This window comes from Gordonia sp. C13 (assembly GCF_023218005.1).
GTDB classification, from domain to species: Bacteria; Actinomycetota; Actinomycetes; order Mycobacteriales; family Mycobacteriaceae; genus Gordonia; species Gordonia namibiensis.
Map to the genome: position 1 here is coordinate 1 of NZ_JALPSY010000030.1, position 56,539 is coordinate 56,539.

Below are 56,539 nucleotides of genomic sequence, written 5' to 3' on the forward strand. Positions count from 1 at the left end.
CCAGGCGCGCATTTCATCTACGAAACGCTCAGGAGTTCGACGGCGTCGTCGTCGGCGAAGACGATGTCGTGGTCGTCGGTCGAGATCGCCCAGCGGCGCAGACGAGCCGTGTGATCCTCGTCGATGCGCGCCTCGACGGGCTGGTCGCCGGGAGCGAGGTCGGCGAAGTCGTCGACGATCTCACCCTCACGGGTGGTGCCGTCCTCGAGGGTCACGCGAACCCGTGACGAGACGTGCAGACGCTCCAGCTCCGCGGCGTCGGCGAGATCTTCGTGGGCCTCGGCCTCTACGGGCTCGTCGAGAGCTTCCTCGTCAACCGGGGCGTCCTCGACCGGGGCCGCATCGTCAACGGCGGCGGTTTCCTCGACAGCAACATCCTCGGCAGCGACATCCGCGGCGGGGTCTTCTGCAGCGGGCTCCTCGGCGGAAGCTTCTTCGGTGGCGACCTCTTCGGGGGCGAGCTCATCGGGGCTGATCTCGACCGTTTCGTCCTCGTCCGTGGCCTCGACCTCGACCACCGCGTCGTCGGCAGCCTGCAAATCGGTTTCCACGGCGTCGTTCTCCGTGTCCACCGCGTCGCTCTCGCGATCGCCGCTGCTCTCCGGTGCGCTCATGGCGTTGCCGTCCTTCCGGTCAGGGGAGTGTGCTCTCCGGGCGGCCGGACGTCCCGAAGTGGCACGTTTGACCCGGTCGTAGGGGTGATCATACTGAACTCCAGGGTTGTCATCCCGAATGGGACCGAATCGTTGCCACCCCGGGATTGTCCTCTCGCGCCGTCGGTGTCGGGTTCCGACTCTGTGCCGGCCGGATCCCAGAACTTCGTGACCGGTGGACTCGGGCTCGACGTGCAGACTTCGATCGAGGTCTGCAGGTCCGAGTCGAGCTTCGCCTGTCACGGACGGTCAAGGGTCTCCGACGATTCCGGTCCGTGCGCGATGAGTAGCCTCAACTGCGTGACGGCGCCGCAACCTTCCCCCCACCCACTCACCGACGACTCCGTCCTCGACGCCCTTGGTGCCGACCTCCGCGCTGCGGGTTACACGACCGACGGTGTCACCGAACTCCTCGGTGAGGACGTCCACGCCGCCCTGCTGCGCGGTGTGTGGTGGCCTGCCCTCGCGGCGACCTCCGAGACATCTGTCGAGGACGACGAGGTGCCGCTCGCGACGGTCATCCGACTCTTCCTGCTCGGCTCGGACGAACCGGAAACCAGTGTCGCCCAAGCGTTTCCGACCTCCGGCGTCGACGCACTCATCGCCGAGGGCGTCCTGATCCGCCTCGACGACGGGGCGATCCGCGCGAACCTCGACATCCGCCCGCACGCCGACGAGACCCACGACTACCTCGTCGTCGCCGATCAGGACGCCGCCATGCGGCCGGGTCCCGTCGCCCGCGACCATGTGCTCGGGATCGGCGGCGCCTCGATGTCCCTGGCGCGCGCCATCATTCGTGAACCGGCACGACGCGCGCTCGACATCGGCACCGGATGCGGCATCCAGGCGCTACACCTGAACTCGCACTGCGACGAGATCGTCGCCACGGACACCAACGAGCGGGCGCTGGCACTGGCCCGGGCGACCGCACGTCTCAACGGGATGTCGTGGGATCTGCGCGCGGGCAGCATGTTCGAACCCGTGGCGGGGGAGCGCTTCGACCTCATCGTCTCCAACCCGCCGTTCGTCGTCGGGACCGGCAGCCAGGACTACATCTACCGCGACTCGGGCGTCGTCGGAGATGCGCTGTGCGAGCAGCTCATCCGCGAATTGCCCGCATATCTGAATCCGGGCGGCACCGCCCAGATTCTCGCCAACTGGATCATCACCGACGGTGCGGACTGGCGTGAGCGGGTGGCCGGATGGCTGGACGGGACCGGTCTCGATGCCTGGGTCGTCCAGCGCGAGGCGGCCGACCCGATCAGTTATGTGTCCCTGTGGCTCTCCGACGCCGGCGAGGACGAGCAGGCCACTGCTCGGCGCGGGGAGCAGTGGCTGGAGTGGTTCGACGACAACGACATCGTCGCGATCGGCATGGGTTCGATCACGGTCCGGGCGCCCGAAGCGGGGGAGGACCGGGAACCCGACGTCGTCCTCGAGGAGATCACGGGCGCAGGCGAGGAGGTCACGGGTCCCGAGGCGCAGGCCTTCCTGGCCCGCCGCCGGTACCTGCGCGAGACCTCCGACGCCGACCTGCTGGACAAGCGGCTGTCGATCGCACCGGTGATGCTCGAGGAGCATTCGCTGCCCGGCGAGGACGGTTGGCAACAGGTCGGTGCCGCCGTGCGCCGCCCCGGAGGTCCGGCCGCGGTCCTCGGAGTCGACGAGGTGTCCCGAGCGCTACTGGCCGGATGCCGCGGGCAGGTTCCCCTGCAGACCCTGATCGAGTTGCTCGCCGGATTCCACGGCGTCGACGCCGAGGCGCTGGCCACCGCCGCACTGCCGGTGGTCCGGGAGGCCATCGGCCGCGGAATCCTCTACGAGGCGAACTGAGTACGAGGCGAACCGAGGGCCGGCGGTCACATCCGCGCGAACCGGGTGAGCCAGTAGCAGTACACGCCGTACCCGGCGATACCGATCGCGGCCAGGATCATCAGCACCTGCCCGGCGGGCAGGCCGGAGAGCGACTTGACCGTGCCGTCGAGTCCGCTCGCTTTCGACGGATCAGTGGTCGCCACCGCGACGAGTACGAGGATGCCGGTGCCGATCAGCACCAGGCCCTTGCCGCAGTAGCCGATCACCCCCGCGATGGTTGCCGCGCGGTCGCCGGAGGCTGCTCCGGACCGCGATGATGCGGGGGAGTCGGAGGTCGTGCGACCGATCGGCGGTTTGAGGTCCTCGAGGAAGTTGCGGCTCGCGCCCTTGTACACGTGATAGACGCCGACGCCGATGATGATCAGTCCGGCGACCACCACGACGAACTTACCTCCGCCGGATTGCATCAGGCGTGCGGTGAGTCCGGCGTTCTGCTCCCCGCTCGACTGGCCGCTGCCCATCGCGAAACGCACCGCAGTCCAGGTGAACCCGACGTAGACGACGGCGAGGGACAGGGCCTTCCCGCGGTCCAGCCAGTCCTGCGCGCCGTCGTTCTCGCGGCCGGATTCGGTGGGATGAGGCCCGACGATGGCCTCGGCGATGCGCCAGAGAGCCAGCCCGACGAATGCGACGGCCGCGATCCAGAGGACGAGCCGGCCGCCGGGGTTCCCTGCGAAGATACCCAGGGCGCCGGACTGATCGGCGTTGCCCTGGTCGCCGAAGGCGAGTCGCACGATGATGTAGGCGATGAGCAGGTGGAGGAGTCCGCTGACGGCGTGCCCGGCACGCGCCACCCGCTCGAACCACGGACTGTCGGTGGCGCGGTCGACCGCACCGGTGACCGGGTTGCCTGACATCGTCGCCGCCTCTCGCCGGTTGTCATCGAACCTCGAAAAGCACCGGCTCGAAATACGATACGCGCGCTCAGTCGGCGTTCGGGAAGGTTGCGTCGAGTGCCCGGGAGATGTCGGCGATCAGGTCCTCGGCGTCTTCGAGGCCGACCGAGAAACGGAGGTGACCCCACTGCCGGAACGGCTCGGGGTATGCGGCGACGCGGGGGCCGTCGGGTCCGACGTGGACGATCAGCGACTCGTCGTGACCGAGCGACACCGCGGACGTGATCACCTGCAGTGCACCGACGAAGCGGTTCTGTGTCGCCGAGTCGCCGCGCACGGCGAAGGCCATCATCGCGCCGAAGCCGCGTCCGCCGAACTGCCGAGCCGCCAGCTCGTGCTCGGGATGGGAGGCGAGGCCGGGGTAGCGGACGAAGGCGATGCGCGGGTCCTCGTCGAGGAAGGCGGCGACGCGTTCGGCATTGCGCTGGTGCTGTGCGAGTCGCAGCGGCAGCGTGATGGCCCCGCGGGCGATCAGCCATGCGTTGAACGGCGAGATCACGCCGCCGACGTCGACCATCGCCTGTTCTTTGATGCGGCCGATCAGCTCGGCGCGCCCGAGCACCGCGCCGCCCATCGCGTCGCCGTGACCGTTGATGTACTTCGTCAGCGAGTGGACGACGAGGTCGGCGCCGTCGGCGAGTGGCCGGTACAGCGGCGGCGGGGTGAAGGTCGAGTCGACGAGCAGAAGGGCGTCGGCGGTGTGCGCGATGCCGGCGAGCTCCGCGATGTCCCCGACCTTGGTCGTCGGATTCGCGATCGTCTCGACCGCCACCAGTCGCGTGTTGGGACGCAGTGCCGCGCGGACGTTCTCGGGGTCGGTGATGTCGACGAAGGTCGCCTCGATCCCGTACTTCTTCGGCAATAGCTCGGCCCAGAGCTTCCACGTCGCCTCATAGGTGGTGTCCGAGACGACGACATGATCGCCGGTGGAGAGAAAGGTGAAGAAGACGGCGTGCAGAGCGGCGACGCCGGAGGCCAGCACGACCGCGTCCTCGGCCTCCTCGAGCGCGGCGAGCTTGTCCTGCAGGGCGACCTGGTTGGCGCCGGTGTTGCGCGTGTAGAAGAGCTGGTCGGTACCCGACCAGCTGATCTGTTCCGGCTCGGGCGGCAGGTGGTAGGAGTTCGCCATCGTGATGGGCGTGCGCACCGACGGCCCCGATGAGTCGTTCCCGGCGTGCACGCTGCGGGTCATCTCCCCGGGCTGTTGCTTTTCTGCGCTCATGCGCGGGCTCCCGTCGGTTGCGGCTGTTCGTCGGTGCGCACACCGGGTTCGACATCGTCCTCGGCAACGGACTCGCCGTCGGCCCCGGACGCAGTGCCGGTACGGCGCGACAGGACTCCGCGCGCGACCCGTCCGGGGACCTTGTGCAACTTGTCGATGTGGCTGAAGTACCGGAACTCCGCCCACGCCCAACAGATGCCGAACACCAGCAGCGCGACGGCCTGCATCGTGAGCGCGTCCCACGGCCGGTGGGCGATGTGGATCGGGACGACGACCAGCGCGATCGCCTGGATGACATAGGAGTCGAGGCTGCGGGTGCCGGTCATGACCAGCGGTCGCAACCAGTCGTGATGCCACCAGCGCAGCAACAACCGGAACACCCCGTAGAGGGCGGGGATCACGAGGTAGGCGCCGATCGCGCGTGCGGGCCGGAAATCCAGCTTGTCGGCGAAGGTGGGTTCGAGGTGCGCCCACGGGCCGGCGTCGATGCCGTAATGGAAGAACAGTGCGACCGTCACGGCCACGGCGACGATGACGACGAGCCAGCGGTCGACGAACTCGGGGACACTCCAGCGCGACCAGTTCCAGCCGATCACCACCGACGGGATGAACATGATCTGCCATCCCGCGACGTTCTGGATGTGCGGGGCCGCCTGGTGGGCGCTGAGGTAGAACCAGTCCGGCGACCAGAACAGCGAGACCGCGTACAACGCCAGCGAACCGGCGAGAATCCACGCCCACCACCCGCGCTGGAGGAGCGGGAACAGGGCGAACGCGGAAATCATCAGCACCATGTAGAGGAGCAGGATGTTCCCGCCGCTCGGCAGGTACTGCATCGTGACCGACAGCCAGATCCCGTCGGCCCAGCCGTCGACCGGGAGCAGGAGTGTGAGCCAGCGGTGCCCCTCGAGTGCGGCCGCGACGGCGACGAGCGCGATCACCAGCTGACAGACATAGAGGACCGCGATGCGCTTGGCCAGGCGGACGTAGGCATACCGCAGCCCGTGACGGGTGACCCAGCGCTGGTACACGAGACCCAGCACGATGCCCGAGAGCATGACGAACGCCGACATCCCGTCCACGTACGGAAAGGCGTGCGTGGGCGACGCCAACGGGGAATCGGTGGCGAAGTGTGCGGTGACCATGCTCCAGATCGCCACTCCCCGCGTGGCGTCGATGGCGAGATCTCGGTTCCCGGACACTCGGTTCGAAGACATTGATCTGAAGATAGAACTCACCGCGACCCGGAGTCATCCCGGGCCGCGGTGAGTCGTGATCTATCTCGCCACCCGGCGGCGACCTCTAGGAGTAGAGGTCGGCGATCGCCTGCTTGTGCGCGTCGTGGATGACGTTGCGCTTGAGCTTCAGCGTCGGCGTGAGCTCGCCGGTCTCGATCGAGAAGTCGGTGTCGAGGATGGTGAACTTCTTGATCGCCTCGGCGTTGGAGACCTTCGAGTTGGCCTCCTTGACCGCGGCGTCGATCTCGGCCTTCAGGTCCTCGTTCTCGATCAGCTCCGAGAGCGGGGTGTCGGCGGGCAGGTTGTGACGCTCCAGCCAGCCGGGGACGGCCTCGGGGTCGATGGTGATCAGCGCGCCGATGAACGGCTTGTTGTCGCCGACCACCAGGCACTGGCTCACCATCGGGTGCGCCCGGATCGTGTCCTCGAGCTGCGCGGGGGAGACGTTCTTGCCGCCGGCGGTGACGATCAGTTCCTTCTTGCGGCCGGTGATGAAGAGGTAGCCGTCGTCGAGGGTGCCGATGTCGCCGGTGTGGAACCAGCCGTCGCGGATCGCGTCGGCGGTCGCGGCCTCGTTGCGCCAGTAGCCGCCGAAGACGACCGGACCCTTGAGGAGGATCTCGCCGTCGTCGGCGATCGCCACCGTCACACCGGGCACCGGGCGGCCGACCGACCCGACCTTCTGGTGCTTGTCGTTGTTCGCGGTGACCGCGGCGGTGGTCTCGGACAGGCCGTAGCCCTCGTACACGGGGATGCCGACGCCGCGGAAGAAGTGACCGAGCCGCGCGCCGAGCGGGGCACCGCCGGAGATCGCACCCTCACACTGACCGCCCAGGGCAGCACGGAGCTTGCCGTAGACGAGCTTGTCGAACAGTGCGTGACGCAGCTTCAGGCCGAGACCGATCTTGCCCTCCTCGGTCGCCTTGCTGTACTCGATGGCGGTCTCGGTGGCCTTCTCGAAGATGGAGCCCTTGCCGCCGTCGTAGGCCTTCTGCTTCGCCGAGTTGTAGACCTTCTCGAACACGCGCGGCACCGACAGCACGTAGTGCGGCTTGAAGACCGCGAAGTCGTTGACCAGGTTCGAGATGTCGTTGGTGTGGCCCAGGATCACGCCGTTCTCGACGCTGGCCACGGCGATGATGCGGGCGAAGACGTGCGCGAGCGGCAGGAACAGCAGGGTGGTCTTGCCCTCGGCCAGTCCGGCGCCGACGGCGTCACGGGTGGCGGCGCACTCGGCCATGAAGTTGGCGTGGGTGAGCAGGACGCCCTTGGGGCGGCCGGTGGTGCCCGAGGTGTAGATCAGGGTCGCGGCGTCGCTGGACAGCGCGTTCGCCTTGCGACGGTCGAGTTCGTCGTCGGCGACGGTCGCGCCGCGCTTGGTGAGTGTCGGGAGAGCGTGGTCGTCGATGACCAGCGTCTCCTTGAGCGTGGGCGTCTCGTCGATCACGCGGATGTGCTTGGTGTAGTGCTCGTGGTTCTCGACGACGAGGAGCTTGGCGCCCGAGTCCTCGAGGATCCACTGCACCTGGTCGGGGGCCGAGGTCTCGTAGATGGCGACGGTGCATCCGCCCGCGCGCCAGATCGCGTAGTCGAGGACGGTCCACTCGTACCGGGTCGAGGACAGGATGGCCACACGATCGCCGGGCTCGATGCCCGAGGCGACGAGTCCCTTGGCCACGGCGTCGACCTCGTCGGCGAAGTGCTTCGCGGTGACGTTGATCCACTGGTTGTGGGAGCGCTTGCGGAAAAGAGGCATCGTGGGTCGCTCGGTCCGGTACTTGAGGATCGAGTCGACGAGGTTCGCCTTGTCGTCGATCGTGAGATCGGACGGGGTGGCGTACTGCTGCTGCATGGCACTCCTGAGACGGACTTGCTGATCTGGACATATCGGGCGCCGGGGTAGTCGGTGACCGGGCCGACGCCGTTTGAGTGGCACTGACAGTACCAGTATTCGTGTGATGCATCACACGTGCTCGTCTTAGTGTCGTATTACCTGTTCAGCTGCGAGTTGTGACGCGGTCATGGCAGGATGCCGACATTCCGGGGTCGGACGATTACAGTTGAGTGCGATGAATGAGACCCGCGCATGAGTACTTCCGAACAAGGCGAGCACGGCGCGCCGGCTGACACCTCTGCACACGACACCCCCGGCGGCACATTCGACGACCTGGAGATCGAGTCGCGCGTCCGCGCCGCGATCACCGACGTCGGCTACGAGACCCCCTCGCCGATCCAGGCCGCCACGATCCCGCCGCTGATGGCCGGCCGCGACGTCGTCGGCCTGGCGCAGACCGGTACCGGCAAGACCGCCGCCTTCGCGATCCCGATCCTCTCCCGGCTCGACACTTCGGCGCGGTCGCCTCAGGCACTGATCCTCGCGCCGACGCGTGAACTCGCCCTGCAGGTGTCCGAGGCCTTCGGTCGCTATTCGGCGCACATGCCCGAGGTGAAGGTCCTGCCCATCTACGGCGGACAGTCCTACGGTGTGCAGCTCGCGGGCCTACGCCGCGGTGCCCAGGTCATCGTCGGTACGCCGGGTCGAGTGATCGACCACCTCGACAAGAAGACCCTCGACATCTCCGGACTCGAGTTCCTCGTGCTCGACGAGGCCGACGAGATGCTCACGATGGGCTTCGCCGAGGACGTCGAACGCATCCTCGCCGAGACCCCGGACACCAAGCAGGTCGCACTGTTCTCCGCGACCATGCCCAGCTCCATCCGCCGGCTCGCCCAGCGCTACCTGAAGTCTCCGCAGGAGATCACGGTCAAATCCAAGACGGCGACCGCCCAGAACATCACGCAGCGCTATTTGCAGGTTTCCCACCAGCGCAAACTCGATGCGCTGACCCGATTCCTCGAGGTCGAGGAGTTCGACGCGATGATCGTGTTCGTCCGCACCAAGCAGGCGACCGAAGAACTCGCGGAGAAGCTCCGGTCACGCGGACTGTCCGCGGTCGCCATCAACGGCGACCTCGCCCAGGCACAGCGCGAGCGGACCATCAACCAGCTCAAGAACGGCTCGATCGACATCCTCGTGGCGACCGATGTGGCCGCCCGCGGTCTCGACGTCGACCGGATCTCGCATGTCGTCAACTACGACATCCCGCACGACACCGAGTCGTACGTGCACCGCATCGGACGCACCGGCCGCGCCGGCCGCTCGGGCAACGCGCTGCTGTTCGTCTCACCGCGTGAGCGCCACCTGCTGCGGGCGATCGAGAGGGCGACGCGCCAGGAGCTCACCGAGATCGGCCTGCCCAGCGTCGACGACGTGAACGCCCAGCGCGTGGCGAAGTTCGGTGAGTCCATCACCCAGAACCTGTCCTCGGACAACCTGGACCTGTTCCGCGGACTCATCGAGAACTATGCCCGCGACAACGATGTGGCCATGGCCGACATCGCCGCCGCGCTGGCCCTCGAGACGCGCGACGGCGGCTTCCTGCTCGCTCCCGATCCGCCGGAGTCGGAGCGGCGGAACCGCGAACAGCGGGAGCGCACCCCGCGCCGTCCCGAGGCGAGCTTCGCCACCTACCGCATCGCGGTCGGCCGTAAGCACAAGGTCTCCCCGGGTGCGATCGTCGGTGCGATCGCCAACGAGGGCGGTCTCACCCGCGCGGACTTCGGGAACATCAGCATTCGGGACGACTTCAGCCTCGTCGAGCTCCCCGACGATCTCGACAACGAGACCCTGTCCCAGCTTCGCCACACCAAGATCGGCAAGAACCCGATCGACATCCGTAAGGATCTGGGCGCGCCGCGGGGTCGCGGCGGCAAGCGCGGCGGACCGCAGAGTGGTGGGGGGGGGGGGGGGGGGGGCGGGGGGGGGGGGCCCCCCCCCCCCCCCCCCCCCGTGACCGGGTGGCTACCCGGCGTGCTTCTCGATGGCAGCGCCGAGTCGCGGCAGTGCCGCGACCACATAGTTCTTGGCCTTCCCGCGCAGCGAGTTGTAGGCCTTCGCCAATCCGGGCTTGGCCGAATCGGCCTGGGCGTCGGTGACCGCCAGCAGTGCCTCGGCCGCGGCATCGCCGTTGGCCGAGAGATGATCGCCGAAGGCGACACCAGCAGGCTTCGTGTCCCAGAACGGCGCCAGGGCCGTCAGGAAGTCCTCGGCCAGCTGATCCGTGGCACTGCGCACCACGCCGGGCTTCACCTTCTGGACCGCCGAGTAGGCGGTCTTCACAGCGGCGCCGCTCAGACCCGACTGGTCGGCCACCTCGGCATCGATGACACCGACCAGGTCGGTCACCAGTGCGCTGCGGTTGTCGGCAAGTAGGGGCGTCAGCGAATCGCTCATGCGGTCTCCTTGTGAATATGCGACGTGGTTCACGCGGACCGGTCGTTCCCGGTCCGCGTGTAGAGCGTACTGGCCGCCGCTGACGGGCCGGCGACTCAGTTACGCGCGCACACCACATTGGCGAGGGCCTTCGCGCCCTCCCGTTCGATGACACTCGCGGTGGCCAGGAAACGGGCGCCGTCGTCCCAGACCGCGACCTCGAGGGTCTCGCCGGGGAAGACCACGCCGGCGAACGATGCGGAGAACTCCGCGACGGCGGCGACGTCTCCGTCGAGCAGTTCGTCGGCGATGGCGCGCGCGACCGTGCCGTAGGTGCACAGACCGTGCAGGATCGGGCGCGGAAAGCCTGCGCGCGAGGCGAACTCGGGGTCGGAGTGCAACGGGTTGCGGTCGCCGCACAGTCGGTAGAGAAGCGCTTGATTGGGAAGCGTCGGGATCCGCAGCTTGTGATCGGGTTCGCGGTCGGGGTACTCGACCTTCTCCGATGTGCCGCGCTCCCCGCCGAAGCCGCCCTCGCCCTTGGCGAAGATCGACGACCGCGCGGTCCACAGCGTCTGACCGGCGTCGTCGGTGGTCACCGACTCCTGGATGATGACGGCGGCCGAACCCTTGTCCTGGACCTCGGCGATGCGGGTACGGGTGGTCGCCTTGCCGCTCGGAGGAAGCGGGCGGTGCGCGGTGACCTTCTGACTTCCGTGGACGACCTTCGCGAGGTCGATGTCGACGCCCGGGAAGGAGACCTTCGGCGGTTCGGTGGTGTGGAAACCGGCGGCGACGGTCGCGAAGGTCGGCAGGACCTTGGGCGCCGAATCATGGACATAGGCCAGCGATTCGGTGTTCATCGGGTCGGTCGCGGCCCCCACGGCGAGGTGGTAGAGCGCGATATCCGATGCCGACCACTCGAACGAGACCTCGGGCAGTTCCGCTCCGACGGCGACGGCGGGATCGATCGGCATGGTTCAGGCTCCTGTCTGGGACGTCGGGGTGGTGGCCGAGGCCTTGGCGGCGATGTCGCTGGCGGCGAGGTAGCCGAAGACGATCGCGGGGCCGATGGTGGCGCCGGGACCGGCGTAGGTGTGGCCCATCACCGGGGCGCTGGTGTTGCCGGCGGCGTACAGGCCCTCGATGACCGACCCGTCGGCGCGGAGTGCGCGACCCGCGGCGTCGGCGTTGATGCCGCCCTTGGTGCCGAGGTCACCGGGAACCATCTTGACCGCGTAGAACGGGCCATTGCTGACCTCGCCGAGGCTCGGGTTGGGCTTGTTGGTGATGTCTCCGTAGTAGTGGTCGTAACCGCTTGCGCCACGGCCGAAGTCCTCGTCGACGCCGTTGCGGGCGAAGCCGTTGAAGCGTTCGGTGGTCTCGACGAGCGACTCGGCGGGGACACCGATCTTCTCGGCGAGCGCGGAGATGCTGTCCGCCTTCACGACGACGCCCGACTCGTACCACTTCTTCGGAAGGGGCTGGCGCGCAGTGATACCGGCGAAGAGGTAGCGGTTGCGGCACCGCTGGTCGAAGATCAGCCACGACGGCACGTTCTCGCCCGGGCCCTCGCCGTGACCGAACTCGCCGCCGTACATCTGGTGCACCGCTTCGACATACGGCAGCGACTCGTTCATGTAGCGCTTGCCGCGCATGTTCACGATGAAGGTGCCGGGGACCGACCGCTCCGACAGCGCGAACCAGGGTCCGCGCGGCAGCGGGATCGTCGGACCCCACCAGGCGTCGTCCATGAGGGAGACCGCGGCGCCGATCTTGAGTCCGGCGTTGATGCCGTCACCGGTGTTGCTCGGTGCGCCGGTGGTCCAGTCGGACCCGATGGGCTCGCGCTGGTACTTCTTGCGCATCTCCTCGTTGTGCTCGAAGCCACCGCAGGCGAGGATCACGCCCTGACGCGCGTGGATCTCGAACTGCTTGCCGTCCGACTCCGCGATCACGCCGACGACCCGGTCGTCGGAGGTGATGAGGTCGACGAGGCCGGTGTTGAGGCGGAGCGGGACCCCGGCCTCGCGCACGCCGATGAGCAGCTCGGCGGCCAGCGCCGCACCCATCGCGATCAGCTTCTTGCCGCGGCTGCGGGCCCAGAAGAAGCGGCTGCCGACCTTGGCCATGCGCAGCGGTCCGCGCCAGTGGCGGAGGCCGGTGTTGAGCCAGCGGTAGTCGGACTGCAGCACGACCATGTTGAGCGGGGCCTTGGTGTACTGCGGGTGCAGCGTTTCGAGATCGTCGCCGAGCCGGCGCGCATCGAACGGCCGCGGTTCGATCGACCGGCCGCCGAGACGTCCACCCGGTGCCTCGGGGTAGTAGTCCGAGTAGTTCTTCACCCACTCGAGGTCGAGCGGGGCGTGCTCGAGCAGGAAGTCGAGGGCCTCGGGTCCGCGATCGATGTAGGCGTCGATACGGTCGGCCGGTGCGTGCTCGCCGATGATCGCGTGCACGTATTCACGGGCCTTCTCCGGCGTATCACTCACGCCGTCGCGCTTCAGCACCGAGTTGTTGGGGATCCACACGCCGCCGCCGGACCGGGAGGTCGAACCGCCCCAGTAGGGCGACTTCTCGATCAGAACGGTCTTGAGGCCCTTGCGGGCCGCGGTGATCGCGGCGGCCAGACCGGCACCACCGGCACCGACGACGATGACGTCGTAGGTCTCGGGTTCGGTGCTGGTCTGTTGTGGATCGGACGAGCCGGCCATGGGGTCCCCTTCGTGCGCGCAGCTGTAACGTGTTCTACCTGAATTAGAACACGTTACAGAAATGCGACGCCAGGGGTGGGCGCGTGCAACCGATGGTCACCGGGTGCAAACGGTGCGGGAACGAGTAGTCCGGTACTCGTGTCGACCGGGTCGGTCCGGCGGATCCTGAGGTTCACAGACCACTTCCTCCAGGAGAGGCGAGGCTGACGTGACCATCGACGACCGGATCGCAAGCGAAGTCGAGACCGCACCCGCGCCGAGTGCGACGACGCCGACACCCACCCGAAAAACCTTGCGCGTGGCCCTGGCGGAGCGCGGCGGGGTCAGCATGGCCGTCTGGATCGGGGGTGCGGTCGCCGAACTGGACCTGTTGCGCCGCGTCAGCCGGGGCGCGGACCGGTGTCGGTGTGCCGAATGGCCCCCGAGTTCGCCGCGATGCGTCGATTCGGCGACGCCGCGAGAGCGTCGTGCGCACCTGTATCGGCGCCGGCTCGCGGAGGCGGGTTACACCGACGTCGAGTTCGACATTCTCGCAGGAGCGAGCGCCGGCGGTCTCAACGCTGTGTTGTTTGCGCTGACGCAGACCTACGGTGTGCCCACCGATGACATCGTCAGCGCGTTGTGGAGCGAGCAGGGAGACCTGTGTGAGCTCGTCCGCGACCCGGGCTGGGGTCCGGTGCCCTCGCTGTTGAAGGGGAACGAACGCCTGCTCGACGTCGCCGAACAGGCGGTACTCGGGATCGCCGGTGTCGATCCGGAGTCGGGGTCCTCGGAGCGCCCGGCTCTCGCCGTCTCCGAATCGGTGACCGTCGAACTGGCCGCGACGCTGCTCACCGACGGAAAGCAGCCGGAACTGGGTAACCGCGCGTCGTTCTCCTTCACCCGACGCCCCGGCGGTCTCGCGTCGAGGTACTCGACGGTTCCCGGGCCCGAGGCGGTGGAGCCGAGGATGGAACTGCGCCGGATGGCGCTCGCCGCCCGCGCGACGTCGTCCTTTCCCGGCGCCTTCGAACCCGCGGACATTTACTCGGCGACCGACGGACCCACATGCGGACGGAGGCCGCGTCCGCGTCGCCAAGCGGAGTCGGCCGGCGACTGCGTCCCGAACATGGCCGACGTCTTTCCGTTCGCCCGTGCGGGAACACCGCCCTCGACGGTCGTGGACCCCGGTGACGACTTCCGGGTCGTCGACGGCGGCGTCTTCGACAACATCCCGATCGATCGCGCGCTCCGCGCCGTACAGCGTGCCTCGGCATCGAGTCCGTCTCGCCGCGTGCTGGTCTACCTCGATCCCCAGCCTCCGCAGCCGCCGGTCCCGCGGAAGGCGGTGGTCGCCGGGAACCGCGATTCCGGCGCGGGCTGGCTGTCGGTGATCATGGGTGCCAAGGGACTTCAGAAACGAGTGGAGAGCGCCGACGACGAGATCGACCAGATCCGTGAGCACAACGCCGCCGCGCTCGAGGCCGCATCCCGGCAGCGGGAACTGGCCGCCACCCTGTCGGTCGCGCTCGGTCCCGGCCGCCGGGTCGAAAAGGTCGATGTCCCGACCTACGTCCGCTCCCGAACCGGTATCGACGTCCAGCGGCTGAGCAATCTCGTTGTCGACCCGACCGCATCCCTGTGCCGGCCGCCCCACCGGTCCCGGATCTTCCCGACCGTGAGCCGTCTCGACGCGCTGTGCGTCGAGCGAGCGGTGCGCAAGGCGTATGAACAGATCGCCGCCGGGGAACAGCCGGACGCGTTCGCCGTATTCGCTGGCGGTGACGTCGGGGCGGCCGTCGCCGGCATCCGCCTGCTCATCGCCTGGGTGCAACAGCTGCAGTCACTTAGCGCCGGATCGACTGTTGCGGAACCGATTCAACTCCGGCTGCTGAAGAAGGGGTTGTACCGATGCCTCACCGTGATGCTCGAGGCGCGGCGTCTCACTGTCGATCTCGCTCTCCTGCCGCAGGATTCGAGCCGAATCGACTGCGACGAGGTCGTGTCCCGAATCATCGCGGGCATCGAGTCGCAGCGGCGCCTCGCACTCGGATCGGTCGTCGAGTTCGCGATGACACCGGCCGGGGTCGACGAGATCGCGGAATCGACCTTCTATCAGGTGCTGGCACCGGCACACGGAGCACCGGGCGTGCTGCTCGGCGAAACGAGTGGCAGTGCGCTGCAAACGGTCTGGGAAACCCTGTCGCAGTACCGAAACCGCATCCTCGAATGGTCGGTGAACCCTGACGGGTCGGCCGGACCGGCGCTCGAACGCTGGAACAACTCGATCTTCCACCTGCTGCACGACAGGCTCGGTGAGATGCCCTCCGGTGAGACCGACGATCCGGCGAATGTCGTCTTCGACATCGTCCGCCTGGTCGGCGAGGCGGCCATCCCCGGTACCGCCGCCACCATCGGCTTCCATCGGATCGCCGGTGACACGAAGCCGCGGCTGAAGCTCGACGACGAAACCGGTGAGGACGAGATGACGCTCTCCGGGGTCCGGGCCTCCGCTATCGCCGCACAGTTGCAGAAATGGATTCGCGCGGACGTGGATCCCGGGTCACTCAACGCCGGTGCGGTCGCCAAGCAGATCGAGGCGACGACGGATCTCGCCCGGGCGGACACCCGCCTGGCCGGAACCGGGCTGGCGAGGTTCGCCGGCTTCTTCAGTCCCGGATGGCGCGAGAACGACTGGTACTGGGGACGACTGGATGCCGCGGCCGGAGTCGTGGAACTGCTGTCCACGACCTCGGAGTCGACGGTCGTCGTCTCCCGAGACGACGACGAACGACTCATCACCGAGCTGCAAGAAGAGGTCACGAGGGAGGTCGGCCCGTCCGGGGTGCCTGCGGGGGAGCACATCGCCGCGACCGGCGGGCAGAGCCTGTCCGACCTGCGGGTCCGCTACCTGTTCGGACTGGTATCCCGGATCCTGCCGCTCGTGTTGCGGGCCCTGTGGCCGGCGGAGCGCTCCGGTGGCACCGCGAAGGGGGTTGCGATCCGCGTGGGGCTCATCGCCGCCCGGCCGCTGCTGCCGATCATCGCTCTGGTCGTCGACCGTGTCCGGCTGGTCTCGGCCGTCGTCGTGGCGATCGCGGCCGCCGCGCTCCTCGGCACCGGGACCACCGCGCCCGGAGTTCAGGCGACGTTCGTGGGCATCACCGCCGTCCTCGGTGGACTGCTGATCTGGCGTGCGATCGAGGCGCGCCGTCGGTGGCGGATGGTCGACCGATTCTTTCGGGCACCGGCTCCGGAGCGCGAACCCGAGAGAGACGAACTGTGGAAAGACACGCTCGATGGGAGCGTGAGGTACGCGAGCAGATTTGTCGTCGCCGCGGTGGCGGCCGGAGTCATCGCGATGGCCCTCGGTGCAGCGTGGATCTGGTGGCGCAGCAACGAGGTCCCCGCTCTCGGTGCGGAATCGCTGGTCATGACGGTCCTGTTGTTCGCAGGCCTGGTCGGCTGGTGCAACCTGGGCGCGCAGACGGTGCGTGCCCAGGTCCGGCCACGGGTCAGGGTCCGCGTCGGTCTGATCGTCGCCGTGGTCGTGCTGTATCTGTTGAGCTTCGGCGTCACCTGGATGTCCATCGAGGATATGAGATCCGGCAACAAGTCGTCAGATCTCGCCCAACTGTTCACCCAGCCGAGTCCGGGTGGGGCGGCCGGTATCGCCGCGACGACGGTACTGCTGCTGACGTTGCTGTCCCTGTGGGGTTGGGCGCGCTGGTCCGACATCGCCGCATGCGCTGTAGGACTCGCTGTGACAGCGGGCGTCGCGCAGTGGTTGCTCGAGAGCTCATCGACCTCACCGCTGCTGGACCTGCTGCCGACGGCCATCTGGGCGGTCGGGGTCGGGATCGCCCTCCAGTTCGTTCACCCGGTCGGGCGCCACGAGCTCTAGACCGGATCGCGCGAACCCTCGCCGACGATCAGATCCCACGGGTCGGCGCCCTCGTCAAGGATGTCTTCGGCCAGCGATGTGGCCCAATCCTGCTCGGTGCCATACCGATCCGTCCAGGTCCACAAGGCTGAGGTGAATCGGCCCAGGCTGTGCTCCGACGTGAAGCCGATCGCGCCGTGGATCTGGTGTCCGGCGGAGGCGACCTCGGTGGCGTAGTGCGAGGTCACAACCTTTGCCGCCGCGATGGCGGCGCGGGCCGCGACCGGGTCACTCGACGCTGCCTCAGTGGCGGCTCGTGCGGCCGTCTCCATGAGCGTTGTGTGGGCGGCCATCTCGGCCAGTCGCTGCTGGATGGCCTGGAACTTCGCCAGGGGCCGCCCGAACTGGGTGCGTTCGGACGCGTAACGGACCGTGCGCTCGCGGACCGCGCGCGCGGCCGCGGCGAGGGCGACGGCGTACGCGAGAGCTCCGCGTCGACGCAGGTCCTGGATGTCGACGGGGGAGTGCGCCGAGAACGTTGCCTCGGCATCGCGGAATACGATGTCGCCGTACGAGACTCCCTGCAGGTCCGCCCCGGTCGTGACCTCGACGCCGGGAGCTTCGCGTCCGACGACGGCGACCACCGGGCCGTCGGGCCCGGTCGTCAGGACCACCACGGTATCCACATCGTCGACATACGCCACGCCGGTCGCGCTGCCCGACAGCAGGATTCGATTTCCGTCGGTGCGGGCGGTCCCGTCGTCGATCCCGGCAACCGTCGCCGTGGTGCCTGCGAGTGATTGTCCGACGCTCCCCGCCAGCCACGACGCGAGGAGTGCGTGTTCGAGGTACGGGGTCACGGCTCCGGCTTCGGCGAGCGAATCCAGAACGGCGAGTGCATCACCGAGTTCGCCACCGTGTCCACCGGCCTCCTCGGGGACATCGACGCCGGTGAACCCGGCCTCGACAACGGCGCCCCACACGGCCGCGTCGGGTGCGGTGATCGGGGTCTGCATGTCGACCGGGATGCGGGCGAGCATCGCGGTGATGGTGGCCCGGAGCTCTGCGGCGAGGTCGGTCATCGTATCCCCAGTCCGCGCGCGACGATCCCGCGCAGGATCTCGTTGGTTCCGCCGCGAAGCGTGAACGCCGGTGAGTGCAGGACGGATTGGGCCAGGAGCCGTTCGAGATGGGTGCTGCCCTTGCGGTGCGGCACGATGGCGGAGGCATCGCGGACGGCCGTCACCAGATCGCCCTCGAACGTCGAACCGAGATCCTTGACCATCGCGGCGAGCACATCGGGTTTGCCGCCGGCCGCCAGTTCGCGGGCAACCTGCAGCGACATCTGACGCAGCGCCCACGCCTGTGCGGTGAGCTTTCCCAGCGCCGCCCGCTGCTGCGGGGTGGCTCCCTGCTCGCGGAGATGATCGGTCCATGCGCGTAGGAGTGGCAGCGTGCTGAGGTAGCGCTCCGGTCCGGAACGTTCGAATGCCAACTCGCTCATCACCTGTTGCCACCCGTGTCCTCGGCGACCGAGCAATGCCGCCGAGCCGACGACGGCATCGTGGAAGATGACCTCGTTGAAGTGGGACTGACCGTCGATGCTCCGGATCGGCCGAATCTCGATGTCGGGGTGGGGGAGGTCGACGACGAACTGTGAAAGTCCTTGCTGCCGATCGTCGGGGGTGCCGTCGGTGCGGGCGAGCAGCACCATCGCGTGGGCGATGTGGGCGCCGGTGGTCCACACCTTGGTGCCGCTGATCGTCCACGAATCACCGTTGTCGGTGGCCCGTGTCCGGACGCCGGCGAGGTCGGAACCCGCGTCGGGTTCGCTCATCCCGATCGCGAAGTAGACCGTGCCCGCGGAGATCCCGGGGATGTAGCGGCGCCGCTGCTCCTCGGTGCCGTTGGCCAGGATGCCCGGCGCCATCTGACGGTCGGCGATCCAGTGAGCGGCAACCGGTGCGCCGTGCGCGAGCATCTCCTCGGTGATGACGAACCGCTCGACGGGGGTCCGTCCCTGTCCGCCGTACTCGGGTGGCATCGTCATGCCGAGCCAGCGGCGTTCGCCGAGCCGACGGCTGAAGGCGGGGTCGAAACCCGTCATCCAACTGTCGACGTCAGGAGTGAAGGCGCCCGAATCGATCTCGGCGCGCAGGAACGCGCGGACCTCGGCGCGCAGCGCCGCCGGGGATTCGACGCGCAGCGTCGAGAGCTGATCGTCGGTCACGACCGGCCGGGTCCCCGCGACGACCAGTTCCGGCCCTTGCGGGCCATCGACCACATCTGGGTTCCGCGTTCGATCTCGATCGCGGAATCCCAGGTCACCGTCGGCGGACCGAGCTCCAGGCGCACGCTCGACATGACCTTGCGGGTCAGCTCGGGGTCGCGGGCGGCGGGACCGGTGAGGCCGTCGACGATCGCAGGGAGCTCGTCGACCGGGGCTGCGGCGCACGCGAGCCCCTGCTCGACCGCCTCGTCGCCGGTGAGTGACTGGCCGCAGGCCGCGAGTGCGATCGTGTTGGCGCGTCCGACCGCGCGGTTCAGCAGGGTCAGGTGACCGCCGCCGGGATGAATACCGCGGGCGAGGAAGCCGCTGTCCAGAACCGCGTCGGGAGTGGTGACGAGCAGGTCGACGGCCAGGGCGAGGTTGAGGCCGGCGCCAACCGCACCGCCCACTACGACGCCGATGGTGGGAACCGGAAGAGAACCGACACGGACGAACGCCGCGTACACCGCCGACAGTTGCCTCACCGACTCCGGCGCCGCCGGATCGGCCGACGCGCCGGCGAGGATGCGGGTGTCGGCGCCGCTGCAGAAGTAGGAGCCGGCGGCGTCGACGACCACCGCGCCGATGGTCTCGTCGGCGGCCACCTGGTCGCAGAACCGCTCGATCGACGCGGCCATCTCGAGGGTGATCGCGTTCTTGCGGCGCGGGTTGTTGAGCGTCAGCCGGCCGACGCCGTTGTCGAAGGACGTGAGAATGGGATCGCCGGTTGCCTCGGCGTCCGAAGGGGCGGAGGTTGAGGAGTCGGAGCTCATGACGAGAACGGTAGTCGTCCGCGCGACGCTCACGACGGTGCGACGCGAATTGCGCACGGGGCTCCTGCAAGACTGGAACATGTTCTAAACTAGAACAGGTTCACTTTCGGGAGGCGGAGGCGAGATGGCGGTTGACCAGCAGATTCGCGAACAGATCGCGGCGCAGCTGTGGCAGGCGGAAGCGTCGGCTGCGGCTATCGCCCGTCCCACGGACGCCTATCCGGACCTCGACGTGGTCGATGCCTACGAGATCCAGCTGATCAACATCCGCAAGCGCCTCGACGCCGGGGCCAAGGTCGCCGGGCACAAGGTCGGTCTCGCCTCCGAGGCGATGCAGAAGATGATGGGCGTCGACGAGCCCGACTACGGCCACCTCCTCGACGAGATGCAGTACTTCGAGGAGACCCCCATCGACGCGAAGAAACTGTGCTTCCCGCGCGTCGAGGTGGAGGTCGGGTTCATCCTCGGCGAGGACCTGCCCGGCGAGGGATGCACCAACGATGACGTCGTCGCCGCGGTCGAGTGGGTGGTGCCCTCGATCGAACTCATCGATTCCCGGATCAAGGACTGGAAGATCACGCTGTGCGACACCATCGCCGACAACGCCTCGTCGTGCGGCTGGATCCTCGGGCAACAGCGCGTCCCGATCAGCGAGATCGACACCGGGGACATCGATGCGGTCCTGCATCGTAACGGGGAGATCGTGGCGAAGGGCAATTCGTCTGCGGTGCTGGGCCATCCGCTCAACGCGGTGTCGTGGCTGGCGCGCAAGGTCGACAGCTTCGGGGTCCGCCTCCGCAAGGGGGACGTGATCCTGCCCGGCACGGCGACGCGGGCGATCGACATCTCCTCGGGTGATCACTTCGTGGCCGAATTCGTCGGCCTCGGTTCGGTCACGCTCGACTTCACCTGACATACAACAGACTTCACTAGCAAGAGGAGGGTCCACGTGGCGGCAAAACTGACCGCGGCGATCATCGGATCGGGCAACATCGGCACCGACCTGATGTACAAGCTGGAGCGTTCGGAGGTCATCGAACCCCGATGGATGGTCGGCATCGACCCCGACTCGGAGGGCATGAAGCGCGCCGCCGACCACGGGCTCATCACGATGAGCGGTGGCGCGGACGAACTCCTCGGATCGCAGGACAAGCCCGATCTCATCTTCGAGGCCACGTCCGCGTACGTGCACCGTGAATACGCGCCGAAGTACGAGGCCGCCGGTATCACCGCTGTGGACCTCACTCCGGCTGCCGTCGGACCCGCCGTGGTCCCGCCGGCCAATCTCCGTGAACACCTCGATGCGCCGAACACCAACATGATCACCTGCGGTGGGCAGGCGACGATCCCGATGGTGCACGCGGTTTCGTCGGTCGTCCCGGTTCCGTACGCGGAGATCGTCGCGTCGGTCGCCTCGGTCTCGGCCGGTCCGGGCACCCGCGCCAACATCGACGAGTTCACCGCGACGACCTCGGCGGGAGTGGAGACGATCGGTGGCGCCCAGCGCGGCAAGGCGATCATCATCCTCAACCCCGCCGACCCCCCGATGATCATGCGCGACACCATCTTCTGCGCGATTCCCGAAGACGCCGACACCGACGCCATCGCGGAATCGATCCACCGGCGCGAGAAGGAGATCCAGCAGTACGTGCCGGGTTACCGCCTCCTGCAGGACCCGCAGTTCGATCCGCCGAGCGTCCTGAACGGCGGCTACGCGCGGGTGTCGATCTTCGTGGAGGTCGAAGGTGCCGGCGACTTCTTACCGCCGTACGCCGGAAATCTGGACATCATGACCGCCGCCGCGACCAAGGTCGGCGAAGAGATCGCCAAGCAGAAGTTGGGAGTCCCTGCATGAGCACCAATGTGGTTCTGACACCGCGCGACCCGAAGTTGATGACGAACGCGCGCAAATACTCCGACACCCTCGACATCCGCATCACCGACTCCTCGCTGCGTGACGGCAGTCATCACAAGCGGCACCAGTTCACCGAGGAGGAGGTGCGTGCGATCGTCGGCGGCCTCGACGACGCCGGTGTGCCGGTGATCGAGGTGACCCACGGCGACGGACTCGGTGGCTCATCGTTCAACTACGGGTTCTCCAAAACCCCTGAACAGCAGCTCATCAAGGCGGCGGCCGAGACCGCCAAGCGCGCCAAGATCGCCTTCTTGATGCTGCCCGGTCTGGGCACCAAGGACGACATCCGCGCTGCGCAGGACAACGGCGGCCAGATCTGCCGCATCGCCACCCACTGCACCGAGGCCGACGTCTCGATCCAGCACTTCGGTCTCGCACGGGATCTCGGCCTGGAGACCGTCGGCTTCTTGATGATGAGCCACAGCCAGCCGCCGGAGGTCATCGCCAAGCAGGCCCGCATCATGGCCGATGCCGGATGCCAGTGCGTCTACGTCGTCGACTCCGCGGGTGCGCTCGTCCTCGAGGATGTCACCGTCCGCGTCGAGGCGCTGGTCGCCGAACTCGGCAACGACGCCCAGGTCGGATTCCACGGGCACGAGAACCTCGACATCGCGATCGCCAACTCGGTTAACGCGATCCGTGCAGGTGCCCAGCAGATCGACGGCTCCATTCGACGCTTTGGTGCCGGTGCGGGTAACACGCCCACCGAGGCATTCGTCGGTGTGTGCGACAAGCTCGGCATCACCACCGGGGTCGACTTCATGAAGATCGCCGACGTCGCACAGGATGTCGTCCGTCCGGCCATGCCGTCGGAATGCCTGGTGGACCGCCCGGCGATGATGATGGGTTACGCCGGGTGCTATAGCTCGTTCCTCAAGCATGCCGAGGGGCATGCGGAGCGCTATGGCGTCTCGGCTGCGGAGATCCTCCTCGAGGCGGGGGCCCGCAAACTCGTCGGCGGCCAGGAGGACCAGCTGATCGACATCGCGCTGGAGCTGAAGAAGAAGCAAGACGCGAATGCCGGTGTCTGAGAGTCCTGACGGTTCCGGATCTGGCTTCGACGCAACGAAGTACGGCCCGTGGGCGGTGATCGCCGGCGGTTCGGAGGGCGTGGGTGCCTCGTTCGCCCACCAGCTCGCCGACGCCGGGATCAACGTCGTACTCATCGCGCGTAAACCCGGACCACTGGAGGAGACCGCTGCCGAGGTCCGGGCCCGCGGTGTGCAGGCGCTGACCCTGTCGGTCGACCTGACCGCACCCTCGGCCATCGACGAGATCGTCTCCTCCACCGACGGTCTCGACGTCGGTCTGCTTGTCTACAACGCCGGTGCCAACAGCTACGGCGCGGACTTCGTGGAGGGCGACCTCTCGAAGTTCCAGACCGTCATCGATCTGAACATCACCGCCCAGCTCGCACTCGTGCACCACTTCGGTGCCCGGATGCGGGCCCGGGGGAGTGGTGGGCTGCTGCTCGTCGGTTCCATGAGCGGTTACCTGGGCGGCAAGCACCTGTCGGTCTACGGCGCGGTCAAGGCTTTCGGGCGCGTGTTCGCCGAATCCCTGTGGCTCGAGCTGCGTGACCACGGAGTCGACGTCCTCGAACTCGTACTGGGAGTGACGCGTACACCCGCGATGGAAAGGGCCGGGATGAACCTCGGCGGGCCGCTGAAGGCGAGCGAACCCGACGACGTCGCCCGCGAGGGTCTCGAGCATCTCGCGGACGGCCCGGTGTGGGTGGCCGGCGGCAACGCCCGCCGGGTGGAGAAGATCAACGGCCCCGATCGCCGCAGTCTGATCCTGGCCCAGCATGAGGCGATGCTGAAGTTGTTCCCGCAGAAGGCGGCATCATCTGCTCCTTGAGTAGCCCGGGGCTTGCGGAGGGCGTATGTTTCTGCTCCTTGAGTAGCCCGGAGCTTGCGGAGGGCGTATGTTTCTGCTCCTTGAGTAGCCCGGAGCTTGCGGAGGGCGTATCGAAAGGAGCCGACCCCGTGCTCCCTGAGGTGCGAGGAGCGATAGCGACGAGCCACGAAGGGCTGGTGAGATGACTCCATGACCGATCGCTCCCGCCTCGGCATCACCAGCCCGATCGTCACGCGTTTGCCGGGTGTCGCAGGTGAGTGGGAGGCGACCGCAGGGATCGCCGAACTCGCCGACATCGCCGCGGCCGCGGACGAACTGGGTTTCGAGTACCTCACCTGCAGCGAGCACGTCGCAGTGCCCACCGCGATCGCTGCCCAGCGTGGCGGTACCTACTGGGACCCGTTGTCCACCTTCGGGTTCCTCGCGGGACGAACGCGGACCATCCGGTTCCTCACCCAGGTGCTGGTGCTCGGGTACCACCATCCCCTGGAGATCGCGAAACGCTACGGGACGCTCGACACCATCAGCGGGGGACGGGTGACGCTTGGCGTCGGAGTCGGTTCCCTGCGTGAGGAGTTCGATCTCCTCGGTGTCGAGTTCGGTGGTCGCGGTGATCGCGCCGACGACGCGATGCGTGCGCTGCGAGCTTCGTTGTCGGCCTCCGAACCGGAATATCAGGGCACCCACTATGAGTTCGGCGGTTCGATCGTCGAACCGTGTGCGGTACAGCAACGGGTGCCGATCTGGGTCGGCGGACGAACGAGTCGGTCCCTGCGGCGGGCCGTCGAGCTCGGAGACGGCTGGGTTCCGTTCGGACTCGGCCGGTCCCGACTCCGGGAGATGCTCGACGCGGTCGAGATCCCGCACGGTTTCGAGGTGGTGCTCGGCGCGGGGCCGCTCGATCCGGAGGACGCCGAGGGCACCGCCGCAGAGCTGGAGAAGACCCGCTCCGCCGGTGCGACGATCGTCGGCGTGACGATCCGGGCGTCGTCGGCCGACCACTACATCGGTCAGCTGCGACGACTCGCCGAACTCGGACTGAAGGGGTGAACGCGATGATCGAAGAGAAGATGACCCAGCTCGAGGACACTGTTCGGCTTCTTGCCGACGAACGGGAGATCACCCGCCTGGTCACCTCGTACGGACCGCTCGTCGACAGCGGCGACGCCGAGGCGGTCGCCGCGCTGTGGACGCCCGACGGCATCTACGACGTCGACGGCCTCTACATGCAGGGCCGCGATGACATCGCCGCGATGGTCCGCTCCGACGCACATCAAGGACTCATCGCCCGCGGCTGCACACATCTCCAGGGTGCGGTTCATGTGAACGTCGACGCCGACGAGGCGATCGCCGCCAGCCACTCACTTCTGGTCCTGTCCGGCGACAAGGGGTTCCGCGTTCTCCGCGCCACCGCGCATCACTGGAGGTTCGTGCGTACCGAGGCCGGCTGGAAGGTCGCCCGGCGTACCAGCCGTGCCCTCGATGGGAATCCCGAGGCGCATCACCTGCTCAACGCGGGTGCCCACGGAACCGATGTCGAGGACCGCGCCTCTTCCTGAGTGTTCAGGATCGGCCGATATGTGCCAGGAAGTCCCGCGCTGCACCGGCATTGGGTTGAGGACCGGATGACCACACCGCGCGTAGCTGACGTTCGAGATCGAGGTCGTCGATCGGGATACGGACCAACCGTCGGCCGAGATCGTCGGCGACCGACAGGTTGCTGAGCACGGCCGGCCCGGCCCCCGCGATGACTGCGGCGCGCACCGACGCCGTGGTCGACAGTTCCAGCACCGGTGCGGTGATCTCGCGGGACGGTCCCAGCGCCCGCGTGAGAGCGCGTTCGAAGAACTCGCGCGTGCCCGAGCCCTCCTCGCGGGTCACGAGCGCGGTACCGGCGAGATCGGCGGCCCCGACCCGACGGCGGCTGCGAGTCCACGGATGATCGGGCGGCACGACGACGACGAGCTCGTCACGTGCGATCGTCCGGCTCCGGAGTCCGGGCGCCACCCGAGGTCCCTCGACGAACCCGAGTTCGACCTCGCCGTCACGCACCAGTGTGCAGACGTGGTCGGAGTTGGCGGCGGTGAACGACACCTTCGGCGCGGGTTCGTGCTGGGCGGCGAAGGACACGAGCCAGCGGGGGAGGAGATGCTCCGCGACGGTGAGGCTCGCGGCCAGCCGCAGCTGATCGCGCCTCTCCAGCCGCAGCGCGGCGAGACCGGCGTCGAATTCGCCTGCCAGCGTGAGCAACCGGTCGGCCCACTCGGCGACGAGCCGGCCGGACTGGGTCGGGACCGATCCGCGTGGTGTTCGTGTCAGCAGTCCGACGCCCAGCTGGGTCTCCATCGCGCGGATACGTGCCGACACCGCCTGCTGGGTGACACCGAGCTCGCCGGCCGCCGCATTGAGACTGCCCGTGCTGACGACCGCCTGCAGGGTCTCCAACGAGGCGAGGTCGGGCATCCGCGGACTGAGAACCATCGTCCGAGGGTACAACCGTCGTTGGTACCCCAGCTACAAGCGGAGTTTGTGACCTTCCAACGATTCGGGCTCTACCGGGGGCGCGGCATCCACGCGATCGTGGTGGACATGACCACGATGACCGCTCGCCCGACCCCGGCCGGTTCTCTGCCCGGCACCGCGCGCGGAGTGCGCGCCCGGGTCACCTACTTCCCGCCGAACTGGTTCGCGGCGGTGATGGGCACGGGGATCATCGCCATCGCCGCGCACGGCCTGCCCTGGCAGCCGGCCGTCCTGAGCGTCGTGGCCGCCGGGTTCTGGATGCTTGCCTGCGTCGTGTTCGGGGGCGTGGTCATCACCACGATCGGCCACTGGCTGATGGACCCTGCTGTCGCTCGCAGCCACCACGATCACCGCGTCGTCGCGCACTTCTACGGTGCGGTGCCGATGGCCGTCATGACGGTGGGGACCAGCACTCTCCTGGTCGGCGTCGGGATCGTCGGCCGAGACGTTGCCCTCGGCGTCGATGTCGTGTGCTGGATCGTCGGCACGCTCGGCGGCGTGGTGACCGCGCTGGTCATCCCGTACCGGCACCTGATCTTGCGGCGGGCTCACGTCGGGGAGGCGTTCGGCGGCTGGCTGATGCCGGTCGTGGCGCCGATGGTGTCGGCGTCGGCCGCGGCGATCCTGGCCGGTCAGCTCGGCGCCGGATGGGCACGGACCCTGGTTCTCGGGGTCGGGTTCGCGATGTTCGGACTGGCGGTGGTCGCCGCGACGCCCATCCTGGTCGCCCTGGTCCGTCGGTTCCGGACCGGCGACCACGGCGCCGCGACCATGATGCCCACCTGGTGGATTGTGTTGGGCCCGCTCGGGCAGTCGGTCACGGCGGTGTGTCTGCTCGCCCACGTGGCGCCCGACGCTGTGTCCGCCTCGGTTGCGGGAGCGATGCACGAGTTCGCGGTCGCCTATGGGCTCGTCGTGTGGGCGGTCGCCACGGTCTGGATTCTCGTCGCCGCGCGGCTCACCGTCCGCACCGCTCGTGCGGGTATGCCGTTCGCGATGACGTGGTGGTCGTTCACCTTCCCGATGGGCACCTACGTGACCGGTTCCTCCGCGCTGGCGCTCACCCTGGGCGGACCGGTGTTCGAGGTCGCGGCGGTCGCCGGTTTCGCGGTGCTGGTCCTCGCCTGGGGTGTCGTCGCCGCCCGGACCGTCCGGGGCGTCGTCTCCGGTGAACTCCTCCGACTGCCGATCCCGGGATGTTGACGCCTGTCGCGGACGTCAGGATCATCGGAAGGGCGCCGGAAGGTCGCGCTCGGACATCCGGTGTGCCGAGCACCCGCAACCGGAAGGAGTCGCCATGGCAGACACTCAAGCGTGGACCGGAGGGGAAGCGAACGACGCCGACGTCGTCGAGCAGACGACCCCCGTCGAGCCCGTCGACGGTGAATCCCCCGTCGAGTCGGAGGTGCCGTCGATCTCCCTCGAGGCCGATCCCGCCGACGTCGTCGAACAGGCGACCGCGCTCGGTCCCGACGACCCCGACGAGTACCCGCCCGACGACGATCGGTAGAGAACACACGCACATGGCGCGTGTTTCTTCTACCGATCGCGCGGTGTCACATCCCGGCCGGCGGATGTCCGAGGCAGATCAGCGCACCCATCGGGTCCTTGATCGCCGCGAGCGTCCCGTACGGGGTGTCCTCACCGGGCATCACGATCTCGCCGCCGAGGGACTCGACCTGCTTGACCGTCGCCGCCACGTCGTCGACGGTGATGTAGATCTGCCAGAACGACGGCACCTCGTCGGGAAAGAGCTTGGCAGCGTCCATGATCCCGGCGTAGGACTCTTCGCCGTAGAAGATCTGGCCGTAATGGTCGGGGCCAACGGCGTCGGGGTCACCGCCGGTGCCGACCTCCTCGATGCGCGCGCCGAGCACGGCGCGATAGAAGTCGAGTGACTTGGCGTAGTCCTTGGACTGGCATTCGAACCAGTACGGGGTGCCGTGTTCGCCGAACTCGGAATAACCCTTGTGCTGCTTCGGCTGCCAGAAACCGATGACGGCTCGGGCCGGATCGGTGGCGACCATCATCGTGCCCTCGTCACCGACCGGCATGGGCGGGACCATGACGCTTCCACCGGCCGATTCGACCGCGTTCACGGTGGCGTCGGCGTCCTCGGAATGCAGATACACCGACCAGATGTTGGGCGGCCCAGCCTCTTCCATCGCGGGGCTGAGCCCGGCGACCGGTTTGCCGTTCTTGAGGAAGTTCCGGTAGCCGCCGAACTCCTCGTTCGGTGTCTCCGTCTCCCAGCCGAAGATCTCCCCGTAGAACTTCTCGGCTCTCGCCGTGTCGCTGCTCATCAGGTCGAACCAGATCGGGGCCCCAGACGGGGCTGCGTACTCGGCCATGCTCGTATCCCTTCGTTGCCATGCGGAATGTTGGTGAACGACTGAGGTGGAGACTCTCAGCGTCGCGCAAACTCATCGCTCCGACAGCGGGTTGGGATGCTCCGGTGAGATCGATACCGGCGCGTGATTTCGATACGGCTCGATCAGCGGATGGCAATCTTGGTGGCATGACGACAGAACCGGGCATCGTCGACAGACTTCGCACCTTCGTGTGGCCTGCCGCCCTCGTCGGTGGCCTCCTCCTGGTGCTGTTCGCGCAGGTGGAGTGGGGAAGCACCGACGAGGGTGTGCAACCGTCCATCACCGGTCTCGGACGGGTGACCGTCCCGGGGGCGAGCGATGAGGACGTGGCCTTCTTCTTCGAGGACAACACCGACCGGCCCGGTCTGAGTGTGGTGATCCTCGGTGCGGTCATCGCGCTGGTCGCCGCGTTGGCGTGGTGGCGCGAGCGTCTCCGTCCGGCGGCGATCGGGGTGATCGGACTGGCCGCGGTGGTCGCTCTGGTCGTGGGGCTGCGGACGCTGAGCGATCCGGCAACGCACCTGTTCTCCGACCGGGTCGCCGAGGCCCTCGACCTCGAACTCCCGACGATGCAACCGGGTTACGGGCTGCTCGGCACCGTGGTGGTCGCGGTGCTGCTGCTCGTCGTCGTGGGGTTCGCGGTCGCGACCTCGGTGTGGCCCGGACGGTCGGTGGGCCCGGTGGTCAGCCGAAACGACGAATCGTCTTGATGGGCCCCATGTCCTTGACCTTGGTGAAGCCGATGGGCTTGCCGGTGGCGTAGGCGTTGAACACGCGGCCGCCGCCGGCGTAGATGCCGACGTGCCCGGCGTCGCGGCCGAAGATGATGATGTCGCCGGGGGCGAGGGCGCTGAACGGGATCGCGTTGCCGACCTTCGCCTGCTGCTGGCTGGTCCGCGGCAGTTTCACGCCTGCGGTGTGGAAAGCCCACTGGACGAGACCGGAGCAGTCCCAGGAGTGCGGACCGGTTCCGCCCCACCGGTAGGGCTTGCCGATCTGGGTCATCGACGCGCCGAGCGCCGCCAGACCGGTGGGGGTGGGGATGGGCAGGTAGATCGGTACCGAACCGGTGGAATCACTGGAGCCGGAACTCGACCCGGCCGCGGCGGCGCGTCCGGCATCGGCGAACGGTGAACCCACGAACGGCGCCGCGACGGACAGCGCGGCGGACAGGGCGACAGCACAGGTGACCCGCACGCAGCGGGTTCGCAAATCGGACATGACGCTCAGATTGGCCGACCGAATACCCGCGTGTCGCCGTTAGTTCTCTACGTGTGATGAAGGTGTGACCGTTGTGATGCGTGAGACTAAGGACAATTAATGTTGCCCGTGGTGCTCAAATCTACGCTCACCAATAACCGTCGGGATCCGTGGCGGGTGACTCCGGGGGAATGATCCCCTCGGCGACGCCGTGGTCGATACTCGCCGACAATCGGGCGCACGTCGGCATCATCGCACCGGGGAGCAACGGTCCGTTGCCGTCGTCACCGCCGGCGCGCATCTGCTCGAGGCCGTGGCATCGGTTCCGGGCGTCGGCGTTCCACTGCACGCTCGTGTGGTGAGCGCTGGTCTTCTTCACCAGCACGCAGGCGTGGCAGGCGCGGCATTCGATCTCCCGCATGCCTCCCTGTAGGTAGTGCTCGCGGTCGCGCTGGGTCGCCGCGTGGACCCGGGCCGCCCGGTCGGGATCGTCGCCGAAATCGGGCGCCTTGGCCCAGTGTGCTCGTGACGCGGCCCGGGTCATCGTCAGACCTGCGCCTTCTCCGAGGAGTCCGTGGCGCCGTCTGCCGACTGTTCGGCCGCAGCCTTCTCGGCCTCCTGGCGCCGGAGGTTCTCCTCGATCTCGGCGTTCCAGCTCTCGACTGCCTTCGAGGTGTCGATCTCGTACTCGAACCGGCCGGTCATCTCCTCGGTGACGTCGGCCTTGTCGACGTAGAACTGCTCATACCAGCGTCGGAGCTGGTACACCGGGCCGTCCTCCTCGACGAGGAGCGGATTGTCGATCCGGGTCTTGTTCTTCCAGATCTCGACGTCCTGCAGGAAGCCGACCTCGACGCCGGCGCTGATCTTGGTCGCCATCTTCGACGCCTGCTCGGCGGTGAGGCCCTCGGGCACCTTCGCCATGACGCCGTACATCAGGACGAACGAGTTCTCGTCGATCGGGTAGTGGCAATTGGTCAGGATGGTCTCGACCGCGAAGCCGCCGTAGTACTGGACCATCGGGTTCAGCATGTAGGACGGGCCGTAATAGGCGGCGATCGATTCGAGCCGACTGTCGCCGTAGTTGGTTCCCAGCGTGACGTCGGGGCGTCCGTGCGAGTTCATGTACTGCGCGGCGATCTCGCCCTCGAAGACGTTCTTGAAGTAGTCCGGCAAGGCGAAATGCACGTAGAAGAAGTGCGCCATGTCGACGACGTTGTCGATGATCTCGCGGCAGTTCGAGCCCTCGATCACGATCCGGTTCCAGGTCCAGTCGGTCCACTCCTCGGACCCGACCTCGGCCAGCTCCGGGATGATGACCTCTTCCGGCGGCGGGTTGCCCTCGGGATCGTTGTAGACGAAGACCTGGCCGTTGCGGACCATCGACGGCCACGAGCGGGTCTTGGCGAGCTTGGGGTTGCGCTTGGCGTACGGGACGCCGGCACAGCGGCCGTTGCCCTTCCACAGCCAGCCGTGGAACGGGCAGGCGACGTTGTCGCCGGACAGCTTGCCCTGCGACAGGTCGCCGCCCATGTGTCGGCAGTAGGCGTCGAGGATGTTCAGCTCACCTTTGGTGTCGACCCAGACGACGAGCTTGGTGCCGAAGACCTGCACGGAGTGCGGCTGGCCGTCGTCGAACTCGCTGAGCAGACCCAGGCAGTGCCACCCGCGGGCGAACCGGGTGGGCGGTGCGCCGGTGTCGATCTCCCGGATGCCCACCTCGGCGTCGTCGGACGAACCGGGGGTCTTCGGGGTCATCGTGTCGGGTGCTGGTGACATATGCCCTCTCCTGTCTGTGGCTGGTGTCGCATCGAATCTTGCCACCAATACTAGAACACGTTTCAAATCCTTTGGGTGGATCGCTGTCCAGATTGCCGATCAGTGCTGTACATGGGCATAAAGTCCCGGTGCTCGACAGAAATGAGAACGTGTTCTAATCTCGAACTCGATGAGTAAGCGGCCGGCGCCGTCCGGCCGAGGGAGAGACAGGTAGGAGCAGGCGAGATGCCAGCACAACGGAGCGAAGCCGCCGAGCAGGTCCTGGAGAAGATCAACGCACTGCTCCCGGAGATCGAGCAGCGGGCGCAGGCCACCGAGGATCTGCGCCGAATCCCCGAGGAGACCGTGTCCAGCCTCGAGACGGCCGGCTTCTTCAAGCTGATGCAGCCCGAGCAGTGGGGTGGTTACCAGGTCGATCCGGTCACCTTCTACGAGGCCGTGCGGCGTATTGCCTCGGCCTGCGGGTCGACGGGTTGGGTGTCGGGCATCATCGGCATCCACAACTGGCACCTCGCACTCTTCGACCAGCAGGCGCAGGAAGATGTCTGGGGCAAGGACCCCAACGTCCGCATCTCGTCGTCGTACGCGCCGATGGGCATGGGTGAGGTCGTCGACGGCGGCTACAAGGTCAACGGATCGTGGGCCTGGTCCTCGGGTTGCGACACCGCCGACTGGGTGTTCGTCGGTGGACCGGTCATCAAGAACGGCAAGCCGGTCGACTTCGTCAGCTTCCTGATCCCGCGCGAGGACTACACGATCAAGGACGTCTGGAACGTCGTCGGTCTGCGCGGCACCGGCTCCAACACCATCGAGGTCAAGGACGTCTTCGTTCCCCGCCACCGCATGCTCAGCATGCGCACCATGTCGATGGGGCAGAGCCCGGGTCTCGAGCAGAACACCGCGCCGGTCTACAAGATGCCCTGGGGCACTATTCATCCCAGCACCATTGCGACCCCGATCGTCGGGATGGCATACGGTGCCTACCACGCTCACGTCGAGCACCAGGGCAAGCGCGTCCGCGCCGCATACGCCGGCGAGAAGGCCAAGGACGATCCCTTCGCGAAGGTGCGTATCGCCGAGGCCGCCAGCGACATCGACGCCGCCTGGCGCCAGTTGTCGGGCAACCTGCAGGCCGAGTACGACCTGATCCTCGCCGGCGAAGAGGTTCCCATGGAGCTGCGTCTCGCGGCACGTCGCGACCAGGTGCGCGCCACCGGCCGGGCGATCTCCGCCATCGACCGTCTCTTCGAGAACTCGGGCGCCCACGCACTCGAGAACGGAACCCCGATCCAGCGGTTCTGGCGCGACGCCCACGCCGGACGCGTGCACGCCGCCAACGATCCGGAACGTGCCTACGTCGCATTCGGCAACGGCGAGTTCGGGATTCCCATCGGCGACACGATGGTTTAGGGGCCCTTCGTGACGCTCGCAAGCTCGCTCCTCAGGGAGCAAAAGGAGTGAAGATGACTGACTGTCCGATCCGTTCATTGGGATACATGAGGATCGAGGCGACCGACATCGAGGCCTGGCGCACCTACGGCCTCAAGGTCCTCGGCATGATCGAGGGCTCGGGGCTCACCGAGGGTGCGCTCTATCTGCGGATGGACGATTTCCCCGCCCGCCTGGTCATCGTGCCCTCGGAGCACGATCGCCTGGCCTGCGCGGGGTGGGAGGTCGCGAACGCCGCTGCGCTGCAGGAGGTCCGCGACCGCCTGGCCGGTGCGCACGTCGTCTTCCGGGAGGGCAAGGACGAGGAGATCGCCGACCGCCGCGTCGCCGAGATGATCGTGTTCGACGACCCCGCAGGCAACACCCTCGAGGTGTTCCACGGGGCCGCGCTCGAGCACCGTCGCATCGTCAGCCCGTACGGTCATCGCTTCGTCACCGAGGAACAGGGTCTCGGTCACGTCGTGCTCACGTGTGAGGACGACAAGGCCGCACTCGAGTTCTACCGGGACGTCCTGGGATTCAAGCTCCGCGACTCGATGCGGCTGCCCCCGCAGGTCGTCGGACGCGAAGAGGGCGACGAGGTCCCGTGGCTGCGGTTCCTCGGCTGCAACCCGCGACACCACTCGTTGGCGTTCCTGCCGATCCCCAACAGCACCGGCATCGTCCACCTGATGGTGGAGGTCGAGAACTCCGACGACGTCGGACTCTGCCTCGACCGCGCCCTGCGCAAGAAGGTCCCCATGTCGGCAACCCTGGGCCGGCACGTCAACGACCTGATGCTCTCCTTCTACATGAAGACACCGGGCGGCTTCGACGTCGAGTTCGGTTGCGAGGGAAGAACGGTCAACGACGACGAGTGGATCGCGCGGGAGAGCACCGCGGTCAGTCTGTGGGGGCATGACTTCAGCGTCGGGTTCAAGAACTGACATGGCCCAGACGCCCTACGGGTCCGCGGAGTTCGACTCCCGGCAGTTCCGTACCGCGATGGGTCAGTTCTGCACCGGCGTCACGGTCATCACGACCGTCGACGACGACGGCAAACCCGTCGGCTTCGCCTGTCAGTCGTTCGCCGCGTTGTCCCTGGACCCGCCGCTGGTGCTGTTCTGCCCGATGAAGACCTCCCGGAGCTGGAAGGTCATCGAGAAGACCGGCAAGTTCTGCGTCAACGTCCTGTCCAACCGACAGCAGGACGTGAGCGCTGCCTTCGGCGCCCCGGGCGACGACAAGTTCGCCAACATCACCTGGGACCCGTCGCCGGCCGGACTGCCGGTGATCCGGCATGCGCTGACCTGGGTCGAATGCGACGTCGAACGGGTCACCGACGGTGGCGATCACCACATCGTCATCGGCCGAGCCCTCACGCTCGGCGAAGTGCTGCAGGACAAGCCGTTGCTCTTCTACCGCGGTGGCTACCTGTCGACCGAACATCCGCGGGTGACGCCGGCACAGGCCGAACTCGAGAACTTCCTGACCTGGACGGGCGGAGACACCTGGCTATGAGCTCGCGCGAGATCGCTGTACCGCAGGACCTGACCAAGCCCCTGACCGATGCGATCGCCGAGGCCGAGAAGCTGGTCGCCTCGGCGGAGTTCGCCGAGACCGAGCAGGATCTCGCCGAGGGATACGACTATCTGGCGGGCAGCATCGCCGCGATCATCCAGCTGGTTCGCGGCCGGTCGTTGTCACACCCGAACTTCGTGACCTCGACCGGACCGTCGACCAAGATGGGTCTCGACAACCCGGACACGCTGTACTACCACGCCGACGTCGAACCGACCGGGACCTATGTGGTCCGCGGACGCCGCGGCACCACAGCCGATCTCAGCTTCCAGGTGCTGCGCGGCGACTACACGCCGTCCGCGGTGCCCGGGGGCGAGGACGCCTTCGACGACCGTCGCCTGACCATCGCCGACGACGGCACGTTCGAGCTGACCTTCGGGCCGGCGATCGCCGATCCGCCCGACAACTACTTCGCCCTCGGTGAGGGCGCGTCGATGCTCGCGGTCCGTGAGGTGTACTCCGACTGGACCGAGCGCAAGGGTTCGATCACCATCGAGCGCGTCGACACCGTCGGCACCGCGCCGGCGGAAGCCGATCTCGCACGCGTCGCACGCAGGTATGCGACCGCGGGCAAGATGCTGACGGCGCGCATCAACACCTGGTTCAACTTCCCCAAGTGGTTCTATCTCGACGAACCGGTCAACACGTTCACCCCGCCGCGCCAGACACCTGGCGGACTCAGCACGCAGTTCTCGTCGGTGGGTCACTACCGGTTGGGGCCCGACGAGGCGATGGTCATCACCATCCCGAAATCCGACGCGCCCTATCAGGGATTCCAGCTCGGGAGCATGTGGTACATCTCGCTCGACTACGTCAACCACCAGACCAGCCTCAATTCGGCTCAGGCGCAGGTCGATCCGGACGGCATGATCCGGATGGTCGTGTCCCACCGCGATCCCGGCGTCGCCAACTGGATCGAGACGACCGGCCGGGAGAAGGGCATCCTGCAGTTCCGCTGGCAGCGCAGCGACTCGCCCATCGGTCCGGAACTCGGCCCCACCGCAACGGTTGTCGGCATCGACGAGGTGGCCGCCCACCTGCCGCACTTCGAACACAACAAGATCGACGCCGCTGGTTGGTCCGACCGGATCGCCGCGCGGCAGCGCGCGTTCGCCGAGAGGATGCTGGGATGAGTTCTGGAGCGGGTCTGCTCGACGACAAGGTGGTCGTGGTATCGGGCGTGGGTCCCGGGTTGGGGCGCTCGATCTGCCTGCGTGCCGCTGCCCAGGGTGCCCGGGTCGTCCTCGCGGCCCGCACCGAGTCGCGCCTGAAAGAGGTTGCCGCCGAAGTCGATGCGGCAGGCGGGACCAGCCTCGTCGTGCCGACCGACATCACCGACGACGCCGCCGTCGACAATCTGGTCGCCACCACGCTTGCCGAGTTCGGTAGCGCGGATGTCCTGGTCAACAACGCCTTCGCCCTACCGTCGATGAAACCGCTCGGGCGCACCGACTTCGACCAGATCACCAGCAGCATCGAGGTCACCGTCGTCGGGACACTGCGCGTGATCAAGTCGTTCACCGACTCGCTCGCCGAGTCGAACGGATCGATCGTCAACATCAACTCGATGGTCATCCGGCACTCCGAACCGAGGTACGGCAGCTACAAGATCGCCAAGTCGGCGCTGCTGGCCATGTCGCAGACGCTGGCGTCGGAGCTGGGGGATCGCGGTATCCGGATCAATTCGGTGGCGCCCGGTTACATCTGGGACGACCAGCTCAAGTGGTACTTCGGCGAGGTCGCCAAGAAGTACGGGATCACCCCCGAGCAGGTCTACGAGCAGACCGCGTCGAAGTCCGATCTCAAACGTCTGCCCGAGCCGGACGAGATCGCCGACGCCGTGATGTTCCTTGCCTCGCCGATGGCCCGGGCGATCACCGGGCACACCCTGGACGTGAATTGCGGTGAATACCATGACTAGTGCAGCGCGTACCGACGTCGGGACCATCGAGGACCTGCATGCTTCGGCCACCGGGCCACCGGCCTCGAGGACTTCGGCGACACCGATTACCTCGAGCCACTGGGCCTCCTGCTCGACTCCTACCGGTCCGAGGCCGGACTCACCGAGCTCGGCAGCAAGATGTTCCGGTTCTTCCTCAAGGGCGCACTCGTCGCCCGGTTGCTGAGTGAGGCGTCGTGGAAGGCGAACCCCGAGCACGCCGGGGTCGAGATCACCCGGCCCATCTTCGTGACCGGTCTGCCGCGCACGGGAACCACTGCGTTGCACCGGCTCATGGCCGCCGACCCGGACCACCAGGGCCTCGAGATGTGGCTCGCGGAGTTCCCGCAGCCGCGGCCGCCGCGGGACACGTGGGCCGACAACCCGGTGTACCAGCAAATCCAGGCCGGCTTCGAGCAGCACCACGTCGAGAACCCGGAGTTCATGGGTCTGCACTACATGGACGCGGGCGAGGTCGAGGAATGCTGGCAGTTGTTGCGGCAGAGCGTCACCTCGATCTCCTACGAGTCGCTCGCCCACATCCCGACCTACTCGCGCTGGCTGGCGCAACAGGACTGGACGCCTGCGTATCTGAGGCATCGAAAGAATCTGCAGCTGATCGGGTTGAACGACCCGGATAAGCGGTGGGTGCTCAAGAACCCGAGCCACCTGTTCGCGCTCGACGCCCTGATGACCGCCTACCCCGATGCGCTGGTCATCCAGACCCACCGCGCGCCGTCGACCATCATCGCGTCGATGTGCAGCCTCGCCGAGCACGCCACCCCCGGCTGGTCGACGACCTTCACCGGTGCCCAGATCGGACAGGACCAGCTGGAACTGTGGTCGCGCGGGTTGCGCGAGTTCTCCCGCGCCCGGGAGAAGTACGACCCCGCCCAGTTCCTCGACATCGACTTCGCCGACCTCCGCTCGGACCCGATGGGCACCGTCGAACGTGTCTACGCCGCGCTCGACACCCCCATGTCCGACGCGGCCCGCGCGGCGGTGACCGCCCTCGACGAGGAGAGCAGGTCCGGTGCGCGGAAGCCGCAGCACCGCTACCAGCTGTCCGACTACGGACTGGACGAGGCGACGGTCGCGGCGGCGTTCGGGGAGTAGCCGGCGCCGCGCGGTTCCCGCGGGTATGTCTCCGTCCCGCCGATGTGTTTCCTTCCCGCGGGTCAGATCTGGCCAGCGGATAGGAAATATCCACGCGGTAACGGGAGCCCGAATTACAGTGCCCTCATGTCCGAACCGGAGAATCGGAAGTCGGAAGAGGGTCTGAGCCGGCTGATCGCGTTCGCGGACGCGGTGGTGGCAATCGCGCTCACGCTGCTGGTGCTGCCGCTGGTCGACATCGCGAACGACCTGCGGGAGGAGACCTCGGTTGCGGAGGTGATCTCCGACCACTCCCTCGAACTGACGAGCTTCTTCGTGAGCTTCGTCGTCATCTGGATTCTCTGGCGACAACACCACCAGACGATGGAGTACTTCCGTTCCTACGACTCGGTCCTGATCAACCTGACCTTCGTCTGGCTGCTCACGGTCGTGATCCTGCCGTTCGCCACGGCGATGATCGACGACAGCCGGGTCGAATGGGGGACCACGTTCTACATCGGAGTGCTCGCGGCCTCGGTGGCCGCGCTCGTCGGGATAGCCCAGTGGGGACACCGACATCCGGAGCTGCTCGCCGACGACGAGGCCACCCGACGCTGGACGAAGGCGTCCGGCGGCTGGGGAACCCTGTTGGCCCTGGCGATCGCACTGATCATCACGTTGGTGTTCCCCGAAACCGGGAACTGGCCGATCCTGCTGCTGGTCCTCACCGAGCCGATCGAACGGGTGCTGGACCGACTCCGCAACCGAGACTGAGAGCTGGGGTCAGCGCAGGCGCGCCGCGGCTTCGGCGACCGCGAGATGCGGGGCGCCCAGCAACTGCGACGACGCCTGCGCGCGTTTGAAGTACAGCTGGATGTCGTGCTCCCAGGTGATGCCGATGCCGCCGTGCAACTGGATGGCCTCGCCGGTGATGCGCCGGTAGGCATCCGAGCAGTACACATGGGCGGCGAGAGCCAGGTCGGACGCCTCGGGATCGTCGACGGCGACCGCGGCGACCGCCGCACGAGAGATCGAACGAGCGGTCTCGACGAGCACGTACATGTCGGCCATACGGTGCTTGAGCGCTTGGAACGAGCCGACGGTGCGGCCGAACTGCTTGCGTGACTTGGTGTACTCGACGGTGAGGTCGAGGGCGCGCTGGGCGCCGCCGACCTGCTCGGCGGACAGCAGAGCCCACCCCAGCGTCCGCAGGCGTGCGGCGAGGTCGGCAGGTGCGGGGATCGCGGTGGACGCGACCTCGTCGAACCGCACCGAGGCCAGCGCACGCGTCGGATCGAGGAGCGGCATCGGAGACACCGTGACGCCGGCGGCATCGGCGGCGACCGAGTGCAACGTGACCGGTTCACCGGGACCCGACGCCAACACCAGGAAGGTGTCCGCGGATTCGGCATCGACGACGAAATGCGCGGTGCCGGACAGCAAGCCGGCGTCGGCGCGCACGCCCGGGGTCTCCCAGCCGCGTTCGCCGGCCCAGCACAACGCGGCCGTCTGCTCTCCGGCGGCCAGCGCGGGGAGCAGCTGCGACGCGGTGTCGTCGTCCTGCGCCAGCAGGATCGCACCGGTCGCCAGCACCGACGACCCGAAGGCGGGCACCGGACTCAGGGTCGCGCCGAGTTCTTCGAGCACAGCGGCCGATTCGGCCCACGACGCCCCGGCACCGCCGGCGTCCTCGGGGATGGGGAGCGCCGCGACACCGATCTCGGTGCACAGCGTCTCCCACAGGCCGCGGTCGACGCGGCCGGGCGAGGCCATGGCCTTGCGCACCGAGGCGGTGTCACCGCGGCGTCGTAGGAGGTCGCGCACCGCCTCGGCCAGTGCCTCACGTTCCTCGGCGGAGATCGCGAGAGTCTCGGTGGTCACAGTGTCTCCAGGATGCGTCGACGATGGACTGCGGGCGACCCCCAGGCGGACAGGAGCGCGCGGGTCTTGGTGATGTACAGCGAGATGTCGTGTTCGGCGGTGTAACCGATCGCACCGAGCACCTGCAGCGAGCGGCGGGCCGACAGGTGTGCGGCGTCGGCCGCCGCGACCTTGGCCGCCGAGACATCTCGCGACACGTTGGTGCCTTCGGGCACCTGGCCGTCGATGCCCAGCGCCGCGGCGTGGACCAGGGGGCGGGCCATCTCGAGTGCGATGGCCACATCGGCGAGGTGGTGCTTCACGGCCTGGAAGGAGCCGATCGGCCGACCGAACTGCTTGCGGGACTGCGCATATTCGCTGGCGAGGCCGAGCATCGCCTGACCGAGTCCGAGGAGTTCGGCGGCGGTGGCGAGTGCGCCGGCGTCGACGGCGTCGGACGGGTCGACCCCGGTGGCCAGGGTCTTGTCCGGAGCCACCCGCGACAGTGTGCGAGTGGTGTCCACCGACGGTTCGGTGCTGAGCACGGTGGCCGTCGACAGTACGCCGTCCTCGACGACGTACACGTCCGCGGACTCGACATCGGGGGCCAGCGGCTGCAGCGGGGCGATGGCACAGGTTGCCAGCCGTCCCTCGGCGAGATCCTGCAGGGGGCCGTTCACGTCGGCGTCGCGCAGCAGGATCGGCAAGACGGCAACGCTTTCCACGATCGGTCCGGGTGCGCAGTGACGTCCGAGCTGTTCGACGGCGACGACCATCTCGACGGCGCCGGCACTGCTGCCGCCGTGGGATTCGTCGATGAGGAGACCACTGATCCCGGCGTCGGCGAGCTGGGAGTAGACCTTGGTCACCGCGGCCCGGTCACCGGCCGCCCATGCTCGCGCCGCGGCGGGCATGTCGGCTTTGCCGAGCATGGCGTCGACGGTGGCGGCGAGGTCCGTGTGGATGTCGGAGAGTTGGAAGTCCATGTGGTATCAGCGATCTCCGCGAGGAAGGCCGAGGAGTCGCTCGGCGATGACATTGCGTTGGATCTCGTTGGTGCCGGCGTAGATCGGGCCGGACAGGGAGAACAGGTAGCCGTCCATCCAGGCGTCGTCGAGTTCGGCGTCCGGTCCCTGTAGATCGAGGGCGGTCTCGTGGGCGGCGATGTCCCACTGCGACCAGAAGACCTTGTTGATCGAGGACTCCATGCCGAGCTGCCCGCCTGCCGAGAGCCGGCTCACGGTGTGCCAGGTCGACAACTCATAGGCACGTGCCCCGATCCAGGCGTCGGCGACCCGCGCATCGGTGTTGGCCGTCGAGGGCACCTCGTTCCGCTTCGACCGCCACAGTTCGACGAGGCGGTCGGTGGTGGCGAGGAAGCGGCCCGGCGCCCGCAGCGACAGTCCGCGCTCGTTGGCGGCGGTGCTCATCGCCACCTTCCAGCCGTTGTCGACCTCGCCGATGACCCCGGACTCGCCGGGGTTCGCCGGGTCATCGGGCACGAAGACGTTCTCCAGGAACAGTTCTGCGAAACCGGCTTCACCGTCGAGCTGCGCGATGGGACGGACGGTGACGCCCTCGGCACGCAGGTCGAACATGAAGTAGGTGAGGCCCTTGTGTCGCTGGGCCTCCTTGTCGGTGCGGAAGAGGCCGAAGGCACGGTCGGCGAAACTCGATCGGGAACTCCACGTCTTCTGGCCGTTCAACAGCCAGCCACCGTCGGTGCGGACCGCGGTCGACCGGAGCGAGGCGAGATCGCTGCCTGCCTCCGGCTCGCTCCAGGCCTGGCCCCAGATGTCGTCGGCGCGCGCCATCCGCGGCATGATCCGTTCCAGCTGAGCGGGATTCGCATGTTCGAAGAGGGTCGGGGCGAGGAGGAAGATGCCGTTCTGGCTGACGCGGCCCGGTGCGCCCGACCGGTAGTACTCCTCCTCGAAGATCACCCAGTGGAGGAGGGGAGCGTCGCGGCCGCCGTACTCCTCGGGCCAACTGACGACCGACATGCGGTCGGCCGCCATCGTGCGCTCCCACTCACGGTGCGCCTCGAAACCCTCCGCGGTGTCCATGGACGGGAGGGGTTCGCGCGGTACGTGTTCGGCCAGCCAGGAGCGGACCTCGGCGCGGAACTGCTCGGCTGCGTCGTCGAAGAAAAGGTCCATGTCAGCTACCCGATCCCGGACCGGCGGAAGCCTTCATGGACTTGGCATCCATCCCACCGAGCGAATCGCCGCCCGACGCCTCGGCATTGGCCGAGTGCGCGAAGTGGTGCCAACCGAAGACGGAGTCCATGGAGTTGCGCAGGCCCATCTGGTCCTCGCAGATGTTGACGGCCTTCTTGCTGAGGAACAGCCCCTGCATCGGCATCGTGACCGCCTTCTCGGCGATCTCGTTCACCTTGGTCTCCAGCTGATCCCGCGGCACGACGTGGTTGACCATGCCCCAGTCGGCGGCCTGCGTGGCGGTGAATCGCTCACCGGTGAACAGGATCTCCTTGGCCCGTCTGGTGCCGAGGGCGTATGCGTGCGCGAAGTACTCGACGCCCGGGATGCCCATCCGTGCGACCGGATCGGAGAAGAACGCGTCGTCGGCGGCGACGATGAAGTCGCAGATCCAGGCCAGCATCAGTCCGCCGGCGATGCAGGCGCCGTGGACCTGGGCGATCAGTGGCTTGGGGATGTCGCGCCAGCGGCGGCACATCCCCATGTACACCTCCATCTCGCGGGCGAGACGTTGATCGGCGCCGGTCTTGTCGGTGTGATCCCAGTGCAGGACCGCGGCGTTCTCGTAGTAGGTGTCGAAGTCGCGCTCCGGGGTGCCGATGTCATGGCCGGCCGAGAAGTGCTTGCCGTTCGCGCGCAGGACGATGACCTTCACGGACGTGTCCTCGACGGCCTTGCGGAAGGCGGCGTCGAGCGAATACGTCATGACCGAGTTCTGCGCGTTGCGGTACTCGGGACGGTTCAGTGTCACGTAGGCGACGGCACCTTCGGGGCCGCCGACCTCATAGGCGACCGGAGAGGTGTCCGGGCCGAGATCGTCGGGTCCGAGTGCGGGCGGGATGGCGGCATCACTCATGCCCACGAGCCTAACCTAGCAAGTGCTTGGTTGGTAGTGGGTGGGCCTCAGGGGACGACGATCGTCCCGCTGCAGCCCGTCGACGGCACGCTCCACAACGCATTGCGGTTCGTCGCGCCGAAGGTGACGTCGACCCGGCCCTTGCCGATCGTCTTCACCGGGATGACGAAGTAGTGGACACCCTGATACGGCGGGTTCACCCTGGTGTTGCTGACCTTCGACCCGCGCTTGCCGGTGGACAGGTTGTGCCAGTCCATCCGCAACGACGACTGGTAGCCGCCGGGGAAATAGCTGGGGAAGTCCGCGGCGATGTAGGCGTTGCCGCCGTAGGTGCTGACGATGGCGCGTCGCACCATGAACGGGAGGTCGACGATGTTCGGGCTCGGGCCGATGCAGTTGGAGACCGGGAACTCGCGTGCCGCCTCGGCTTGTCCCGTGCCGGCGAGGCCGAGTCCTGCCGCGGCCGTGATCGACAGGGCCGCCGCGGCCAGCCTGGTGAACGTCTTCGTCCGGACCATGTTCGAACTCCTCGTTGTCGTGGGAACTCTTCGGCCGGCGGCCGACTTCCGGCGATTGTCGCGAACATGGCGGGTGCTCGTCACCGAGTAGGGAAAATCGTGTCGGTCAAACGGTGGAGCTCCGGGTGGTAGACCAGCTCCAGTGTCCGGCCGTCGAGCACGGTGCTGTCGAGAAGTTCGAGGTCGATGCCCTCGACGCCGCCGAAGACCGGCGCGCTGCCGTATCTGCCGGTGAGAACCGGGAACACGGAGACGACGATGCGGTCGACGAGACCGGCTGCCAACAGGCTGCGGTTCAGCGAGAGGCTGCCGTGCGAGCGGAGGGGCACGTCGGATTCGTCCTTGAGTTGCCGGACGATCTCGACGCCGTCACCGCTCGCGACCGTCGCGTCCGGCCATCCGCTCGTGTCGGTGATGGTCGACGACACCACGGTCGTGGGCATGTTCCGCATGGACTGCACCCACGGGTCGAAGAACTCGGAGTCCTCGTCGGCTGCCGCGGTCATCGCCACGAACTCCCGGAACGTCTTCGCGCCGAACACCATTCGGTGCGGATCGGCGAACTGTCGGGCGCGGTGGTCCAGTAGTTCCGGACCCTGTTTGCCCCAATACCCGCCCCAGTCGCCCGGTTCCTCGTAGGAGCCGAAGCCGTCGAGGCTGGTGAAGATGTCGAAGGTGTACGTCGCCCCCATCGTGGTCTCCTCTGCGGTTCTCGGAAACCGGCCGCAGGAGTTCACGGTCGGCACACAGAGGCAGACCCGGTGCCGCAGCGGAACTCATCGCAGATGCGCGGAGATCTGTTCGGCCGCTGCGCGGGTGGCGTCGGCGATCGACTGCAGATCCGCGACGTCCAGGGTCGAGTTCGGGCACGCGACCATCGCGGCGACGACCCGTCCCGTGTGGTCGAAGATCGGCGCGCCGATGGTCACCACCGGGACGCCCTCCCCGGCACCCGCGTCGAGCTCGTCCGGGAGGTAGTCGATCACCGACAGCTCGGTCAGCAGGTCGCCGACTCGACTCCGCAGGTTTTCCGACATGGTGTCCAGGGAGTTCAGGGCGTCGATGATGGCCGCGTGGTCGTCGGTCATTCGCTCGATCGAGTAGCCGCGTTCGGCGATCACGTCGAGGATCATGCGCAGCCGGGTGCGGGTGGGTTCGGCGGCCTGGGCGATCCAGGCATCGCGTGCCTCGACCGGGTCCCAGGCGACGAACTCGCGGCAGATCGGCGGGCGGATCCGGATGCGGCTGCCGTTGCGCAGCCACGGATGCGGTTCGGAGTCGGCCGCGAGATGCGGGGGGAAGGCGTGCGCCGCGAGCGTGACGATGTCGGCCGAGGATCGGCGGGCCACGAAGAAGGGGATCGAGAAGCGTCCGCACAGGTCGTGCGCGGCGGCCGCGGCCCATCGGTCCAGGTGGTCGGCGTCCGCGGCGGCCCGTGCAAGAGTACGGAATCCGGGGCCGATCCCGTACTTCCCGGTGGCGGGGTCGCGGCTCAGCCAACCGTGTTCGATCAATTCGGCGACGATCGCGTGTGCCGTCGCCCGCGAGAGGGAGGTCTGCCGGACAATCTCGGCGAGGGTCAGCGCCGGCTGATCCGCACCGGCCAGCAGTTCGACGATCTGGACCACGCGCGAGGTCGGCGGCGACGCGGCACGCGACGGTTGACGCGCATCGGAGAGGTCGCCTACGGTCGGTGTCACATTGTCAACACATAGTGTCGAATATTCGACATGTCAAGGGGGGTTGCGCGCGGTGACGAGCACGACCGAAGCGGACGGCGGCAGCGCCGGCGACCGGCAGGCACACCGATCCGGCCGGCACGGGTACGAGTTGTCGCATCTCGCGGCGCTCGAGGCGGAATCCGTGCACATCTTCCGGGAGGTCGCGGCGACCTTCGAGCGTCCGGTGCTGCTGTTCTCCGGGGGCAAGGACTCGGTCGTCATGTTCCACCTCGCCCGCAAGGCGTTCTGGCCCGCTCCGGTCCCGTTCCCTCTGATGCACGTCGACACCGGCCACAACTTCGACGAGGTGATCGCCTACCGCGACCGGGTGGTCGCCGAGACGGGCGTCCGGCTGATCGTGAGTTCGGTTCAGGACGACATCGACGCCGGCCGCGTCGTCGAGCAGACCGGACCCGGCGCGAGCCGCAACCGTCTGCAGACCACGGCGCTGCTTCGTGGTATCACCGAGAACCGCTTCGACGCCGTGTTCGGCGGAGCGCGTCGCGACGAGGAGAAAGCGCGGGCCAAGGAACGGGTCTTCAGCTTCCGGGACGAGTTCGGCGCGTGGAACCCGCGGGACCAGCGTCCCGAACTGTGGCGGCTCTACAACGGACGCCACGCGAAGGGGGAGCACATCCGGGTCTTCCCGCTGTCGAACTGGACCGAACTCGACATCTGGCAGTACATCGCCGCGGAGAGCATCGACCTGCCGTCGATCTACTACGCGCACCAGCGGGAGGTGATCCCCCGCGACGGCATGCTGCTCGCGAAAACCCGCTTCCTGCAGGAACTCCCGGGTGAGGAGGTGCGCACGGAGACGGTCCGCTTCCGGACCGTCGGCGACGCCACCTGCACCGGCTGTGTCCTGTCGACCGCCGACGACGTGAGCAAGGTGATCGAGGAGATCGAGGTGACCCGGCTGACCGAACGCGGGGCCACACGCGCCGACGACCGGATCTCCGAGTCGGGCATGGAGGATCGCAAGAAGGAGGGGTACTTCTGATGAGCGAGGTCAATGCTGCCGGGGGTGCCACCGAGATGTTGCGGCTCGCGACCGCGGGTTCCGTCGACGACGGCAAGTCGACACTGATCGGCCGGTTGCTCTACGACTCGAAGGCGATCTTCACCGACCAGCTCGAGTCGATCGAGCGGACCAGTGCGGAGCGAGGTGACGAGTACGCCAACCTCGCGCTGCTGACCGACGGTCTGCGGGCCGAGCGTGAGCAGGGCATCACGATCGACGTCGCGTACCGCTATTTCGCCACTCCCAGGCGGAAATTCATCATCGCCGACACCCCGGGCCACGTGCAGTACACCCGCAACATGGTGACCGGTGCGTCGACCGCGGACCTGGCGATGATCCTCATCGACGCGCGTAAGGGTGTGCTCGAACAGACCCGGCGGCACGCGTTCCTCTCGACGCTGCTGGGGATCCCGCACCTGACGGTCTGCGTCAACAAGATGGACCTCGTCGACTGGTCGCAGGAACGTTTCGACGAGATCTGCGCCGACTTCATCGATTTCGCGGCCAAGCTGAACGTCGTCGACCTGACCTTCATCCCGATGTCGGCGCTGCGCGGCGACAATGTCGTCGAACAGTCCGCCGCGATGCCGTGGTACGAGGGTCGGCCGCTGCTGAGTCATCTCGAGCACGTCTACATCGCCTCCGACCGCAACCTCATCGACGCGCGTCTGCCGGTGCAGTACGTCATCCGGCCCCAGCGCAGCGACGGCGCCGATCACCGCGCGTACGCGGGTACGGTCGCCGGCGGTGTGTTCAACAAGGGTGACGAGGTCGTGGTGCTGCCGAGCGGTTTCAGCACCACCATCACCGAGATCTGGGGGCCGGGTGGGGCCGGCGTCGACGAGGCGTTCGCATCGATGGCCGTGTCGGTCGAGCTCGCCGACGAGATCGACATCGTGCGCGGGGACATGCTCGCGCGGCCGAACAACCGGCCGTACGTCGGCCGCGACATCGACGCGATGGTCTGTTGGTTCGCCGAGGATGCAGATCTCCGCTCGCACAACCGTTATCAGCTCCTGTGCGGAACGCGACTGACCCGCGCGCAGATCACCGGCCTCAACTACCGGCTGGACGTCAACTCGCTGCACCGCGACGAGAACGCCGAGGCGTTGGCGCTCAACGAGATCGGGCGCGTGACCGTGCACACGCAGGAACCGGTCATGTTCGACTCCTACCGGCGCAACCGGGACACCGGCAGCTTCATCCTCATCGACGAGGCCACCAACCGCACCGTGGGCGCGGGCATGATCACCGCGCCGGTCAGCCACGACAGCCACATCGTCTGGCAGGCCAGCAAGGTCGCCCGCGAACACCGGGCGCACCGCGGTGCCACCATCTGGCTGACCGGACTCTCCGGGTCGGGGAAATCGTCGCTCGCCGTCGAACTCGAACGGCGATTCGTCGCCGAGGGCCGGCCCGCCTACCTGATGGACGGCGACAACCTGCGGCACGGCCTGAACTCCGACCTGGGCTTCTCCGACGACGACCGGCGCGAGAACATCCGCCGCACCAGCGAGGTCGCGGCGCTCTTCGCCGATTCCGGTGCGGTTGCGATCGTGTCGCTGATCAGTCCGTTCGCCGAGGAGCGGCAGCGCGCCCGCGAGATCCACGCCCAACGGGGTCTGCCGTTCTACGAGATCTTCGTCGACACCCCGCTCGAGGAGTGCGAGCGCCGGGACCCGAAGGGGTTGTACGGCAAGGCCCGCCGTGGCGAGATCAGCCAGTTCACCGGTATCGACTCGCCGTATGAACGACCGGCCGACGCCGAACTCGTCATCACCCCCGAGGACGGCGCGCCCGCCGATGTCGCCGACATGGTTCTCCGTAACCTGGGACTCTAGAGACGCGGTTGGCCGGGGACGCCCCTGGGTATGCGGCGAGGGATCAGCAGAACCGACCGATCAGCAGTACCGCCAGAGAGGGAACCCCGTGACCGACGATCGAGCACTCGCAGGCGAACTGGCCTCCGCGGCAGGAGAACTCCTCCTGGACATCCGCAAGACCAGCGGGTTGACCGGCAAGGAGCTGGGCAACGCCGGCGACTCGCAGTCCAACGAGTTCCTGCTGCGCAGGCTCGCCGAGGAACGACCCGACGACGCGGTGCTCTCGGAGGAATCGGCGGACGACAAGTCCCGCCTGCAGGCCGAGCGGGTCTGGATCGTCGACCCGGTCGACGGCACGCGTGAGTACGGCACCTACGAGCCGGGCGCGGGCCGCACCGATTGGGCCGTGCACGTGGCGCTGTGGTCGGCGAGCGACGGACTGATCGCCGGTGCGGTGGCACTCCCTGCACTCGGCGTGACGTACGTCGACGACGACACGGTCGTCGAACCCACCGAGGGACTGGCATCGCGCCCGCGCACCGGCGTGCCCCGCGTCGTCGTCAGCTCCTCCCGTCCACCGGCTTTCGCCGACGAGGTCGCCGCCGCGGTCGGGGGTGAGCTGCTGCCGATGGGTTCGGCCGGTGCCAAGGCGATGGCGGTGGTCCGCGGCGAGGCGGACGCCTACGTGCACGCGGGTGGCCAGTACGAGTGGGATTCGGCCGCGCCGGTGGCCGTCGCCCGGGCGAAGGGGCTGTGGTGCGGCCGCATCGACGGCTCGCCGCTCGTCTACAACAACGAAGACACGTACCTGCCCGACCTCGTGATCTGCCGCCCCGAATACGTCGAGTCGATCCTCACCGTCACCACGGAGGGTGCGGGCGGCTGACGAGGTCCCCCGATCGATGTGCTGGGAGGAATCCGAGCGCTCAGTGCGTCAGCACGACCTTGACCACGACGATCACGGTGGCCACCACGGTGACCGCGGCAGCCCCGATCAGCGTCGCGCGACTGGGCCTCTCGTTGTTCAGCCGATCGATGACGAAAACCGTTCCGCCGATACGTAAGAGGATCACGATCTCCGCGGCGAGCTGAGCGGTGCGCGGATCGATCCAGCCGATCCACGCCATCGCCAGGATGAGGCACGGGACCGACGCGGAGGACAGGATCGGCACCGAGTCCCGCAGATGGTGGAGCATCGTCTTCATCGTCGGGTGGATGGCGCCCTCGTGCACTCGCCGCCCCACCGCCTCGGCGAAGACATGCGCGACGAAGGTCGACAGTGCGGTGCCGAGCAAGATCAGGATGCCGACGAAGTCGTCGTTGAGGTGCAGCGGGATGAGTGCGGCCAGGATCAGGATGTTGCCGTAGATGTAGGCGCTGATTCGCGGTGCCGCGTGCTCACGGTCCAGCGGATTGCTGCGGGAGAACAACGGGCCGTGCAGCAGTGTCCACGGGCGATCGGTCATGGACAACGAAAGTATCAGCGTGTGGGCACGAGCTCATCGATAACGTCGGCGACTTTGTCGTCGAGTCGGGTGAGGCAGACCGTCGCGGCCACGGTGGCGACCTGGTCGGCGTTCGACTTGACCCCGAGGGCTGCCACGGCGGCGGCACGCCCCTCGTCCTCGAGTGCGCGGTAGTCGCGGCAGCTCAGGGTCTTGGCATCACCGGCATCGGCGGAGCCCGTCGTCGACCGGGGTGCGTCGGTCGACGGCCGGGCGGCCGAGCTGTCGGCGATGCTCGGCGCGATCTCTTCGGCGGTCGGCGCGGGGCTCGTCAGCCCAGCCGAGGTCTGTCCCGAGGCAGTCGTCGGCGACGCGGGTTCGGCGTCGTCGGACGAGCAACCGGCCAGCGGCACCGACAATGCGACAGCACCGGCGAGCAGGGCGGAACGGAACAGACGTGCGCGGGACATGACGCAACCTCTCTGGGTGTTCGGGTCTGGGTGTTCGGGACCGGCGGATTCGGGTCCGGCGATTCGGGTCTGGGGGTTCGACGGTACTGCCGGGGGGGCGAGCGGTGCTAGCGCCTGAGTCCGGACAGCACCCCGGAGATGGCGGACCGGATGTCGTCGAGTTCGATACGCATCAGGTCGTCGGCGGACAGGGAGGCGAGGTCGCCGGCGTTGCTGAGCCGGAATTCGCGTTCCTCCTCGGCCGCCTCGACGATGTTGCGGATGAAGCGACCGTTACCGGCCAGGTCGGTGGCCCGACGCGTACCACCGTCGTGTTCGCGAACATCGTGGTAGACCGGCGCGCACGCCAGCTCCAGCTCGGCGACCGCCTCCGGCGTGAGGACCGAATCTCGTTTGCGGGCGATGAATTCGCCGATCTGCGCGAGCTCCTGCGGGGTGTAGGAGTCGAACCGGACGCGACGGGCGAAGCGCGACGAGAGTCCGTCGTTGGCGGCGAGGAAGCGGTCGATCTCGGAGTCGTAGCCGGCGATGATGACGACCAGGCGGTCGCGGTCGTCTTCCATCCGCGCCAGGAGGGTGTCGACCGCCTCGCGGCCGAACGCATCGCCGCCGGACAGGCCCTTCTGGATCAGGGTGTACGCCTCGTCGATGAAGAGCACGCCGTCCATGGCCGAGTCGATGAGCGCCGACGTCTTGATGGCGGTGGAGCCGAGGTGCTCGCCGACCAGGTCCCGGCGGGTCGCCTCGACGACCTTGTCGGTTTTGATGAAGCCGAGTCCGCAGTAGATCTTGGCGACGATCCGGGCGACCGTCGTCTTGCCGGTACCGGGCGGGCCGGTGAAGGCCAGGTGCAGGCTGCGTGCCGACGTCGAGAGCCCGCGGTCGGCGCGGACCCGGGCGAGGGTGGCCGCCGACTGCAGCTTCGCGACCTGCTGCTTGACCGACTCGAGGCCGATCTGCTCGCCGAGCTCGCGCTGGGCGTCGGTCACCAGCTCGTTCTCGACACCGCCGCCCGCAGCGTCCGACGGCACCAGGGTCTCGGCCCGGTTCGGCACCGAGGCGGGGTCCCAGCGGTCGGTGCGTGCGGCGATCTGCTCGGGGGTCGTGACGGCCAGGCGGACCGACGGGGACTGCAGCGCCTGCGCCGCTGCGGAGTGGGCGGGGTTGCGCGCGTAGACCTGCTCGAGCATGGCCTTTGCCTTCTCCTCATGGCCCTGCTCGCGGAGCGCCAGCGCGTAGGCGAACATCGCGCTCGTCGAGCAGGCGGCGATCGGACCGTCGATCGCGTTCTGCAGACGCCGCATACCCTCGCCGAGCATTCCCAGACTCACGCACGCCGACCCGGCCATGAAGTCGGCCGCGGCCTGCATGACCGTGTCGCCCCACCGGTCCGAGCGGGTGAGGGCGGTCAGCACGTCGGGCCACCGCTGGGTCTTGTAGTGGAGGTGGGCGCGGACGAAGTCCACGATCGGTAACCGATGGGCGGGCGGGATCTCGTCGAGCGCCTCCTCGGCGCCGGTGTAATCCGCGCCGCGGACCAGGCTGGACGCATAGGCGGCGGTGGCGTCGACCGCGGTGACCGCCGGGTAGTCGATGTACAGCCCGGTGTCCCATCGACCGGCGATGGTGCCCGGTGGAAGGCCGAGGCGTCGCTGTTCGGCACCGATCGTGGCGCGTGAGCGATACAGACCCAGCAGCACCTCATCGCTCTTGTCGCCGCACGCGAGCCGCCCGATCCAGGCGTCACCGAGCGAGGGGTCCCACTCGGTTGCGCGGGTGAACGCCTTGGCTGCCTGCGCGGGATTGTTGATGGGTTCTTGACCGTCGACCGGGATGTTCAAGGACAGGACACCCAGTTCGAAGAGTGCCCTCGCCTTGCGGACATCGGCCATCTCGTCCCCCTGTGTCAACGTCGTCCCCCGCGCGGCGTCGGCGTGCCTGCACCCCCGCGCACGTCCCGCGCACTGCGCGGCTCGAGTGAACAGACTATCCCGAGACAGGCCCGATCCCCGGAACAGATCTCCCAGGGGAGGACCCGTCGAACACCTGATGGTCTGCCCCGTCGCCTCCAACCACCCGGGCCCGCCTAGACTTGTCACCGTGAGTGCCCAGGTGGATACCGTCTCAGCCGCTTCCTCGACCCCGGATCATCCGCAACCGTTCCGCGAACTCGGACTCAAGGACGACGAGTACGCGCGGATCCGCGAGATCCTGGGCCGTCGACCCACCGACGCCGAGCTCGCCATGTACTCGGTCATGTGGTCCGAGCACTGCAGCTACAAGTCGTCGAAGGTCCACCTCCGGTACTTCGGGGAGACCACCACCGAGGAGATGCGGGCCAACATGCTCGCCGGTATCGGTGAGAACGCCGGCGTCGTCGACGTGGGCGATGGATGGGCGGTGACCTTCAAGGTCGAGTCGCACAACCACCCCAGCTACGTCGAGCCCTACCAGGGCGCGGCGACCGGTGTCGGCGGCATCGTCCGCGACATCATGGCGATGGGCGCGCGCCCGATCGCGGTCATGGACCAGCTGCGCTTCGGCCCGGCCGACGCCCCTGACACCCGACGCGTCGTCGACGGCGTGGTGCGCGGTGTGGGCGGCTACGGCAACTCCCTGGGCCTGCCCAACATCGGTGGCGAGACCGTCTTCGACGCCAGCTACGCGGGCAACCCGCTGGTCAACGCGCTCTGCGCGGGCGTCCTCCGAACCGAGGACCTGCATCTGGCGTTCGCCTCGGGCACGGGCAACAAGATCATCCTGTTCGGTGCGCGCACCGGTCTCGACGGCATCGGCGGCGTCTCCGTGCTGGCGTCGGAGACCTTCGACGACGACGAGAACGCGGGCCCGAGTCGCAAAAAGCTCCCCAGCGTCCAGGTCGGCGACCCGTTCACCGAGAAGGTGCTCATCGAGTGCTGCCTCGAGCTCTACCACGCCGGACTCGTGGTGGGCATCCAGGACCTCGGCGGTGCCGGATTGTCCTGCGCCACCAGCGAACTCGCGGCCGCCGGCGACGGTGGCATGCACATCGACCTGGAGAAGGTACCGATGCGCGCCGAGGGCATGACCCCGGCCGAGGTGCTCTCCAGCGAGTCGCAGGAACGCATGTGCGCGGTCGTCGCCCCCGACAACGTCGACGCCTTCCTCGAGGTGTGCAAGAAGTGGGACGTGCTGGCGACCGTGATCGGCGAGGTCACCGACGGTGATCATCTGGTCATCACCTGGCACGGCGAGACCGTCGTCGACGTGCCGCCGCGCACCGTCGCCCACGATGGCCCGGTCTACGAGCGCCCCGTGGCACGTCCGGACTGGCAGGACACCGTGGTCGCCTCGACCACCGAGCCGCTGAAGCGCCCGAGCACCCCGGATCAGCTGCGCGAGACCCTGCTACAGATGCTGGCCAGCCCCGCGCTGTGCAGCCGCAAGTTCATCACCGACCAGTACGACCGCTACGTGCGCGGCAACACCGTCCTGGCCGAGCACGCCGACTCCGGCATGATCCGCATCGACGAGAAGACCGGGCGCGGAATCGCGCTGGCGACCGACGCGTCGGGCCGCTACACCTTCCTCGACCCGTACCGCGGTGCGCAGCTGGCCCTGGCCGAGGCCTACCGCAACGTCGCAGTCTCGGGTGCGACGCCCAAGGCGGTCACCAACTGCCTCAACTTCGGCTCGCCGGAGGACCCGGCGGTCATGTGGCAGTTCCAGCAGGCGGTCCGCGGACTCGCCGACGGCTGTGCGCAACTGGGCATCCCGGTCACCGGCGGCAACGTGAGCTTCTACAACCAGACCGGTGCGACCGCGATCCTCCCGACGCCGGTCATCGGTGTCCTCGGTGTGATCGACGACGTCCATCGTCGTATCCCGACGGGCTTCGGCACCGAGCCGGGTGAGACGCTGATCCTCCTCGGCGAGACCCGCGACGAGTTCGACGGCTCGATCTGGGCGCAGGTCGCCTACGACCACCTCGGTGGCGTGCCGCCGGAGGTCGACCTCGAGCGTGAGCGTCTGCTGTCGGAGATCTTGACCGCCGCGTCGCGCGACGGGTTGATCTCGGCCGCACACGATCTCAGCGAGGGCGGTCTCATCCAGACCGTCGTCGAGGCGGCGCTGGCCGGGGAGACCGGTTGCCGCCTGCTGCTGCCCGAGGATGCCGACCCCTTCGTCTGGCTGTTCTCCGAATCCGCCGGACGCGTGCTGGTCGCAGTGCCGCGCACCGAGGAGTCCCGCTTCTCCGCCATGCTCGACGCCCGCGGCATGCCGTGGACGCGCATTGGCGTGGTCGATCAGGGCAGCGACGAGGTCGAGGTCCAGGACTACTTCTCGGTGCCGCTCGCCGAGCTGCGCGAAGTGCACGAGGCGACGCTGCCGCGTCTCTTCGGCGACACCGCGTAGCAAGCAGAGTTGTTGTAGCGCGCAACGTTCCCCTGCGGGAACGTTGCGCGTATACCGTTGGAAGCAATCTGGTTCACCGGCCCGACGAACGCGATCAGGGTCGGTTACGCTCCTTGGGTTCTCAGTGAGAGTCGAAAGGGCGCAGATGAGCTATCCCCACGATCCGAACCAGCCGCCGAACTACGGCGCTGCGCCCGGCTATGGACAGCAGCCGTACGGCGCGTACACGCCCGGTCCCGAGCCCGACAACAACCTCGTGTGGGCGATTCTGTCGACGGTGCTGTGCTGTCTGCCCCTGGGGATCGTGGCCATCGTCAAGTCCACCTCGGTCAGCAAGCTGTGGGCCGCCGGTGATTTCGCCGGCGCGCAGAAGGCGGCCGACGACGCCAAGAAGTGGGCCATGTGGGGTGCGATCATCGGCATCGTCGGCTCGATCCTCATCGTCGTGGTCTACTTCGTCGTCGCGGTGTTGATCATCGGTGCAAGCGCCACCACGTCCACGTACTGAACGGTTCGAGCGGGCCGTCCTTCGACGGGTGTCGGTCCTCTCGAACCATCGGATCCTCGGTCCGGCGACCGTGGTCACCGGGGCCGGGATCTGCTGCGCGGCAGTGCTGCTGGGAGATCCGACCACGCCCGGTGGGTTGCTCCCGGTGTGTCCCACCAAGTTGGTCTTCGGGGTGACCTGTCCGGGCTGCGGTTCGCAGCGTGCGCTGTACTCGCTTCTGCACGGCGATCTCTCTGCGGCGCTGCATTACAACGCGGCCTTCGTACTCGCGATCGGGTTGCTGCTCTTCGTATTCGGCGCCTACTGCCTGCGATTGTGGACCGGTCGGCGAATTCGCGGCTGGCAGAACATGCGTTATTCCGCCGTCGTGGTGCTCGTCGCCGTGGTCGCCTGGTTCGTCGTCCGGAACATCCCGGTGGAACCGTTCTGGTCCCTACACGTCTGACGGGCCGCGGCGCCCGGTGCGCCGGACCCACCGGACCAGCCGTGACCCGCCGGGACCGGCGGCATCGAGATCGAGCGCGGCAAGCCCCTCCGGGTCGTCGGTGGTGATCTGGTCGACCCGTAACTCCAGCAGCCGTCGGATATCCGGGACCGAACGAGATCCGACGCGGGTCACCGTGTAACCGTCGACGAGCCGGCCGTGGCGGTGGAAGGCGTCGACGAGATCGAAGCCTCTCCGGTCGGCGGCAAGGATCAGGCGGTTCTCCAGATAGACCATCTCCGCGTCCGGTGACGCGGCGAGCGCACGCGCGACGAAACCGGCGAAATCGCCGGACCGGATCGCCGCGTCGGCGGCGCCGTGATGGCAGGGGTCGTACCCGATGCGGATCCCAGGGGCCGCCGACGTCAGCCGCGCCACGGCCGCCGCATCGCCGCAGGACAGGATGTAGTGCGAAGCCAGCGGCTCGACGCTACGCGCGAAGATGTCCACGGCCCGCGGATCGAGCGCGGCGTCGTCCTCCTTGAAGTCGAGCTGGAGGATCGACGACGGTGCGATGTCGATGCTCGAGAACAGTTCGGTGAGGTCCTCGAGCAGCAGGACCGGTTCGTCGAGGGCCCTTCCTTGGTTGTCGCGCAGGGACAGTCCGCGGAGGTAGGCCGCGGGTAGCGCCGAGATCGCCCCGGTTCCGGTGGTGGCGTGATCGACGGCGCGGTCGTGCAGGATCGCGAAACCGCGGTCGGCGTGAATGATCAGATCCACCTCGATGCTCGCGCCCAGCCGCATCCCCTCCATGATGCGAGAAGCGGTGAAGGCCGGGTCGTCGGCGCGACGGCGCCCGCGGTGCCACTTGAGCATGGTCCGGTGCCCGTCGAAGTCGACGTACAGAGGCGGACGCGCCGGATCGGGCGCTGATGGTGTGCTCGTCTGGGACATCGTCTTCCGAGACTAGTCCCGGTAGGGTCTGGCAGATGGCGGCCTTCTCGATGCCCAGATGGGTCGGTGCGGTGACGATGGCCGAGTCGGCCGGATTCCTCATCCCGGTCGCCGGGTTCGCGATCTCCGCCATCACCGGGCTCCCGGTTGGATGGGCCTGGCTGCTCATGGTCGTGTGTGGGGCCGGCGAGGGCGCGCTGCTCGGTGTCGGTCAGGCGGTCGCTCTCCGCGGGACGTCGTGGCAGGTCCCGTCCGCGCGATGGGTTCCGGCGACCGCGGTCGGCGCCATGATCGCCTGGTCGTTGGGGATGGCGCCGTCGAGTCTCGTCGATCTGGGTGTCGACATCGACCTCGGGAATCCCCTCACCTGGGTCGTGGCCGGCGCGGGCGCCGTGGCGCTGCTGATCAGCATTCCCTCGGCGCAGTACGTCGTTCTTCGGAACCGAATCCCCCACGCATGGCAGTGGATACCGGTGAACGTGGTCGCCTGGACGGTGGGACTGGTCTTCACCTTCCTGCCCGGTCCGTTCATCGACGAGTCCACCCCCGGTGCCACGATGGCGGTCGCCTTCGCACTGGCCGGAATCTGCATGGCCGCGACCGTCGCGGTGGTCACCGGACTCTGGTTGCGGTCCCGACCTGTTCTCGTCGAACCGGCACCGCACAGTTGAAACGTGTTCTAGTTTGAGGGCATGACTCTGCGCGTGGTCGAGTGGTCGACCGGAACCGTCGGAAGACATGCGATCGCCGGGATCGACGCCCGTCCCGACCTCGAACTCGTCGGGGTCTGGGTGTCGAGTCCGGACAAGGTCGGGAAGGACGCCGGAGAACTGGCGGGTCTCGGTCGTGAGCTCG

52 protein-coding genes and 2 pseudogenes (1 of these 54 cut by a window edge) are annotated in these 56,539 nt (G+C 67.8%); 27 read left to right on the forward strand and 27 right to left on the reverse strand.

Annotated elements, in window-relative coordinates; genetic code table 11:
• Positions 1-17: 17 nt before the first annotated feature.
• The gene (locus tag M1L58_RS19585) at positions 18-614 is read right to left on the reverse strand and encodes a hypothetical protein (protein WP_248660155.1); all 597 of its coding nucleotides are present in this window, start codon (positions 612-614) and stop codon (positions 18-20) included.
• Positions 615-935: 321 nt separating this feature from the next.
• On the opposite strand from M1L58_RS19585, the gene M1L58_RS19590 reads away from it, so the two are divergent.
• Positions 936-2,486, forward strand: a complete 1,551-nt coding sequence (locus tag M1L58_RS19590; RefSeq protein ID WP_248660156.1) for a DUF7782 domain-containing protein — start codon at positions 936-938, stop codon at positions 2,484-2,486.
• Between the two features lie 26 nt (positions 2,487-2,512).
• On the opposite strand, the gene M1L58_RS19595 is transcribed toward M1L58_RS19590, so the two are convergent.
• The 4 genes from M1L58_RS19595 to M1L58_RS19610 all read right to left on the reverse strand — a co-directional run bounded on the left by M1L58_RS19595 (position 2,513) and on the right by M1L58_RS19610 (position 7,736).
• Positions 2,513-3,385 carry a DUF1206 domain-containing protein gene (locus tag M1L58_RS19595; RefSeq protein ID WP_248660157.1) on the reverse strand — a complete coding sequence of 291 codons (873 nt, stop codon included), beginning with the start codon at positions 3,383-3,385 and terminating at the stop codon, positions 2,513-2,515.
• Positions 3,386-3,452: 67 nt separating this feature from the next.
• Positions 3,453-4,646 (reverse strand): trans-sulfuration enzyme family protein, encoded by a 1,194-nt coding sequence (locus M1L58_RS19600; RefSeq protein WP_248660158.1) that lies wholly within the window; start codon positions 4,644-4,646, stop codon positions 3,453-3,455.
• On the reverse strand, positions 4,643-5,863 hold the full coding sequence (gene opgC, locus M1L58_RS19605) for an OpgC domain-containing protein (protein WP_248660159.1): 1,221 nt from the start codon (positions 5,861-5,863) through the stop codon (positions 4,643-4,645). The genes M1L58_RS19600 and opgC overlap by 4 nt, the downstream gene beginning before the upstream one ends.
• Positions 5,864-5,948: 85 nt before the next feature.
• Positions 5,949-7,736 (reverse strand): AMP-dependent synthetase/ligase, encoded by a 1,788-nt coding sequence (locus M1L58_RS19610; protein ID WP_248660160.1) that lies wholly within the window; start codon positions 7,734-7,736, stop codon positions 5,949-5,951.
• Between the two features lie 234 nt (positions 7,737-7,970).
• Between M1L58_RS19610 and M1L58_RS19615 the strand changes: the two are divergent.
• Positions 7,971-9,701, forward strand: a pseudogene (locus M1L58_RS19615) (DEAD/DEAH box helicase); the annotation flags it as partial.
• Between the two features lie 45 nt (positions 9,702-9,746).
• Here M1L58_RS19615 and M1L58_RS19620 read toward each other — a convergent pair.
• The 3 genes from M1L58_RS19620 to kstD all read right to left on the reverse strand — a co-directional run bounded on the left by M1L58_RS19620 (position 9,747) and on the right by kstD (position 12,871).
• Positions 9,747-10,178 (reverse strand): DUF6918 family protein, encoded by a 432-nt coding sequence (locus M1L58_RS19620; RefSeq protein WP_005194399.1) that lies wholly within the window; start codon positions 10,176-10,178, stop codon positions 9,747-9,749.
• 95 nt (positions 10,179-10,273) lie between these two features.
• The gene (locus tag M1L58_RS19625) at positions 10,274-11,134 is read right to left on the reverse strand and encodes a MaoC/PaaZ C-terminal domain-containing protein (RefSeq protein WP_006865441.1); all 861 of its coding nucleotides are present in this window, start codon (positions 11,132-11,134) and stop codon (positions 10,274-10,276) included.
• Between the two features lie 3 nt (positions 11,135-11,137).
• A complete protein-coding gene (gene kstD / locus M1L58_RS19630; protein WP_248660161.1) occupies positions 11,138-12,871 on the reverse strand; it encodes a 3-oxosteroid 1-dehydrogenase in 1,734 nt (577 codons plus the stop codon).
• A gap of 208 nt (positions 12,872-13,079) precedes the next feature.
• Between kstD and M1L58_RS19635 the strand changes: the two genes are divergently transcribed.
• Positions 13,080-16,754, forward strand: a complete 3,675-nt coding sequence (locus tag M1L58_RS19635; RefSeq protein WP_248660162.1) for a DUF3376 domain-containing protein — start codon at positions 13,080-13,082, stop codon at positions 16,752-16,754.
• On the opposite strand, the gene M1L58_RS19640 is transcribed toward M1L58_RS19635, so the two are convergent.
• From M1L58_RS19640 to M1L58_RS19650, 3 genes are read right to left on the reverse strand one after another with little or no spacing between them, the layout of a single operon-like run.
• Positions 16,751-17,815, reverse strand: a complete 1,065-nt coding sequence (locus M1L58_RS19640; protein ID WP_248660163.1) for an acyl-CoA dehydrogenase family protein — start codon at positions 17,813-17,815, stop codon at positions 16,751-16,753. The two genes, M1L58_RS19635 and M1L58_RS19640, sit on opposite strands and share 4 nt — an antisense overlap.
• Entirely contained in the window at positions 17,812-18,963 is a 1,152-nt protein-coding gene (locus tag M1L58_RS19645; RefSeq protein WP_248660164.1) for an acyl-CoA dehydrogenase family protein, read from the reverse strand. The genes M1L58_RS19640 and M1L58_RS19645 overlap by 4 nt, the downstream gene beginning before the upstream one ends.
• Positions 18,960-19,775 carry an enoyl-CoA hydratase-related protein gene (locus M1L58_RS19650; RefSeq protein WP_248660165.1) on the reverse strand — a complete coding sequence of 272 codons (816 nt, stop codon included), beginning with the start codon at positions 19,773-19,775 and terminating at the stop codon, positions 18,960-18,962. Before M1L58_RS19650 ends, M1L58_RS19645 begins: the two co-directional genes overlap by 4 nt.
• A gap of 124 nt (positions 19,776-19,899) precedes the next feature.
• On the opposite strand from M1L58_RS19650, the gene M1L58_RS19655 reads away from it, so the two are divergent.
• From M1L58_RS19655 to M1L58_RS19680, 6 genes are all read left to right on the forward strand, one after another.
• Positions 19,900-20,688: a 2-keto-4-pentenoate hydratase gene (locus M1L58_RS19655; protein WP_248660166.1), complete on the forward strand. Its 789-nt coding sequence runs from the start codon at positions 19,900-19,902 to the stop codon at positions 20,686-20,688.
• Positions 20,689-20,724: 36 nt separating this feature from the next.
• Positions 20,725-21,630 (forward strand): acetaldehyde dehydrogenase (acetylating), encoded by a 906-nt coding sequence (locus tag M1L58_RS19660; RefSeq protein ID WP_248660167.1) that lies wholly within the window; start codon positions 20,725-20,727, stop codon positions 21,628-21,630.
• Positions 21,627-22,721 (forward strand): 4-hydroxy-2-oxovalerate aldolase, encoded by a 1,095-nt coding sequence (gene dmpG / locus M1L58_RS19665; protein ID WP_248660168.1) that lies wholly within the window; start codon positions 21,627-21,629, stop codon positions 22,719-22,721. The genes M1L58_RS19660 and dmpG overlap by 4 nt, the downstream gene beginning before the upstream one ends.
• A complete protein-coding gene (locus M1L58_RS19670) occupies positions 22,708-23,550 on the forward strand; it encodes an SDR family NAD(P)-dependent oxidoreductase (protein ID WP_248660169.1) in 843 nt (280 codons plus the stop codon). The genes dmpG and M1L58_RS19670 overlap by 14 nt, the downstream gene beginning before the upstream one ends.
• Positions 23,551-23,739: 189 nt before the next feature.
• A complete protein-coding gene (locus tag M1L58_RS19675; protein ID WP_248660170.1) occupies positions 23,740-24,600 on the forward strand; it encodes an LLM class F420-dependent oxidoreductase in 861 nt (286 codons plus the stop codon).
• A gap of 5 nt (positions 24,601-24,605) precedes the next feature.
• Complete coding sequence (locus tag M1L58_RS19680) at positions 24,606-25,109, forward strand: nuclear transport factor 2 family protein (RefSeq protein WP_248660171.1); 504 nt, start codon at positions 24,606-24,608, stop codon at positions 25,107-25,109.
• Between the two features lie 4 nt (positions 25,110-25,113).
• On the opposite strand, the gene M1L58_RS19685 is transcribed toward M1L58_RS19680, so the two are convergent.
• Entirely contained in the window at positions 25,114-26,031 is a 918-nt protein-coding gene (locus M1L58_RS19685; RefSeq protein ID WP_248660172.1) for a LysR family transcriptional regulator, read from the reverse strand.
• 48 nt (positions 26,032-26,079) lie between these two features.
• Here M1L58_RS19685 and M1L58_RS19690 point away from each other — a divergent pair, with 48 nt between their 5' ends.
• Complete coding sequence (locus tag M1L58_RS19690) at positions 26,080-27,276, forward strand: TDT family transporter (RefSeq protein ID WP_248660173.1); 1,197 nt, start codon at positions 26,080-26,082, stop codon at positions 27,274-27,276.
• A gap of 94 nt (positions 27,277-27,370) precedes the next feature.
• The gene (locus M1L58_RS19695; RefSeq protein ID WP_006865393.1) at positions 27,371-27,583 is read left to right on the forward strand and encodes a hypothetical protein; all 213 of its coding nucleotides are present in this window, start codon (positions 27,371-27,373) and stop codon (positions 27,581-27,583) included.
• A 46-nt stretch (positions 27,584-27,629) separates the two neighbouring features.
• Here M1L58_RS19695 and M1L58_RS19700 read toward each other — a convergent pair whose 3' ends face one another.
• Entirely contained in the window at positions 27,630-28,424 is a 795-nt protein-coding gene (locus tag M1L58_RS19700; protein ID WP_248660174.1) for a VOC family protein, read from the reverse strand.
• 167 nt (positions 28,425-28,591) lie between these two features.
• Here M1L58_RS19700 and M1L58_RS19705 point away from each other — a divergent pair, with 167 nt between their 5' ends.
• Positions 28,592-29,155, forward strand: coding sequence for a hypothetical protein (locus M1L58_RS19705; RefSeq protein ID WP_248660175.1), 564 nt, complete (start codon positions 28,592-28,594; stop codon positions 29,153-29,155).
• Here the strand turns inward: M1L58_RS19705 and M1L58_RS19710 are convergent.
• The 3 genes from M1L58_RS19710 to M1L58_RS19720 all read right to left on the reverse strand — a co-directional run bounded on the left by M1L58_RS19710 (position 29,130) and on the right by M1L58_RS19720 (position 31,424).
• A complete protein-coding gene (locus M1L58_RS19710; RefSeq protein ID WP_248660176.1) occupies positions 29,130-29,666 on the reverse strand; it encodes a C40 family peptidase in 537 nt (178 codons plus the stop codon). The genes M1L58_RS19705 and M1L58_RS19710 overlap by 26 nt on opposite strands.
• 127 nt (positions 29,667-29,793) lie before the next feature.
• On the reverse strand, positions 29,794-30,189 hold the full coding sequence (locus tag M1L58_RS19715; protein WP_006865389.1) for a hypothetical protein: 396 nt from the start codon (positions 30,187-30,189) through the stop codon (positions 29,794-29,796).
• Between the two features lie 2 nt (positions 30,190-30,191).
• Complete coding sequence (locus M1L58_RS19720) at positions 30,192-31,424, reverse strand: Rieske 2Fe-2S domain-containing protein (protein ID WP_248660177.1); 1,233 nt, start codon at positions 31,422-31,424, stop codon at positions 30,192-30,194.
• A gap of 225 nt (positions 31,425-31,649) precedes the next feature.
• Between M1L58_RS19720 and hsaA the strand changes: the two genes are divergently transcribed.
• The 7 genes and pseudogenes from hsaA (at position 31,650) to M1L58_RS19755 (ending at position 38,241) form a co-directional block, all read left to right on the forward strand.
• A complete protein-coding gene (gene hsaA, locus M1L58_RS19725; RefSeq protein ID WP_006865387.1) occupies positions 31,650-32,834 on the forward strand; it encodes a 3-hydroxy-9,10-secoandrosta-1,3,5(10)-triene-9,17-dione monooxygenase oxygenase subunit in 1,185 nt (394 codons plus the stop codon).
• Positions 32,835-32,887: 53 nt separating this feature from the next.
• Positions 32,888-33,799, forward strand: a complete 912-nt coding sequence (gene hsaC, locus M1L58_RS19730) for an iron-dependent extradiol dioxygenase HsaC (protein ID WP_006865386.1) — start codon at positions 32,888-32,890, stop codon at positions 33,797-33,799.
• A 1-nt stretch (position 33,800) separates the two neighbouring features.
• On the forward strand, positions 33,801-34,373 hold the full coding sequence (gene hsaB / locus M1L58_RS19735) for a 3-hydroxy-9,10-secoandrosta-1,3,5(10)-triene-9,17-dione monooxygenase reductase subunit (protein WP_006865385.1): 573 nt from the start codon (positions 33,801-33,803) through the stop codon (positions 34,371-34,373).
• Entirely contained in the window at positions 34,370-35,566 is a 1,197-nt protein-coding gene (locus tag M1L58_RS19740; RefSeq protein WP_248660178.1) for a hypothetical protein, read from the forward strand. The genes hsaB and M1L58_RS19740 overlap by 4 nt, the downstream gene beginning before the upstream one ends.
• Positions 35,563-36,354 carry an SDR family oxidoreductase gene (locus tag M1L58_RS19745; RefSeq protein ID WP_006865383.1) on the forward strand — a complete coding sequence of 264 codons (792 nt, stop codon included), beginning with the start codon at positions 35,563-35,565 and terminating at the stop codon, positions 36,352-36,354. The genes M1L58_RS19740 and M1L58_RS19745 overlap by 4 nt, the downstream gene beginning before the upstream one ends.
• Positions 36,347-37,488 (forward strand): annotated as a pseudogene (locus M1L58_RS19750) (sulfotransferase family protein). The gene M1L58_RS19745 and the pseudogene M1L58_RS19750 overlap by 8 nt, the downstream one beginning before the upstream one ends.
• Before the next feature lie 126 nt (positions 37,489-37,614).
• Positions 37,615-38,241: a TMEM175 family protein gene (locus tag M1L58_RS19755; RefSeq protein WP_248660179.1), complete on the forward strand. Its 627-nt coding sequence runs from the start codon at positions 37,615-37,617 to the stop codon at positions 38,239-38,241.
• Positions 38,242-38,250: 9 nt separating this feature from the next.
• On the opposite strand, the gene M1L58_RS19760 is transcribed toward M1L58_RS19755, so the two are convergent.
• The 7 genes from M1L58_RS19760 to M1L58_RS19790 form a co-directional block, all read right to left on the reverse strand.
• On the reverse strand, positions 38,251-39,348 hold the full coding sequence (locus M1L58_RS19760; RefSeq protein ID WP_248660180.1) for an acyl-CoA dehydrogenase family protein: 1,098 nt from the start codon (positions 39,346-39,348) through the stop codon (positions 38,251-38,253).
• Complete coding sequence (locus M1L58_RS19765) at positions 39,345-40,313, reverse strand: acyl-CoA dehydrogenase family protein (protein ID WP_006865379.1); 969 nt, start codon at positions 40,311-40,313, stop codon at positions 39,345-39,347. The genes M1L58_RS19760 and M1L58_RS19765 overlap by 4 nt, the downstream gene beginning before the upstream one ends.
• Positions 40,314-40,319: 6 nt before the next feature.
• A complete protein-coding gene (locus tag M1L58_RS19770) occupies positions 40,320-41,486 on the reverse strand; it encodes an acyl-CoA dehydrogenase family protein (protein WP_006865378.1) in 1,167 nt (388 codons plus the stop codon).
• A 1-nt stretch (position 41,487) separates the two neighbouring features.
• The gene (locus M1L58_RS19775; protein ID WP_248660181.1) at positions 41,488-42,402 is read right to left on the reverse strand and encodes an enoyl-CoA hydratase; all 915 of its coding nucleotides are present in this window, start codon (positions 42,400-42,402) and stop codon (positions 41,488-41,490) included.
• A gap of 47 nt (positions 42,403-42,449) precedes the next feature.
• Positions 42,450-42,920: a hypothetical protein gene (locus M1L58_RS19780; protein WP_248660182.1), complete on the reverse strand. Its 471-nt coding sequence runs from the start codon at positions 42,918-42,920 to the stop codon at positions 42,450-42,452.
• 80 nt (positions 42,921-43,000) lie between these two features.
• Positions 43,001-43,612, reverse strand: coding sequence for a dihydrofolate reductase family protein (locus tag M1L58_RS19785; protein WP_248660183.1), 612 nt, complete (start codon positions 43,610-43,612; stop codon positions 43,001-43,003).
• An 84-nt stretch (positions 43,613-43,696) separates the two neighbouring features.
• Positions 43,697-44,620, reverse strand: coding sequence for an IclR family transcriptional regulator (locus tag M1L58_RS19790; protein ID WP_248660184.1), 924 nt, complete (start codon positions 44,618-44,620; stop codon positions 43,697-43,699).
• A gap of 52 nt (positions 44,621-44,672) precedes the next feature.
• On the opposite strand from M1L58_RS19790, the gene cysD reads away from it, so the two are divergent.
• The 3 genes from cysD to M1L58_RS19805 all read left to right on the forward strand — a co-directional run bounded on the left by cysD (position 44,673) and on the right by M1L58_RS19805 (position 48,374).
• Complete coding sequence (cysD, locus tag M1L58_RS19795) at positions 44,673-45,644, forward strand: sulfate adenylyltransferase subunit CysD (RefSeq protein ID WP_006865373.1); 972 nt, start codon at positions 44,673-44,675, stop codon at positions 45,642-45,644.
• Complete coding sequence (gene cysC, locus M1L58_RS19800; protein ID WP_248660185.1) at positions 45,644-47,506, forward strand: adenylyl-sulfate kinase; 1,863 nt, start codon at positions 45,644-45,646, stop codon at positions 47,504-47,506. The genes cysD and cysC overlap by 1 nt, the downstream gene beginning before the upstream one ends.
• A gap of 88 nt (positions 47,507-47,594) precedes the next feature.
• Entirely contained in the window at positions 47,595-48,374 is a 780-nt protein-coding gene (locus M1L58_RS19805; RefSeq protein WP_248660186.1) for a 3'(2'),5'-bisphosphate nucleotidase CysQ, read from the forward strand.
• Between the two features lie 40 nt (positions 48,375-48,414).
• Here the strand turns inward: M1L58_RS19805 and M1L58_RS19810 are convergent, their stop codons facing one another.
• The 3 genes from M1L58_RS19810 to eccA form a co-directional block, all read right to left on the reverse strand.
• Positions 48,415-48,954: a hypothetical protein gene (locus M1L58_RS19810; RefSeq protein ID WP_006865370.1), complete on the reverse strand. Its 540-nt coding sequence runs from the start codon at positions 48,952-48,954 to the stop codon at positions 48,415-48,417.
• A 14-nt stretch (positions 48,955-48,968) separates the two neighbouring features.
• A complete protein-coding gene (locus M1L58_RS19815) occupies positions 48,969-49,403 on the reverse strand; it encodes a hypothetical protein (RefSeq protein ID WP_248660187.1) in 435 nt (144 codons plus the stop codon).
• 107 nt (positions 49,404-49,510) lie between these two features.
• Positions 49,511-51,295 carry a type VII secretion AAA-ATPase EccA gene (gene eccA, locus M1L58_RS19820; RefSeq protein WP_248660188.1) on the reverse strand — a complete coding sequence of 595 codons (1,785 nt, stop codon included), beginning with the start codon at positions 51,293-51,295 and terminating at the stop codon, positions 49,511-49,513.
• Between the two features lie 157 nt (positions 51,296-51,452).
• Here eccA and purL point away from each other — a divergent pair, with 157 nt between their 5' ends.
• From purL to M1L58_RS19835, 3 genes are all read left to right on the forward strand, one after another.
• A complete protein-coding gene (gene purL / locus M1L58_RS19825) occupies positions 51,453-53,798 on the forward strand; it encodes a phosphoribosylformylglycinamidine synthase subunit PurL (protein WP_248660189.1) in 2,346 nt (781 codons plus the stop codon).
• Positions 53,799-53,943: 145 nt separating this feature from the next.
• Positions 53,944-54,306, forward strand: coding sequence for a CD225/dispanin family protein (locus M1L58_RS19830; RefSeq protein WP_248660190.1), 363 nt, complete (start codon positions 53,944-53,946; stop codon positions 54,304-54,306).
• Between the two features lie 28 nt (positions 54,307-54,334).
• Positions 54,335-54,751, forward strand: coding sequence for a DUF2752 domain-containing protein (locus M1L58_RS19835; RefSeq protein ID WP_248660191.1), 417 nt, complete (start codon positions 54,335-54,337; stop codon positions 54,749-54,751).
• Here M1L58_RS19835 and M1L58_RS19840 read toward each other — a convergent pair.
• Positions 54,740-55,684 (reverse strand): glycerophosphodiester phosphodiesterase, encoded by a 945-nt coding sequence (locus M1L58_RS19840; protein ID WP_248660192.1) that lies wholly within the window; start codon positions 55,682-55,684, stop codon positions 54,740-54,742. The two genes, M1L58_RS19835 and M1L58_RS19840, sit on opposite strands and share 12 nt — an antisense overlap.
• A 35-nt stretch (positions 55,685-55,719) precedes the next feature.
• On the opposite strand from M1L58_RS19840, the gene M1L58_RS19845 reads away from it, so the two are divergent.
• Positions 55,720-56,355, forward strand: coding sequence for a hypothetical protein (locus M1L58_RS19845; protein ID WP_248660193.1), 636 nt, complete (start codon positions 55,720-55,722; stop codon positions 56,353-56,355).
• A gap of 21 nt (positions 56,356-56,376) precedes the next feature.
• Positions 56,377-56,539, forward strand: the 5' end (the start) of a protein-coding gene (locus tag M1L58_RS19850) for an NAD(P)H-dependent amine dehydrogenase family protein (RefSeq protein WP_248660194.1). 917 nt of this gene lie beyond the right edge of the window; the window shows 163 of its 1,080 coding nt (coding positions 1-163); the start codon lies at positions 56,377-56,379; its stop codon lies off the right edge, out of view.

Excerpts from the sequence above, each read along its gene's own strand:
- dmpG (WP_248660168.1), top strand. The coding sequence starts at position 21,627 with ATGAGCACCAATGTGGTTCTGACACCGCGCGACCCGAAGTTGATGACG.
- M1L58_RS19670 (WP_248660169.1), top strand. The coding sequence starts at position 22,708 with ATGCCGGTGTCTGAGAGTCCTGACGGTTCCGGATCTGGCTTCGACGCA.
- M1L58_RS19680 (WP_248660171.1), top strand. The coding sequence starts at position 24,606 with ATGATCGAAGAGAAGATGACCCAGCTCGAGGACACTGTTCGGCTTCTT.
- eccA (WP_248660188.1), bottom strand. The coding sequence starts at position 51,295 with ATGGCCGATGTCCGCAAGGCGAGGGCACTCTTCGAACTGGGTGTCCTG.
- M1L58_RS19675 (WP_248660170.1), top strand. The coding sequence starts at position 23,740 with ATGACCGATCGCTCCCGCCTCGGCATCACCAGCCCGATCGTCACGCGT.
- M1L58_RS19810 (WP_006865370.1), bottom strand. The coding sequence starts at position 48,954 with ATGACCGATCGCCCGTGGACACTGCTGCACGGCCCGTTGTTCTCCCGC.
- purL (WP_248660189.1), top strand. The coding sequence starts at position 51,453 with ATGGTCTGCCCCGTCGCCTCCAACCACCCGGGCCCGCCTAGACTTGTC.
- M1L58_RS19845 (WP_248660193.1), top strand. The coding sequence starts at position 55,720 with ATGGCGGCCTTCTCGATGCCCAGATGGGTCGGTGCGGTGACGATGGCC.
- M1L58_RS19650 (WP_248660165.1), bottom strand. The coding sequence starts at position 19,775 with ATGAGCTCCGACTCCTCAACCTCCGCCCCTTCGGACGCCGAGGCAACC.
- hsaA (WP_006865387.1), top strand. The coding sequence starts at position 31,650 with ATGCCAGCACAACGGAGCGAAGCCGCCGAGCAGGTCCTGGAGAAGATC.
- M1L58_RS19830 (WP_248660190.1), top strand. The coding sequence starts at position 53,944 with ATGAGCTATCCCCACGATCCGAACCAGCCGCCGAACTACGGCGCTGCG.
- M1L58_RS19720 (WP_248660177.1), bottom strand. The coding sequence starts at position 31,424 with ATGTCACCAGCACCCGACACGATGACCCCGAAGACCCCCGGTTCGTCC.
- M1L58_RS19745 (WP_006865383.1), top strand. The coding sequence starts at position 35,563 with ATGAGTTCTGGAGCGGGTCTGCTCGACGACAAGGTGGTCGTGGTATCG.
- M1L58_RS19765 (WP_006865379.1), bottom strand. The coding sequence starts at position 40,313 with ATGGACTTCCAACTCTCCGACATCCACACGGACCTCGCCGCCACCGTC.
- M1L58_RS19775 (WP_248660181.1), bottom strand. The coding sequence starts at position 42,402 with ATGAGTGATGCCGCCATCCCGCCCGCACTCGGACCCGACGATCTCGGC.
- M1L58_RS19595 (WP_248660157.1), bottom strand. The coding sequence starts at position 3,385 with ATGTCAGGCAACCCGGTCACCGGTGCGGTCGACCGCGCCACCGACAGT.
- M1L58_RS19625 (WP_006865441.1), bottom strand. The coding sequence starts at position 11,134 with ATGCCGATCGATCCCGCCGTCGCCGTCGGAGCGGAACTGCCCGAGGTC.
- M1L58_RS19815 (WP_248660187.1), bottom strand. The coding sequence starts at position 49,403 with ATGTCCCGCGCACGTCTGTTCCGTTCCGCCCTGCTCGCCGGTGCTGTC.
- M1L58_RS19785 (WP_248660183.1), bottom strand. The coding sequence starts at position 43,612 with ATGGGGGCGACGTACACCTTCGACATCTTCACCAGCCTCGACGGCTTC.
- M1L58_RS19610 (WP_248660160.1), bottom strand. The coding sequence starts at position 7,736 with ATGCAGCAGCAGTACGCCACCCCGTCCGATCTCACGATCGACGACAAG.
- hsaC (WP_006865386.1), top strand. The coding sequence starts at position 32,888 with ATGACTGACTGTCCGATCCGTTCATTGGGATACATGAGGATCGAGGCG.
- M1L58_RS19585 (WP_248660155.1), bottom strand. The coding sequence starts at position 614 with ATGAGCGCACCGGAGAGCAGCGGCGATCGCGAGAGCGACGCGGTGGAC.
- M1L58_RS19620 (WP_005194399.1), bottom strand. The coding sequence starts at position 10,178 with ATGAGCGATTCGCTGACGCCCCTACTTGCCGACAACCGCAGCGCACTG.
- M1L58_RS19770 (WP_006865378.1), bottom strand. The coding sequence starts at position 41,486 with ATGGACCTTTTCTTCGACGACGCAGCCGAGCAGTTCCGCGCCGAGGTC.
- M1L58_RS19640 (WP_248660163.1), bottom strand. The coding sequence starts at position 17,815 with ATGACCGACCTCGCCGCAGAGCTCCGGGCCACCATCACCGCGATGCTC.
- M1L58_RS19695 (WP_006865393.1), top strand. The coding sequence starts at position 27,371 with ATGGCAGACACTCAAGCGTGGACCGGAGGGGAAGCGAACGACGCCGAC.
- opgC (WP_248660159.1), bottom strand. The coding sequence starts at position 5,863 with ATGTCTTCGAACCGAGTGTCCGGGAACCGAGATCTCGCCATCGACGCC.
- cysC (WP_248660185.1), top strand. The coding sequence starts at position 45,644 with ATGAGCGAGGTCAATGCTGCCGGGGGTGCCACCGAGATGTTGCGGCTC.
- M1L58_RS19705 (WP_248660175.1), top strand. The coding sequence starts at position 28,592 with ATGACGACAGAACCGGGCATCGTCGACAGACTTCGCACCTTCGTGTGG.
- hsaB (WP_006865385.1), top strand. The coding sequence starts at position 33,801 with ATGGCCCAGACGCCCTACGGGTCCGCGGAGTTCGACTCCCGGCAGTTC.
- M1L58_RS19700 (WP_248660174.1), bottom strand. The coding sequence starts at position 28,424 with ATGGCCGAGTACGCAGCCCCGTCTGGGGCCCCGATCTGGTTCGACCTG.
- M1L58_RS19655 (WP_248660166.1), top strand. The coding sequence starts at position 19,900 with ATGGCGGTTGACCAGCAGATTCGCGAACAGATCGCGGCGCAGCTGTGG.
- kstD (WP_248660161.1), bottom strand. The coding sequence starts at position 12,871 with ATGGCCGGCTCGTCCGATCCACAACAGACCAGCACCGAACCCGAGACC.
- M1L58_RS19715 (WP_006865389.1), bottom strand. The coding sequence starts at position 30,189 with ATGACCCGGGCCGCGTCACGAGCACACTGGGCCAAGGCGCCCGATTTC.
- M1L58_RS19740 (WP_248660178.1), top strand. The coding sequence starts at position 34,370 with ATGAGCTCGCGCGAGATCGCTGTACCGCAGGACCTGACCAAGCCCCTG.
- M1L58_RS19710 (WP_248660176.1), bottom strand. The coding sequence starts at position 29,666 with ATGTCCGATTTGCGAACCCGCTGCGTGCGGGTCACCTGTGCTGTCGCC.
- M1L58_RS19600 (WP_248660158.1), bottom strand. The coding sequence starts at position 4,646 with ATGAGCGCAGAAAAGCAACAGCCCGGGGAGATGACCCGCAGCGTGCAC.
- M1L58_RS19840 (WP_248660192.1), bottom strand. The coding sequence starts at position 55,684 with ATGTCCCAGACGAGCACACCATCAGCGCCCGATCCGGCGCGTCCGCCT.
- M1L58_RS19590 (WP_248660156.1), top strand. The coding sequence starts at position 936 with ATGAGTAGCCTCAACTGCGTGACGGCGCCGCAACCTTCCCCCCACCCA.
- M1L58_RS19780 (WP_248660182.1), bottom strand. The coding sequence starts at position 42,920 with ATGGTCCGGACGAAGACGTTCACCAGGCTGGCCGCGGCGGCCCTGTCG.
- M1L58_RS19685 (WP_248660172.1), bottom strand. The coding sequence starts at position 26,031 with ATGGTTCTCAGTCCGCGGATGCCCGACCTCGCCTCGTTGGAGACCCTG.
- M1L58_RS19755 (WP_248660179.1), top strand. The coding sequence starts at position 37,615 with ATGTCCGAACCGGAGAATCGGAAGTCGGAAGAGGGTCTGAGCCGGCTG.